This window comes from Pseudarthrobacter sp. SSS035 (genome assembly GCF_023273875.1).
Taxonomy (GTDB): Bacteria; Actinomycetota; Actinomycetes; order Actinomycetales; family Micrococcaceae; genus Arthrobacter.
This window is the reverse complement of record NZ_CP096882.1, coordinates 2338517-2395210: the sequence shown is the minus strand read 5'-3', so window position 1 is coordinate 2395210 and position 56694 is coordinate 2338517. Positions and strand designations below refer to the sequence as shown.

Annotated in this window: 54 protein-coding genes and 2 pseudogenes (2 of these 56 only partly in view); 38 read left to right on the top strand and 18 right to left on the bottom strand. The window is 62.2% G+C overall.

Annotation, left to right across the window (positions count from 1 at the left end; genetic code table 11):
• From MUN23_RS11065 to hxlB, 6 genes are all read right to left on the bottom strand, one after another.
• On the bottom strand, positions 1 to 572 hold the 5' portion of the coding sequence (locus MUN23_RS11065; protein ID WP_248763864.1) for an S-(hydroxymethyl)mycothiol dehydrogenase. 535 nt of this gene lie to the left of the window's left edge; the window shows 572 of its 1107 coding nt (coding positions 1-572); its start codon is at positions 570 to 572; its stop codon lies off the left edge, out of view.
• 52 nt (positions 573 to 624) lie between these two features.
• On the bottom strand, positions 625 to 1617 hold the full coding sequence (locus tag MUN23_RS11060) for a glucose-6-phosphate dehydrogenase assembly protein OpcA (protein ID WP_248763863.1): 993 nt from the start codon (positions 1615 to 1617) through the stop codon (positions 625 to 627).
• Positions 1614 to 3182, bottom strand: coding sequence for a glucose-6-phosphate dehydrogenase (zwf, locus tag MUN23_RS11055; RefSeq protein WP_248763862.1), 1569 nt, complete (start codon positions 3180 to 3182; stop codon positions 1614 to 1616). Before zwf ends, MUN23_RS11060 begins: the two co-directional genes overlap by 4 nt.
• Before the next feature lie 46 nt (positions 3183 to 3228).
• Positions 3229 to 3444, bottom strand: coding sequence for a hypothetical protein (locus MUN23_RS11050; RefSeq protein ID WP_248763861.1), 216 nt, complete (start codon positions 3442 to 3444; stop codon positions 3229 to 3231).
• A gap of 267 nt (positions 3445 to 3711) precedes the next feature.
• A complete protein-coding gene (gene hxlA, locus MUN23_RS11045; RefSeq protein ID WP_058931065.1) occupies positions 3712 to 4335 on the bottom strand; it encodes a 3-hexulose-6-phosphate synthase in 624 nt (207 codons plus the stop codon).
• 55 nt (positions 4336 to 4390) lie between these two features.
• Positions 4391 to 4990 (bottom strand): 6-phospho-3-hexuloisomerase, encoded by a 600-nt coding sequence (gene hxlB / locus MUN23_RS11040; protein WP_058932918.1) that lies wholly within the window; start codon positions 4988 to 4990, stop codon positions 4391 to 4393.
• Positions 4991 to 5403: 413 nt separating this feature from the next.
• On the opposite strand from hxlB, the gene MUN23_RS11035 reads away from it, so the two are divergent.
• The 12 genes from MUN23_RS11035 (at position 5404) to MUN23_RS10985 (ending at position 18491) form a co-directional block, all read left to right on the top strand.
• On the top strand, positions 5404 to 6123 hold the full coding sequence (locus tag MUN23_RS11035) for a FadR/GntR family transcriptional regulator (RefSeq protein ID WP_248763860.1): 720 nt from the start codon (positions 5404 to 5406) through the stop codon (positions 6121 to 6123).
• Entirely contained in the window at positions 6120 to 6827 is a 708-nt protein-coding gene (locus MUN23_RS11030; RefSeq protein WP_058931063.1) for a cache domain-containing protein, read from the top strand. Before MUN23_RS11035 ends, MUN23_RS11030 begins: the two co-directional genes overlap by 4 nt.
• A gap of 651 nt (positions 6828 to 7478) precedes the next feature.
• Positions 7479 to 7859, top strand: coding sequence for a cupin domain-containing protein (locus MUN23_RS11025; RefSeq protein ID WP_248763859.1), 381 nt, complete (start codon positions 7479 to 7481; stop codon positions 7857 to 7859).
• 148 nt (positions 7860 to 8007) lie between these two features.
• Positions 8008 to 9155, top strand: a protein-coding gene (locus tag MUN23_RS11020) for an IS3 family transposase (protein WP_248762336.1) whose coding sequence is annotated in 2 segments (ribosomal slippage) — positions 8008 to 8281 and positions 8281 to 9155 — 1149 coding nt in all. Because the reading frame shifts where the segments join, the coding sequence is not laid out codon by codon here.
• 237 nt (positions 9156 to 9392) lie between these two features.
• On the top strand, positions 9393 to 10877 hold the full coding sequence (locus MUN23_RS11015; protein WP_058931061.1) for an APC family permease: 1485 nt from the start codon (positions 9393 to 9395) through the stop codon (positions 10875 to 10877).
• Positions 10878 to 11798: 921 nt separating this feature from the next.
• Positions 11799 to 12179 (top strand): cupin domain-containing protein, encoded by a 381-nt coding sequence (locus MUN23_RS11010; protein WP_083510373.1) that lies wholly within the window; start codon positions 11799 to 11801, stop codon positions 12177 to 12179.
• An 8-nt stretch (positions 12180 to 12187) separates the two neighbouring features.
• The gene (locus MUN23_RS23555) at positions 12188 to 12676 is read left to right on the top strand and encodes a dimethylamine monooxygenase subunit DmmA family protein (protein ID WP_305886586.1); all 489 of its coding nucleotides are present in this window, start codon (positions 12188 to 12190) and stop codon (positions 12674 to 12676) included.
• Positions 12673 to 13650, top strand: a complete 978-nt coding sequence (locus tag MUN23_RS11005; protein WP_248763858.1) for a PDR/VanB family oxidoreductase — start codon at positions 12673 to 12675, stop codon at positions 13648 to 13650. The genes MUN23_RS23555 and MUN23_RS11005 overlap by 4 nt, the downstream gene beginning before the upstream one ends.
• Positions 13647 to 14645, top strand: a complete 999-nt coding sequence (locus tag MUN23_RS11000) for a DUF3445 domain-containing protein (protein ID WP_248763857.1) — start codon at positions 13647 to 13649, stop codon at positions 14643 to 14645. Before MUN23_RS11005 ends, MUN23_RS11000 begins: the two co-directional genes overlap by 4 nt.
• A gap of 75 nt (positions 14646 to 14720) precedes the next feature.
• A complete protein-coding gene (locus MUN23_RS10995; protein WP_248763856.1) occupies positions 14721 to 16664 on the top strand; it encodes a primary-amine oxidase in 1944 nt (647 codons plus the stop codon).
• 140 nt (positions 16665 to 16804) lie between these two features.
• Positions 16805 to 17452, top strand: a complete 648-nt coding sequence (locus tag MUN23_RS10990) for a DUF5134 domain-containing protein (RefSeq protein WP_248763855.1) — start codon at positions 16805 to 16807, stop codon at positions 17450 to 17452.
• Between the two features lie 313 nt (positions 17453 to 17765).
• Entirely contained in the window at positions 17766 to 18491 is a 726-nt protein-coding gene (locus tag MUN23_RS10985; protein ID WP_248763854.1) for a YcnI family protein, read from the top strand.
• 265 nt (positions 18492 to 18756) lie between these two features.
• On the opposite strand, the gene MUN23_RS10980 is transcribed toward MUN23_RS10985, so the two are convergent.
• Entirely contained in the window at positions 18757 to 19047 is a 291-nt protein-coding gene (locus MUN23_RS10980) for a hypothetical protein (protein WP_058931055.1), read from the bottom strand.
• A 159-nt stretch (positions 19048 to 19206) separates the two neighbouring features.
• Positions 19207 to 20493, bottom strand: a complete 1287-nt coding sequence (locus MUN23_RS10975; RefSeq protein WP_248763853.1) for an MFS transporter — start codon at positions 20491 to 20493, stop codon at positions 19207 to 19209.
• A gap of 409 nt (positions 20494 to 20902) precedes the next feature.
• Between MUN23_RS10975 and MUN23_RS10970 the strand changes: the two genes are divergently transcribed.
• The 12 genes from MUN23_RS10970 to MUN23_RS10915 all read left to right on the top strand — a co-directional run bounded on the left by MUN23_RS10970 (position 20903) and on the right by MUN23_RS10915 (position 32172).
• Entirely contained in the window at positions 20903 to 22465 is a 1563-nt protein-coding gene (locus MUN23_RS10970) for an aldehyde dehydrogenase (RefSeq protein ID WP_371876018.1), read from the top strand.
• 44 nt (positions 22466 to 22509) lie between these two features.
• Positions 22510 to 22857: a RidA family protein gene (locus MUN23_RS10965; RefSeq protein ID WP_248763852.1), complete on the top strand. Its 348-nt coding sequence runs from the start codon at positions 22510 to 22512 to the stop codon at positions 22855 to 22857.
• Between the two features lie 3 nt (positions 22858 to 22860).
• Complete coding sequence (locus MUN23_RS10960) at positions 22861 to 23895, top strand: PDR/VanB family oxidoreductase (RefSeq protein WP_248763851.1); 1035 nt, start codon at positions 22861 to 22863, stop codon at positions 23893 to 23895.
• Positions 23896 to 23921: 26 nt separating this feature from the next.
• On the top strand, positions 23922 to 24917 hold the full coding sequence (locus MUN23_RS10955) for a VOC family protein (protein WP_371876017.1): 996 nt from the start codon (positions 23922 to 23924) through the stop codon (positions 24915 to 24917).
• Entirely contained in the window at positions 24901 to 25716 is an 816-nt protein-coding gene (locus MUN23_RS10950) for an alpha/beta fold hydrolase (RefSeq protein WP_248763849.1), read from the top strand. Before MUN23_RS10955 ends, MUN23_RS10950 begins: the two co-directional genes overlap by 17 nt.
• Positions 25713 to 26456 (top strand): 3-oxoacyl-ACP reductase family protein, encoded by a 744-nt coding sequence (locus tag MUN23_RS10945; RefSeq protein ID WP_248763848.1) that lies wholly within the window; start codon positions 25713 to 25715, stop codon positions 26454 to 26456. The genes MUN23_RS10950 and MUN23_RS10945 overlap by 4 nt, the downstream gene beginning before the upstream one ends.
• 85 nt (positions 26457 to 26541) lie before the next feature.
• Positions 26542 to 27330, top strand: a complete 789-nt coding sequence (locus tag MUN23_RS10940; protein ID WP_248763847.1) for an SDR family oxidoreductase — start codon at positions 26542 to 26544, stop codon at positions 27328 to 27330.
• Positions 27331 to 27404: 74 nt separating this feature from the next.
• Positions 27405 to 29075, top strand: a complete 1671-nt coding sequence (locus tag MUN23_RS10935; protein ID WP_248763846.1) for a thiamine pyrophosphate-binding protein — start codon at positions 27405 to 27407, stop codon at positions 29073 to 29075.
• Positions 29076 to 29093: 18 nt separating this feature from the next.
• Entirely contained in the window at positions 29094 to 29717 is a 624-nt protein-coding gene (locus MUN23_RS10930) for an alpha/beta fold hydrolase (RefSeq protein WP_248763845.1), read from the top strand.
• A complete protein-coding gene (locus MUN23_RS10925) occupies positions 29710 to 29928 on the top strand; it encodes a recombinase-like helix-turn-helix domain-containing protein (RefSeq protein ID WP_248763844.1) in 219 nt (72 codons plus the stop codon). The genes MUN23_RS10930 and MUN23_RS10925 overlap by 8 nt, the downstream gene beginning before the upstream one ends.
• 3 nt (positions 29929 to 29931) lie before the next feature.
• The gene (locus tag MUN23_RS10920) at positions 29932 to 31020 is read left to right on the top strand and encodes a Rieske 2Fe-2S domain-containing protein (RefSeq protein ID WP_248763843.1); all 1089 of its coding nucleotides are present in this window, start codon (positions 29932 to 29934) and stop codon (positions 31018 to 31020) included.
• Between the two features lie 210 nt (positions 31021 to 31230).
• A complete protein-coding gene (locus MUN23_RS10915) occupies positions 31231 to 32172 on the top strand; it encodes an aspartate dehydrogenase domain-containing protein (RefSeq protein ID WP_248763842.1) in 942 nt (313 codons plus the stop codon).
• A 100-nt stretch (positions 32173 to 32272) separates the two neighbouring features.
• Here the strand turns inward: MUN23_RS10915 and MUN23_RS10910 are convergent, their stop codons facing one another.
• Positions 32273 to 32818 carry a MarR family winged helix-turn-helix transcriptional regulator gene (locus MUN23_RS10910; RefSeq protein WP_248763841.1) on the bottom strand — a complete coding sequence of 182 codons (546 nt, stop codon included), beginning with the start codon at positions 32816 to 32818 and terminating at the stop codon, positions 32273 to 32275.
• 198 nt (positions 32819 to 33016) lie between these two features.
• Here MUN23_RS10910 and MUN23_RS10905 point away from each other — a divergent pair, with 198 nt between their 5' ends.
• Positions 33017 to 33535 (top strand): cupin domain-containing protein, encoded by a 519-nt coding sequence (locus tag MUN23_RS10905; protein WP_248763840.1) that lies wholly within the window; start codon positions 33017 to 33019, stop codon positions 33533 to 33535.
• Positions 33536 to 34152: 617 nt separating this feature from the next.
• On the opposite strand, the pseudogene MUN23_RS10900 reads toward MUN23_RS10905, so the two are convergent.
• Positions 34153 to 34488 (bottom strand): annotated as a pseudogene (locus MUN23_RS10900) (ABC transporter transmembrane domain-containing protein); the annotation flags it as partial.
• Positions 34489 to 34615: 127 nt separating this feature from the next.
• The gene (locus tag MUN23_RS10895; protein WP_248763839.1) at positions 34616 to 35143 is read right to left on the bottom strand and encodes a MarR family winged helix-turn-helix transcriptional regulator; all 528 of its coding nucleotides are present in this window, start codon (positions 35141 to 35143) and stop codon (positions 34616 to 34618) included.
• Between the two features lie 169 nt (positions 35144 to 35312).
• On the opposite strand from MUN23_RS10895, the gene MUN23_RS10890 reads away from it, so the two are divergent.
• On the top strand, positions 35313 to 35687 hold the full coding sequence (locus tag MUN23_RS10890) for a DoxX family protein (protein ID WP_248763838.1): 375 nt from the start codon (positions 35313 to 35315) through the stop codon (positions 35685 to 35687).
• 70 nt (positions 35688 to 35757) lie between these two features.
• Positions 35758 to 36633 carry a class III extradiol ring-cleavage dioxygenase gene (locus MUN23_RS10885; protein ID WP_248763837.1) on the top strand — a complete coding sequence of 292 codons (876 nt, stop codon included), beginning with the start codon at positions 35758 to 35760 and terminating at the stop codon, positions 36631 to 36633.
• Between the two features lie 173 nt (positions 36634 to 36806).
• Here MUN23_RS10885 and MUN23_RS10880 read toward each other — a convergent pair whose 3' ends face one another.
• Positions 36807 to 37430 carry a TetR/AcrR family transcriptional regulator gene (locus MUN23_RS10880; RefSeq protein WP_248763836.1) on the bottom strand — a complete coding sequence of 208 codons (624 nt, stop codon included), beginning with the start codon at positions 37428 to 37430 and terminating at the stop codon, positions 36807 to 36809.
• A gap of 130 nt (positions 37431 to 37560) precedes the next feature.
• Here MUN23_RS10880 and MUN23_RS10875 point away from each other — a divergent pair, with 130 nt between their 5' ends.
• Positions 37561 to 38274 carry an SDR family oxidoreductase gene (locus MUN23_RS10875; protein ID WP_248764055.1) on the top strand — a complete coding sequence of 238 codons (714 nt, stop codon included), beginning with the start codon at positions 37561 to 37563 and terminating at the stop codon, positions 38272 to 38274.
• Positions 38275 to 38355: 81 nt separating this feature from the next.
• Here MUN23_RS10875 and MUN23_RS10870 read toward each other — a convergent pair whose 3' ends face one another.
• Both MUN23_RS10870 and MUN23_RS10865 read right to left on the bottom strand, forming a co-directional pair.
• Positions 38356 to 39222 carry an alpha/beta fold hydrolase gene (locus MUN23_RS10870; protein WP_248763835.1) on the bottom strand — a complete coding sequence of 289 codons (867 nt, stop codon included), beginning with the start codon at positions 39220 to 39222 and terminating at the stop codon, positions 38356 to 38358.
• A gap of 66 nt (positions 39223 to 39288) precedes the next feature.
• Positions 39289 to 40284, bottom strand: coding sequence for an NADP-dependent oxidoreductase (locus MUN23_RS10865; RefSeq protein WP_248763834.1), 996 nt, complete (start codon positions 40282 to 40284; stop codon positions 39289 to 39291).
• Between the two features lie 520 nt (positions 40285 to 40804).
• Here MUN23_RS10865 and MUN23_RS10860 point away from each other — a divergent pair.
• The 6 genes from MUN23_RS10860 to MUN23_RS10835 all read left to right on the top strand — a co-directional run bounded on the left by MUN23_RS10860 (position 40805) and on the right by MUN23_RS10835 (position 48366).
• The gene (locus tag MUN23_RS10860; RefSeq protein WP_248763833.1) at positions 40805 to 42358 is read left to right on the top strand and encodes a glycoside hydrolase family 32 protein; all 1554 of its coding nucleotides are present in this window, start codon (positions 40805 to 40807) and stop codon (positions 42356 to 42358) included.
• Between the two features lie 239 nt (positions 42359 to 42597).
• On the top strand, positions 42598 to 44034 hold the full coding sequence (locus MUN23_RS10855; RefSeq protein WP_248763832.1) for a GH32 C-terminal domain-containing protein: 1437 nt from the start codon (positions 42598 to 42600) through the stop codon (positions 44032 to 44034).
• 46 nt (positions 44035 to 44080) lie between these two features.
• The gene (locus tag MUN23_RS10850) at positions 44081 to 45415 is read left to right on the top strand and encodes an ABC transporter substrate-binding protein (protein ID WP_248763831.1); all 1335 of its coding nucleotides are present in this window, start codon (positions 44081 to 44083) and stop codon (positions 45413 to 45415) included.
• Positions 45416 to 45464: 49 nt separating this feature from the next.
• On the top strand, positions 45465 to 46346 hold the full coding sequence (locus tag MUN23_RS10845) for a carbohydrate ABC transporter permease (protein ID WP_056341101.1): 882 nt from the start codon (positions 45465 to 45467) through the stop codon (positions 46344 to 46346).
• The gene (locus MUN23_RS10840; protein WP_248763830.1) at positions 46343 to 47248 is read left to right on the top strand and encodes a carbohydrate ABC transporter permease; all 906 of its coding nucleotides are present in this window, start codon (positions 46343 to 46345) and stop codon (positions 47246 to 47248) included. Before MUN23_RS10845 ends, MUN23_RS10840 begins: the two co-directional genes overlap by 4 nt.
• Positions 47249 to 47286: 38 nt before the next feature.
• Positions 47287 to 48366 carry a LacI family DNA-binding transcriptional regulator gene (locus MUN23_RS10835; RefSeq protein ID WP_248763829.1) on the top strand — a complete coding sequence of 360 codons (1080 nt, stop codon included), beginning with the start codon at positions 47287 to 47289 and terminating at the stop codon, positions 48364 to 48366.
• A 141-nt stretch (positions 48367 to 48507) separates the two neighbouring features.
• Here the strand turns inward: MUN23_RS10835 and MUN23_RS10830 are convergent, their stop codons facing one another.
• The 3 genes from MUN23_RS10830 to MUN23_RS10820 form a co-directional block, all read right to left on the bottom strand.
• On the bottom strand, positions 48508 to 49095 hold the full coding sequence (locus MUN23_RS10830) for an adenylate kinase (protein WP_248764054.1): 588 nt from the start codon (positions 49093 to 49095) through the stop codon (positions 48508 to 48510).
• Between the two features lie 66 nt (positions 49096 to 49161).
• Positions 49162 to 50685, bottom strand: a complete 1524-nt coding sequence (locus tag MUN23_RS10825) for an aldehyde dehydrogenase family protein (RefSeq protein ID WP_248763828.1) — start codon at positions 50683 to 50685, stop codon at positions 49162 to 49164.
• A 194-nt stretch (positions 50686 to 50879) separates the two neighbouring features.
• Complete coding sequence (locus tag MUN23_RS10820; RefSeq protein ID WP_248763827.1) at positions 50880 to 51263, bottom strand: MarR family winged helix-turn-helix transcriptional regulator; 384 nt, start codon at positions 51261 to 51263, stop codon at positions 50880 to 50882.
• 84 nt (positions 51264 to 51347) lie between these two features.
• Between MUN23_RS10820 and MUN23_RS10815 the strand changes: the two genes are divergently transcribed.
• From MUN23_RS10815 to MUN23_RS23645, 4 genes and pseudogenes are all read left to right on the top strand, one after another.
• The gene (locus tag MUN23_RS10815; protein ID WP_248763826.1) at positions 51348 to 52859 is read left to right on the top strand and encodes an MFS transporter; all 1512 of its coding nucleotides are present in this window, start codon (positions 51348 to 51350) and stop codon (positions 52857 to 52859) included.
• Between the two features lie 150 nt (positions 52860 to 53009).
• Positions 53010 to 54653 carry an alkaline phosphatase gene (locus MUN23_RS10810; RefSeq protein ID WP_248763825.1) on the top strand — a complete coding sequence of 548 codons (1644 nt, stop codon included), beginning with the start codon at positions 53010 to 53012 and terminating at the stop codon, positions 54651 to 54653.
• Positions 54654 to 54673: 20 nt separating this feature from the next.
• Positions 54674 to 55960, top strand: coding sequence for an alkaline phosphatase family protein (locus MUN23_RS10805; RefSeq protein ID WP_248764053.1), 1287 nt, complete (start codon positions 54674 to 54676; stop codon positions 55958 to 55960).
• Positions 55961 to 56000: 40 nt separating this feature from the next.
• A pseudogene (locus tag MUN23_RS23645) lies at positions 56001 to 56312 on the top strand (family 49 glycosyl hydrolase).
• A gap of 278 nt (positions 56313 to 56590) precedes the next feature.
• Here MUN23_RS23645 and MUN23_RS10790 read toward each other — a convergent pair.
• Positions 56591 to 56694 carry the end of a hypothetical protein gene (locus MUN23_RS10790; RefSeq protein WP_248763822.1) on the bottom strand. The gene runs 604 nt beyond the window's last position, so only the last 104 of its 708 coding nucleotides appear in the window; its start codon lies off the right edge, out of view; the stop codon is at positions 56591 to 56593.

The following is a 56694-nucleotide window of genomic DNA, read 5'->3' as shown; positions in this document are numbered from 1 at the left end:
ACGCCGCCGCAGCCGATCACGGCCACGGATTCGCCGCGCTTGACCTCGCCCGTGTTAATGGCGGCACCGATGCCGGCCATCACGCCGCAGCCGAGCAGCCCGACGGCGGCGGCATCGGCGTCGTCATCCACTTTGGTGCACTGCCCGGCGGCTACCAGGGTCTTTTCCGCGAAGGCGCCGATGCCCAGCGCGGGAGAAAGCTCTGTGCCGTCCTCGAGCGTCATCTTCTGCGTCGCGTTGCGAGTGTTGAAACAGTACTGCGGCTGGCCCTTGGCACACGCACGGCATTCGCCGCACACGGCACGCCAGTTCAGGATCACGCGGTCGCCGGGAGCCACCTCGGTGACGCCGGAACCGACGGCGCTGACCACACCCGTGGCCTCGTGGCCCAGCAGGTAGGGGAACTCGTCGCCGATGCCGCCCTGCTTGTAGTGCAGGTCGGTGTGGCAGACCCCGCAGGTGAGAATGTCTACCAGCGCCTCCCCCGGCCCCGGATCCGGGACCAGGATAGTCTCCACCGAAACAGGGGCATTCTTCTCCCTGGCGATGACCGCTTTGACTTTGTGAACCATTATTTTGTGTTCCTTTCCTGGATCCGGGCGGATCCGGTGAGTCGAGGTCCCCTTAGACGGCGATCAGTGACAAGCGATCCCGGTTACGTTCTGGCTCCCCGCTGCAGGTGAATGTCACGCTGCTGGCTTGATGCAGTCTGAAAGTACCAAGGCTGCGAACGGTTTCGCCGAAGACTTCGTCGGGGTCGAGGCGGCGGAGTTCTTCGGCGAGGCAGTCTTTGAGGCTGCGGCGTGGCAGGGAGATGCGTTGGGCGGGCTGTCCGGGCTGGGTAAGTTCAGCGACGGACAGTCCGGGGCGGAAGAGCTGCACGTCGCCGGTGTGGCGGGTGAGGCGGACCCGACGGATGCCGGTCCCGGCGGGGTCCGCGACAATCGTCACGGGCGCGTCCAGGGCCAGGGTCAGCCAGGCCGCGAGCAGGATCGTGGACGGGGAGTCGGAGGCGCCTTCGACGGCCACGGCGGTCACGGGCGAGGAGTCCACCTGGTCCAGGACCGCCGCGAGCTGGATCCGCCAGTTCGTCAGCCGGGTCCACGCGAGGTCGGTGTCCCCGGCCTTGTAGGTCGCCCGGATGTTCTCCAACGCCATTTGAGGGTCAGTTTCGTTCGCGGAATCGGTGATCCGGCGGTGCGCGATCCGGCCCACGGAGGTTTCGCAGGCGTTCTCCGGTGCCCCGTGCGGCCACCAGGCCACGATCGGGGCGTCCGGGAGGAGCAGCGCCGCGACCAGGGATTCGCTTTCGTGGGCGAGTTCGCCGTAGCCGCGGAGCACAATGACCTCGGACGCGCCGGCGTCACCGCCGACCCGGATCTGCGCGTCGAGCCGGTTCGGAGCCTCAGAGCCGGCGTCGGCGAGGACGATGATCCGGCAAGGGTGTTCGCGGCTGGCCTCGTTCGCGGCCTCGATCGCTTCTTCCTCGAGCCCGGACCGGGTCACGACCACGAGGGTCAGGACCCGGCCGAGTGCGATCACCCCGCCCTGCTCACGCAGGGCCATGATCTTCTTGGAGATCTTCGAGGTGGTGGTGTCCGGCAAATCTACAATCATGGCCTTCTCCAGGTTCGTCCGTCACGGGCCAGCAGCTCATCGGCCGAGGCAGGGCCCCAGGACCCCGGAGCATACGGCTCCGGCTGTTCTTTGAGCCCGGCCCAGTAGTCTTCAAAGGGGTCCAGGATCTTCCAGGACAACTCCACCTCCGCGTGCCGCGGGAACAGCGGCGGCTCGCCCAAAAGCACATCGAGGATCAGCCGTTCGTACGCTTCGGGGCTGGACTCGGTAAAGGAATGCCCGTAGCCGAAGTCCATCGTCACGTCCCGGACTTCCATCTGCGTGCCCGGGACCTTGGACCCGAACCGGATCGTCGCACCCTCATCGGGCTGGACCCGGATCACCACGGCGTTCTGGCCGAAGTCATCCTCACCATGGTCACGGAACAACAGGTTCGGGGCGCGCTTGAACACCACCGCGATCTCAGTCACCCGACGGCCCAGCCGCTTGCCAGCGCGCAGGTAGAACGGCACACCGGCCCAGCGCCGGGTATGGATATCCACCCGGATCGCCGCGAACGTCTCCGTCGAAGAATCCGCCGGGATACCCTCTTCCTCCAGGTAGCCCTGGACCTGTTCCCCGCCCTGCCAGCCGCCCGCGAACTGCCCCCGCGCCGAATGCGTCGACAAATCCTCCGGGAGCTTCACCGCGGCGAGGACCTTTTCCTTCTCCGCCCGCAGATCATCGGCGTTGAAGGAAATCGGCTCCTCCATCGCGGTCAACGCCAGCAACTGCAGCAGATGGTTCTGGATCACGTCCCGGGCAGCACCCACACCGTCGTAATACCCTGCCCGGCCGCCCGTGCCGATGTCCTCGGCCATCGTGATCTGGACATGATCCACATAATTCGCGTTCCACAACGGCTCAAACAACTGGTTCGCAAACCGCAACGCCAGGATGTTCTGCACCGTCTCCTTACCCAGGTAATGATCGATCCGGAACACCGCATCCGGCGGGAACACCGACTCCACAATCTCGTTCAGCGCCCGGGCCGACTCCAGATCATGACCGAACGGCTTCTCGATCACCACCCGCCGCCACTTCTCACCCTCAGCCTGCGCCAGCCCATGCTTGGAAAGCTGCCGGCAGACCTGCTCAAACGCCTTCGGCGGAATCGAAAGGTAGAACGCATGATTCCCCCGCGTTCCACGGACCTCATCGAGCCCCGCGATCGTGTCACCCAACCGCTCAAACGAATCATCGTCGTCGAACTCGCCCCGGACAAAACGGATACCCTCAGACAGCTGGTTCCACACCGCCTCATCAAACGGTGTCCGCGAGTACGCCTTCACCGAGGCCTTCACCTCGGCCGCGAACTCCGCATCCGACCACGGCCGCCGACCGAAACCCACCAACGCGAAACTCGGCGGCAACAACCCCCGGTTCGCCAGGTCATACACGGCCGGCATGAGCTTCTTACGGGCAAGATCGCCGGTCACCCCGAAGAGCACCAACGACGACGGACCGGCAATCCGATTCAAACGACGGTCACGCGGATCCCTCAACGGGTTACGGCCTGGCTTATGCCCGGACCTCACACTTGAATCAACGTAAGTAACTGACATGGTTGCTTCTAACTTTCGACAAGGCAGTGCGGCAGTCGACCGACGGTCACGAGAGTATCTGCTCGCGGGTCTCCCCATAGGGAACGGTGTCGCTGAGTGCGAGGCTGTAGCGGCTGGGATCATGGCGGGTGACCAGAATGCCGGCATAGCATTGGGGCCTGGCTATTTGCCGGAGCGCGGCTTCTGCATCGTCGAGCAACTCGTAGAGTCGACCAGGCTCGGTAACGTGGACTTCCAAATGCTCGGCGGTCTGAGTGCGCATGATGAACAGGTTCCTTTCCAGGATGAGGGTCCCCCGAATGTGCCAACCCTCATCATTGAGGGTGTGATGTGTTCTTGGATCAAGTCGGTGTGACGGGATCGTCTTAGTTCTTCCACCGAACGCGTACTGCCCGCGGTGACGTTTCTCCGCGGGCAGTACAGGTAAGACATTCCGCGGCTGCAGGCCCCCAGAAGTAACAGGGTCCTGCAGCCCGGAGGTGGCTTCCCGCAGCTTTACGGGTGTGGGACGCCACCGTCACTCGGATGGTTAGACGATGGCAGCGCGGAGCTGCTTCGCTGCCAGTGCCGGGTCGGCCGCGCTGTAGATGCCGCCTCCGACGACGGCTACGTCAGCGCCGGCCTTCTGGACTGATTCGATGGTGGCGAGCTTCACGCCGCCTGCGACGGAGAACGGAACGCGCGCTTCTGCTCCGGCGCGGAGCAGTCCGGTCAGGTCGAAGCCGGGCAGGGCCTGCTCGTCGAGACCGGCGTGCATCTCCACGAACTTGGCACCCAGGGCGCGGGCTTCCTTGGCGCGGGTTACCTTGTCTGCCACGCCGATGAGGTCAACGACGATGCCCTTGTTGTGGGCTTTGGCTGCCTTGACGGCGCCGGCGATGGTGGAGTCGTCGGCGGTGCCGAGCACGGTGACCAGGTCGGCACCGGCCTTGAAAGCGATGTCGGCTTCGAGTTCTCCGGCGTCCATGGTCTTCATGTCAGCGAAGACGATCTTGTCCGGGTGGGCGTTCTTGACGGCGGTGACGGCGGAGAGGCCGGCAGCCTTGATCAAGGGGGTGCCGAGCTCGATGATGTCGACGTACTCGGCGACCTGACCGGCCAGTTCGAGGGCGGCTTCAGTGGTCAGGACGTCCATAGCAACTTGGAGTTTCATGGTGTTGTTTTCCTTCTGTTGGGAACTGCGGTGGGTGTGAAAAATTGTGGTTCGGTTATTCGAGGTTGGCGTGCCGGAGCCAGAGCTCTTCAGCCGGTACATCGGTGTTGTCCCACAGAGACTGGAAGAGTGCTTCCGTGGCGAGGAAAAGGACCTGTTCGAAGAGAGACCCCGAGTACTGGCGGGAAACGCTGGAGCCGTGGTCGGTCTTCTGGGCGGCGGGAATGATCACCACCGCGTCTGCGAGCCCAGCGAGCGGCGAACTCGGATTGGTGGTGAACGCCGCAATCCGCGCTCCGGCCTTCGCTGCTGTTTCCGCTGACTTGACCACTCCCGAGGTGGTTCCCGATCCGGAGGCCACCAGGAGCAGGTCACCGGAACTGATTGCGGGAGTGGTGGTGTCACCGGCGACATGGACATCCAGGCCCAGGTGCATCAGCCTCATGGCGGCCATACGCAGGACAAGCCCGCTTCGGCCCGCGCCGGCCACGAACACCCGGCCCGGGTGGCTGAGATGGCGGGCCACGTCAGCTACCTGCTGCTCGTCGATCTTGGCCGCTGTGTCCGCGATCTCGTCCCTGACGAGAGACAGATTGCGGACAATGTCACCGGTGGTGCTGTACCCGGTGAGCGTTGTACTTGCTGTCGGATTCACGATTTGTCCCTTCCCTTCGGTCGTCGGCCTGTGTCGGTCGAACGATGCTTTCTGGTTGATATCCATAATCCCGAAGCAAAAGGGCAGGGGTAACACTGTTTTCTGACGGTTCTAACTACACTTAAGGATTGGGCGTTGTCCCAGGCCGTCCGTTGAGGAAGCGTCCAACGCCGTGGTCCATGGACTGCCATGCCGGACGAGTGGCTCCTTAGAGGGACCGGTCCGCTGGAGCGCGGAGGCCTACCGTTCTGAAAGCCGCAGTTTTGAAGGATTTATTGCATAGACTCTGAAGAACGAGTTAAGTCCTTTAGGTCCTGTCCGGGCTGCTTGTTGTTGTCCTGACCCGTAGCCCATTCTCGGAGCGCAGACTTTTGGCCTCGCCGTCCTCATTCCAATCGCAGATATATCGGTCCTTGCCGGAAATCGAGAGGGCCGACGCAATTGTGGACAGGATTACCAAGGCCATTGGCCTCGGGCTGCTCAAAGTAGGTGAACGTCTGCCCCCGGAAGCGGCACTCTCGGAGATGTTTGGAGTTGGCGGCGCCACTCTTCGCGAAGCTTTGGGGGACCTGCGCGAGCGGGGAATCGTCGAGACTCGCAGAGGCCGGAGCGGGGGAACCTTCGTCGTCAGCCAGCCTCGTACGCAGACCGACACCATCCGGGATTGGTTCCTCTCGACGTCCATTTCGGAAATACGTGACATCGGAGACGAGCATTCCGCTATTGCAGCCACGACCGTCCGGCTGGCATGTGAGCGCGCGGAAGCACACGACGTCGACCGTCTTCAGGAACTTGCGCGAGCATTGGTTCTGGCCTCAACCCCCGAATTGCGTGCACCTGCTGACAGCCGCTTCCATATCGAGTTGGCAGTAGCCGCGCAATCACCGAGGCTTGCCAACGCCGAAATCCGGCTTCAGGAAGAAACAGTTCAGCAGCTATGGACCCCGCTCACGGTGGCATTTGACCCAGAACAGGCAACCGCTGAACACTTGGAATTGGTCCGGGCAGTCGCCCAGGACCAACCCGAGAAGGCCCAGAAACTGGTACTTGAGCACATCAGGCGAAACATTTTCCATCTGATTGACACGAAACTCACCCTCGGTTACGCCCGATCAATCCAGGATGGTCAATGAAGCCCGCCACTGAAGTCGTACAAGCTGCCAATGCCCTCACTTCGTGGATTAGCGGCGTCGCCATGGAGACTCAGAAACTCTCCAGGTCCGTTGCCTCGCTGCTTGAACAGAATCTCGCCGGCAAGTCCAAAATCGACAAGGCTGCCCTGGTCGGATTGGACGAACTCTCACGGCAGTTCCTGACGAATAACACTTTTGCTGTCGGCGCCGGGACCTTCTTCGCCACGGAATCCGTTGAGGAGGGCGGCCGACCTTGGGAATGGTGGTCCCGCAAGGAGTCCGGCGCCATCGGCAGGCTTGATTTTGACCTGACTCCAGGCAGCAGCCGATATTACAACTATGAGAAGCTACCGTTCTTTTCAACCGCCGCGTCCACAGGTGAGCAGACCTTTTGGGGGCCGTATGTCGACTATCTCGGCTTCGAGGAATACATCCTTACGTTCGCGGCTCCGTTTTCCGTCCACGGGAACTTTGCCGGCGTAGCCGCATGCGATATTCGGATCAAGGACCTGGAACCCCTCATCATGCCAACCCTGCGAGCCATCCCAGGCGATGCCGCCCTCATCAACGCCAGCAACCGCGTCGTTCTCGGCAACTCTGGCAGGTACTTGGTTGGCGAGCGGATCAAATCCGGATCTCCAGACCAACATCGGTTGGATTTGGATGTTCCCCACCTGGGGCTGTCCTTGATCTATACCCCCTAGCCTCGGACCTCCTGAAGTAGGCAGTGGATCGTTGTTATAGTTCGCGCTCTGGTGTGCCGGCCTCAATACATGGGACCGACAAAGTTGGCTGAGATCCGCAAGAAAACTGTTGCCATATAGCTTTAAGTCTGCAACCTTTGAAGTGATATACATCACAGCCGCCTCCGTTCCAGAGTCTGGATCGGAACATCCCAAGAAGCACCTCCACCAGGTGCACTCCACCCCCGGTCTGCCGTCGCACTCAACGCCAACGGCTCATTTACTGGCTTACAAGCCATCTGGATCGGACCCGGCACAGCTCTCCTTGCCTAAGGCAAGCGCTGCGATTCTTGCCCCCGCATGCTGACGCGAAAATTGAGCCCGGTCGGAAACCGACATTTAAAAAAGACTGGACTAGATGAATTTCGAGGCGTAGCTTTGCCCGTTAGGACGAACCTTCGTGACAGGCATCACACCGGCAGAACTCCGAGCAGAGCTCGGCTGGCCCTCTGGAAGTTGGAGGATGCCGGGTTCGCAGACGATCCCTCCCGGAGCCTCGGCCAGGGCCCTGACTTGAACTTCAGCAAGTCTCATATGCAGCAAAGATGAACAGCTCTGACAAAGATGAACAGCTCTTAGAAATCTTTGACGCCACTATTCATAGGAGAAATTATGGACACCGCATTCGTAGGAACACTCAGCAAGGCCGGCTCCATTCACAAAGTAGAAAACGGCTTCATCGGACTGCCTGAGATGAACGAACCCGGGTGTGATGCCGCCATCGGCGACTGCCTCTCCAACCCTGCCGGGTCGGTCATGTGCGCCGGATTCTTCGAACTGAAGGAGTCAGAACCGCTGGTGTACACGTACACCTACGACGAAACGAAGGTCGTCATCCAGGGTGAATTCATCCTCACCGACCAGGCCACAGGGGAAGTAACGCACGCCAGGGAACGAGACGTGCTGTTCTTCCCAAAGGGCACAACCGTCAAATTCGAGACGCCTGACTATGGTCTGGGGTTCTTCACCGGCCACCGTTCCTTCGCACCCTAAGACCCCACCATGCGTTCTGGGTCCAGGCCACCCGCTTCAGGCACCGGCAGCGAACATCCATGTACCTTTGGTTGGGTCCCCAGGTAGAAGTCCAGTGTTTGTGTGAGTTTCGTGTCCGAGAATGGACACAGGAGGAAATTCACGAATCATGGCACGCAGACACACCCCCGAGCAGGTCATCGCCAAAGTCCGGCAGGGCCAGAAAATGCTCAACGACGGACGACCGATGGTCGAGGTCATCAAGGAGCTCCAGGTCACTGAGGCGACCTGGTACCGGTGGTTGAACCAGTACGGCTCCGAGAAGAACGCCGAGGCGTCCAAGCGGACCAGGGAGCTGGAGAAGGAGAACGCCCGGCTTAAGCGGCTGCTGGCGGAGAAGGAACTGGCTATCGACATCCTCAACGAGGTGGCCAAGGGAAAATTCTGAGCCCCGAACCCCGCCGCCGTGCCGTGCGCATGGCGGTGGAGAAGTTCGGGGCGTCCGAACGCTTCGCCTGCGCGGTTCTGGGCCAGAACCGGTCCGCTTTCCGCAAGAAGAAACCCGAGATGGGCTTCGAGGAAGCCCAGCTCCGGGCTGCCCTGCGCGCCGTCGCCGGGAAGCACCCCTCCTGGGGCTGGCGGAAGGCCCGCTGGCACCTGCTGGCCCAGCCAGAGTGGGACGGCGTGGCGCTGAACAGGAAGCGGATCCGCCGGCTCTGGCGCGACGAAGGCCTGGCCTGTAAACCCAGGGCGCGGAAGAAGCGCCGCGCCGGGCCCGGCGCCGGGGAGCAGAAGCGGCTCACAGCCGAGTACCCGATGCACGTGGTCAGCTTCGACTTCCAGTCCGACGTGACCTCCTGCGGCCGGCACATCCGGTTCTTCAACGTCATCGACGAATACACCCGCACCGCGCTGGCGATCATCCCGCGCCGGTCGTTCAAAGCCACCGACGTCGTCGCGGTGCTGGAGAACATCATCGCCGAAACCGGCACCGCCCCGGCCTACGTCAGGTGTGACAACGGACCGGAATTCACCGCCGCGGCACTGCTCGAGTGGTGCAACACCGCCGGCGTCGACACCGCATTCATAGACCCGGGATCACCCTGGCAGAACGGCTTCATCGAATCCTTCAACGCCCAATTCAGAAGGGAACAACTCTCCGGAGAAATCATGGACACCATGGCCGAAGCGAAGTATTTGGCAGAGGAATGGAAAGCTATCTACAATCATGAACGGCCCCACGGATCCCTGGACGGCATGACGCCGAAACGCTACTGGGAAAACTGGACGCAAGAAAACCAATTAGCTATCGCATAAACGCTGGACTGCTAACGGGGGCCCAACCACCTTCAAATCGCCGTAGTGTACGCCGTAGCATGCGCTGCCTGTTGAATCAATCAGCACGATTGATCCCGCCGAGCAATGGCAACCCACACGATTACCAGCTGCCGGCAAGAGTGTTGTGGTTTGCCACGCCGCCTCTTTAACGATTCAAGAAGCAACTCACATGTCTAAAAAATCAGACGAATCTAAGTTCGTCTAAAGGAGATTCTTATGAGTAAAAATCGTTCGGACGGAGTCGATGACCTGGAAAGGTCGATCGACTGGAAACAGGGTCTGGCCATTGCGCTGGGTGTGCCCCTGCTGATACTGCCCTCCTTGGGCTATCTTCCAATGTATTTATCGGCTGCAGCCATTCTTATCTGGGGATTGTCGGTCGTTCAGGGATTCTTTCAGAACGCCGCCTATGCCGAGATGGCTACGACCTTTCCCAAGGCCTCCGGCCTGCCGGGTTTCGCGCAGCATATTTTTCGCACCGAGAACTACCAGGGCAAGTACGACAAGAGCAAGCTGATCGGCGGCTTCAGTGCCTGGAGCTACTGGTTCGCCTGGACCCCGGTACTGGCGATTTTTTCCATCCTGGTCGGCGGTTACCTGCATGGGCTGTTTCCGGTGCTGGGCGAGACGTTTACCGAGTATCAGCTCTCGTTGATATCCGGGGTAGTGATTTTCGGCGGATTGTTCGCCGTCAACTGGTTCGGCCTCAAGGACGGCGCCAAACTGGGGTACATCCTGGCTGCCTTTTCCCTGATACCGCTGGTCGTCCTGACGGTGGCGCCTTTTGCTACCGGACACGTTCAGCTGACCAACATCACCGGCAGCTGGGTGCCGACAGACTGGGCCTGGGATCTGCACCATATCCTGATTCTCTTTGGCATCTTTGCGATCGCACAATGGAGTGCCTGCGCCTGGGAAACGGCAGCCATCTACGGCCCCGAATACAAAAACCCAGCCAAAGACGTCCCCAAAGCCCTGCTTGCCTGCGGCATCATCTGCTTCTTCTCGTATGTGCTGGTGCAAACCGCAGTGATCGGCGTGCTGGGTGTCGACGGCGTACTGGCCGAACCTGTCTCGCCCCTGATTCCGGTCGCCCAGGCAGTCTTTGGCCAAGCCGGCTCCATGATCACCATCATCATGCTGATCGCCGCCATGATACTGATCATCCAAACCGCTTACCTGGGCTCGTCCCGAGCCATGCACTCCATGGCCACGGAAGGCAACCTCCCCAGGTCCCTCGGCAAAACGAACCGCCACGGCACTCCCTTCGTGGCCATGCTCGTCATCGGAGCCTTCAACCTGCTGCTGATCTCGATGGGAAACCCCGCCGCGATTGTCGCGGCATCGGCGATAGGTTACACCTGCGCCAACGGCATCAGCCTGTTCGCCTACGTCAGAGCCAAAAAACACCCCGACTTCGCTGCCCTGGAGAGGCCATTCACGGCACCCAAGGGCTGGAAAAACGTCGCCATCGTCTTCGGCCTGTTCAACCTGCCCCTGTGCCTAATCGGTGTGGTCTACCTCAACAGCCTCGAGATCGGCTGGACCCCGACCTGGGTCGGCTTCATCGTACTGGCGCTCTACATACCCATCTGGTTCTACTCCCAGCACGAATCGAGTCGCTCCAAAAAAGCAGCCACTGCCCGCCCTTTAGATGACGATGCCGCAGATTTGGAAGATGAGGTTCCCGTAGCCAGGTGACGGAACCTGCACCTATGGCTTCTAGATCCAAAGGAGTCCCCCTGCTGACTGCCGGTCACCGTTCCAGTCACTGCCTCAAAGACGGGAAGGCAGACCGGTCAAGAACGGTCTGCCTTCCTGTTTCTGCGTCCGGGAATCTGCGTACTTGCGTCCCTCTACGCATTTTTTCCTTGGCCCCTCCCAACCGCCGGACTCCATGTCCCGCCGCAGCCATGACGGCACCGCCTGCCTCCTGCACCATGGCCCGCATCGCTCGGTCCATGTATTTCGTGATCTCCTGGAAGAAGGGCGCGGCGCCGCTGGCAAAAATATCGTACTAAAGGTATTCCTCGGCGTAGCGCGAAGAGCTTCGCGAGCCCTGTTCAGGACCGGCGCCGGAGATCACGACCGTGTTTCCGGCGTCGCGGGTCCTCCACCCGAGATCGGGGCGCGATGATGCCATCGCTGCGGGCGGACACCGGGGCCGGCCCCTTTTTCTCCAACGAACCAAGGCTCGCATTGGATTTTGTGGGCATAAGTCATGGATTCGAGCGCGAACACTGACCTCCCCGTGCCCCGTGATTGGCGGTCGCGCACACACCAGGCTTGATTGTTCCGATATGTCAATACTCGGGGAGAAAAATTAACTTGAAACTCTCAAATTAATAATCCTAAAAAAGACTGGACTAGATGAATAACGTCGCGTAGCTTTGCAACCAGGACAAACGTTCGTGACTGGCATCACACCCAGCAGGGCTCGAGTAGAGCTCGGCTGGCCCTCTGGAAACAGAGGATGTCGGGATCGCAGACGGATCCTCCCGGAGCCCATCCAGGGTTCTAACTAGATCTCCAGCGCAGTCTCACATGCAGCAAAGACGAACAGCTCTGACAACGATGAACAGCACTGAGAAATCTTTCACACCACCATTCATAGGAGAAATCATGGAAACCGCACTCGTAGGAACACTCAGCAAGGCCGGCTCCATCCACAAAGTCGAAAACGGCTTCATCGGACTGCCGTCGATGAACGAGCCTGGAACGGTCGCTGCGATCGGCGACTCCCTCCACAACCCCGAGGGATCGGTCATGTGCGCCGGATTCTTCGAACTGAAGGCGTCAGAGCCGTTGGTGTACACGTACACCTACGACGAAATGAAGGTGGTCATCAAGGGTGAATTCATCCTCACGGACCAGACGACAGGCGAAGTGACGCACGCGAAGGAACGCGATGTGCTGTTCTTCCCCAAGGGCACAACCGTCAAGTTTGAAACCCCTGAGTACGGTCTGGGGTTCTTCACCGGCGACCGCACCTTCGCTCCGTAGGACCCACCATGTGTTCCGCATCCAGGCGGCCGGTAGCTGGCACCGGCTGCGAACCAGGTTTCCGCGGGGTCATCTGTGCCTCATTCGGCTCAACAGATGCTCCCGCGGATCAAAACAACGGTGGCCGGCCCCGGCACGATCTCCGTTTTTCATCTGCAGACCAGGGAACCCTCTCGAACCTTAGGTCTGTGCTCGGCCGGTCATGCATCGGGGTCCGTCTTGTGCTGGCCGGCCCTGCAGTCGACGTCCATGCAGCCGCAGCCGCAGCAGCGGAATGCGGACTGCTGGACGAGGAGATGACCCTCCTCTGTGAGGAAGGGGGTCCGCGCCTCGTTTTCTGCGGACACTGCCGCACGGCCACCATTACCGATCAACCCAGCGGCTCCGAGGTGGACTGTCAGGGATGCACTATTGCCTTGGCAATCAGTAGCCACTTTTCCCGGCGCATTGGAGGCTACCTGGGATTCTCAGCCCATGCCGAGGAGGCAGCAGCATGACCGCGACGACTCTCGAGACCACTGTCCACCCGGCGGTGGCAGGAGGCCTGGTGCTGGAGGTGACAAACGTCAGCATCCAGACGCCATCGATTACCAGCATCACGTTTGGTGATCCGTTGGGGGAAGCTCTGCCTCCCTATGTTCCGGGAAGCCACCTTGTGGTCCAATACGGGGCAGGCGCCAATGCCTATTCGCTCACCGGATCAGGCAGCGCCCCCTTCGAGTACACCATCTCTGTCCTGCGCGTTGAGGGCAGTGCCGGGGGATCGCTGGCCATGCATGGGCTCGCCGTAGGTGACCGCGTCCACGTTTCGCGTCCACGCAGTGCCTTCGCTCCTGCGGCGAACGCCAAGCATCACTTGCTTATTGCTGCAGGAATCGGAATCACGCCGGTGCTTTCACACGCCCGGTTCGCAGCCGAATGGGGGGCGGCTGCATCCCTGATCTACTGCTACCGGCCAGGTGAAGGGGCCCACGTTGCGGAGGCAAGGGAACTGCTGGGAGAGGGATTGACGGAATGCCATAATCGCGGCAGCTTCCAGGAAGTTCTGACGGAAAAGCTCACTACCCAGAAACTCGGAACCCACCTGTATGTCTGCGGCCCGGCCGCCTTCATGGACTCAGTCCTTGAGCAGGCCCGCGATCTTGGCTGGCCGAAGGGCCTGCTGCATTCGGAAGCGTTCGGCGCGGCTGACCTGGACGAGGGCCAACCGTTCGCAGTGAACCTGGCCCGCAGCGGCATCAGGCTGGAAGTTCCGGCCGGCGTTTCGTTGCTGGACACCCTCGAAAAGGCAGGAAAAACCATTCCCAACATGTGCCGCAAGGGCATCTGTGGGGAATGTGTCCTGCCAGTCCTTCGAGGGACACCCCATCACCGGGATCTCTACCTGAGTGACCAGGAAAAGGCCGAGAACACCACCATGATGTGCTGCGTTTCACGCAGCCTGGATGAAGAATTGGAGTTGGACCTTTGAGCACCATCATTGACACGGACCCGGTCACCGCGGCCCTCCCGGATCGGATCAAGCACTTTCCCTTTCCCTATTCCGGTGACAGTTACCGCTACAGCGCCAACGTCGAACCGTCCCGCAAGGTAGTGACGACTGAAGCCGGCGAGTGGGGCGGCCGGCTGCTGGACATCGACGAGCACTACCTTTCAGACGTCAAGGAACGCGGCGAGGTGCTGGACCGGGATCCCTCACGAATCCAGGTCCTCCCGCACATGCGGCCAGCCGTGTGGGACGCCATCGGTACCCTGCTGCCCGCAATGGCGGAAGAAAACCCGGACAGTATGTCCTTCCACCGGGACGGAAATAATTGCCGCTGGCGGAACGGCCTGCAGGACCTCGAGGTGGAATTCACCATCGGAGACGACAGTTCCCTGCCGGGGGGCCCGTTGCGGTTCCTCGGCAGCCAGATCCAGGACGACATGGTCTTTCTTGACCAGCGCGAGGATGCTCTATGGCTCGACGCCGGACTCGTCACCTTCGCCGCCGACTGGTCCCTCGGATTCGATACCGGCATGAAATTCCACGAAATCCATGGCCCCGTCCCACGGGTGCACGAGGAGAAGATCGTCAGCCGGGCCGAGCAATTCCTCTTGAGGCTGCAGCCCGGCGAGCAGTACCGGCGGACCAACTGGACCTTAACCATCGACCGGCGTCTGGACACCTCCACCGAAACCTATCCCAACTGGGCACCGGATCGCGGCACCATCGCCGACGATCCCGCCCTCCCGGACAGAGTCCACCTGCGGGTGGAGGTCCAGCACCTCATCCGCCTCCCCCACTCCGGGGCGATCCTGTTCCTGGTCCGGACCTACCTTCTGTCGCTCGCCGACATTGCCCGGGTCCCCGTCTGGCGGGAGACCGTGGGCCGCGTTTTGGCCGAACTCCCGGAAGACATGGCCGAGTACAAGGGCATCAACAGGTACCGCAAAGCGGCATCTGACTGGCTGCTGGCCAGCTAACCAGCGGCCAACCAGCGTCCCTGGCCCGCAAGCCAACAAGAACCCTCTTTTTAGACAAGGAAACAAGGAGAAACCATGACTCTGAACACTGAAGTCCAGAACGTTGTAGGGGTTTCGCACCCTCTCGACCCGTTGTCCCGTGAGGAGATTTCCCGGGCGTCGGCCATCCTGAAAGACGGCCCGGCCGCCGCGGAGTCGTTCCGCTTCATCAGCGTTGAACTGCGCGAACCGGACAAGGAACTGCTCCGCTCCGGCGCCGCCACGGCCCGCGAAGCAGACGCCGTCCTGGTCAACCGCGCCGAGAACCGCGCCTACGAAGCGATCGTGGACCTGGACTCGGGCATCGTCTCGAAATGGACGAAACTGGCCGAGAACGTCCACCCGCCCTTCATGCTCGACGAATTCGCCGAAGGTGAAGAAGCCTGCCGGAAAAACCCCGAAGTCCAGGCCGCCCTCGCCAAGCGCGGCATCAACAACATGGACCTGGTCTGCTTCGAACCCTGGTCCGTGGGCTACTTCGGTGAAGACAACGAAGGCCGCCGCCTGATGCGCGCCCTGGTCTTCGTCCGTCAGGAGGCCGACGACAGCCCCTACGCACACCCGATCGAGAACTTCATCGTCATCGTGGACCTGAACTCCGGCGAAGTCGTCAAACTCGAAGACGACCAGGCCATCCCGGTCCCGTCCGCCAGCGGCAACTACCTGCCCAAATACGTCGGCCCCGCCCGCACCGACCTCAAACCGATCTCCATCACCCAGCCCGAAGGCGCTTCCTTCACCGTCACCGGCAACCACGTCCAGTGGGCCGACTGGTCCTTCCGCGTCGGCTTCACCCCCCGCGAAGGCCTGGTCCTGCACCAGCTGAAGTTCCGCAACAAGGGTGTGGAGCGCCCCGTGATCAACCGCGCCTCACTCTCCGAAATGGTCGTCCCCTATGGCGACACCGCCCCCGTCCAGGCCAAAAAGAACGCCTTCGACTCCGGCGAATACAACATCGGCAACATGGCCAACTCCCTCACCCTGGGCTGCGACTGCCTCGGCGAAATCAAATACTTCGACGGCATCACCGCCGACAGCCACGGCAACCCGCTGACCATCGAAAACGCCATCTGCATGCACGAAGAAGACGACTCCATCCTCTGGAAGCACTTCGACTTCCGCGAAGGCACCACCGAAACCCGCCGCAGCCGCAAACTCGTCATCTCCTTCATCGCCACCGTCGCCAACTACGAATACGCCTTCTACTGGCACCTCTTCCTCGACGGCAGCATCGAATTCCTCGTCAAAGCCACCGGCATCCTCTCCACCGCCGGCCAGAAACCCGGCGAGAAAAGCCCCTACGGCCAGACCCTGAACAACGACGGCCTCTACGCACCCATCCACCAACACATGTTCAACGTCCGCATGGACTTCGAAATCGACGGCCCGAACAACGCCGTCTACGAAGTAGACATGGAAATCCCCGAAGACAACCCCACCCACACCGCCTTCATGGCAGTGGACCGGCTACTCGAAACCGAACAAGCCGCCATCCGGAAAACCGACTCCTCCAAACACCGCTTCTGGAAAATCGCCAACCGCGACAGCAAGAACATCGTGGACGAACCCGTCGCCTACCGCCTCATCCCCACCGACGGTATCCAACTGGCCGCCGGCGACGAATCCTACGTCAGCAAACGAGCCCAATTCGCCCGCAACAACCTCTGGGTCACCGCCTACGACCGCACCGAACGGTTCGCCGCCGGCGAATTCCCCAACCAAGCCACCGGCGCCGACGACGGCCTGCACATCTGGACCCAAAAAGACCGGAACATCGTCGACCAAGACCTCGTAGTCTGGTACACCTTCGGCATGCACCACGTCGTCCGCCTCGAAGACTGGCCCATCATGCCCCGCCAAAACATCGGCTTCATGCTCGAACCCCACGGCTTCTTCGACCAAAACCCCACCCTCAACCTCCCCACCAAAATCGAACCCACCACCACCACCACCACCGAAAAGTGCTGCAGCACCGACTAAGTGCTGAACCAACAAGGCGTCCCTGCTGGAGCTAACGAGCAGGAACAGTCTTAAACCGGCGGTCCCCCGGTGCTGCGCCAGCTGCACCGGGGGACCGCCCCCTTAACTAACCCAAATCCAGTAGTGAGAGCGTGATCCGCGTGTTCAATACCCCCGCAATTACCTGGACCCTCACGGCCGTCCTGCTGCTTAGCGGAAGCTATCAGCTCCTGCAGGCGACACGGTCCCGCCAACTCACGGACCGGGTCAACAAAGGATTCCATGCCCTCATGAACGTCCTGATGGCTGCCATGCTGTGGAACCTTGTGCCGGCGACCATGCTCGCCCAGATTGCAGTCCTTACCGCCGCGGCACTGTGGTTTGTCATCCAGGCGGTCGCCCGGCCGGAATTCAAAATACTCTGCGCGGGTAACCAAGGGCGGCTAAAATGCCTGTACCACAGCCTCAGCATGGCTGGCGCTGCGGTCATGATTGCCATGATGGGTCAGGTCACCACCGGCCACGTTCCGGCAGGCGGAATGTCAATGCCCAACGCCCATCACTCGATGGCAGCCGCAGCCCCAAGCACGGCTGCAGCAACCTTTGACCACTCACCCGGTCTCGCGATCCTGCTGACAGTATTATTCGGAGCTGCGGCAGTGGTTTTCATTCTCCTTTTAGTGCGTTTCCGGGTAACGAAAACCACTCTCCGCGACACGGCGGCCTCGCGGCTTTCCGTCCGTGCAGAACACGGGCTGGAAGCTCTCGGCGCCGCCGTCATGGCCATGATGTTTGCCACCATGTCATGACCCTGGCAATTGATCGCCCACAAGCAACACAGTGCGTCGCGAAAACCCGAGCCCTATCCAACGCCGAGCGATCCACCCTCATAGAAAAGACTTGCGACTCAAGCCTCGAGGCCGGGGAGTGCTTCTTCTGCACCGGACCTGAGACCGACTGAGCGCAGCAGACCCCAGGGCCTTCCGTTGCCCAACGCGGAAGGCCCTGGTACCAAAAAAGCGGGCGGTCATAAGATCCGAATGTGGACGCAGCTTCCTTAATACCCATCGGCGCGGCGTCCGGTTCGGAGCCCGTGACACCGCTCTGAGAAAGGCAATCACGATGAACTCTTCAACCGGCCGCACGCCCAAGACAGCCGCGGTTCTGGCCGTTGCAACCTGTTTGATGACCTTCGGCGCTGGAGCCGCGTCAGCACACGTCGGCGTTACACCTGATTCAACATCTGAAGGTGGTTTCTCCCAACTGACATTCCGGGTCCCCAACGAATCCCAAACGGCCAAGACGACCAAACTCACAGTCACCCTCCCATCCGAAACGCCCTTCACGTCCGTGTCGGTCAAACCGATGGATGGCTGGACGGTCGAGGTCCTGGAAGCAGAGCTTGCAGCTCCAATAACTGTCAAGGGCGCAACGATCACGAAAGCTCCGGCCTCTGTTGTATGGACAGCAGATGAGGCGCATCAGATTTCCCAGCGGCAGTACCAGACCTTTTCTATCTCAGTGGGCCGGTTGCCGCACGCAGGAAATACCGTGCTGCTGCCGGCAGCCCAAACGTACTCCGACGGAACAGTTGTGAACTGGAGTGAGGCGGCAGTTGCCGGCCAAGCGAAGCCCGAGCATCCCGCGCCTTCCTTCATCACCACCCCTCCGGCAGGTGCGCACGGCGCCGAAGCAACCGCAGATATTGAGGCGGCATCGGCTACCTCTGCCGTGTCCCACGATGCCGGCTCTGCGGCCCTTGGATGGGCAGGCCTGGGCACCGGCCTGCTGGGTCTGGCCGCCGGAGCAACCGCGCTGGCCAAGACCCGCAGGGTCGACAAGGGCTAACACCGGAAGACTGGCGGGCGGCTCTGTCATGGGCGAGCCCTGCCTGCTCCTAGGGCCCGTACACCCTCTGCTACCTGGCGGCAGCAGAGGGTGTACGGCGCGTCAGCGCGCTTAGACGCCGGCCTTGATCAACAGTGCATCAATCATCATGAAGAACTGGGCGCGGTGATCGGTAGCCTTCGGGTCGGTCATGTATTGAATGGCGGCTCCGTCGTAAATCATCAGAAAGATCCTCACCAGCGTAGGGAAGCCTATGAGGCACTGATCACCGCTGCTTTGGGAGGTGGGCGTACAAGCCGTCGGGAAGCTCATATGCCAGCCCGCCCACCACCACCGCGCGGAGGCCCGTCAGGACCGAGCCCCATATGGGCCTCCCCCGAAGCCGCGCCCACACGGCCGTGGCCGCAAAAGCGAGTGCGCCGAGCAGTACCAGCCGGTGCCCCACTGCGTGCGTTGGTGACCGGACGATGAAATTGAACGAGGCGGCCAGCCCGCAGGCCATCATGGCGGCAGCGAGCAGGACCAACAGCGCCCACAGCCCTTCGTTCCAACCCATCCAGTCCGCTAATCCGCGTCTGATCGGGCGGACTTCTTCCTTGCCTTGAAGTGTCTGGGAAGCATTCCACTGGCGGCACGAGAATGAGGATTCAACCTATGTATATAGTCCCGCACTGCCCCTCCAGGTCGTTGTCGAAGGGGCAGTGCGGGGCACGGACTACGCTAGGTCCGAGGCGGCGCGGTGAGGCGATTTCGCCAGGTGTGCTGACATCGAAATCCGCGCTTTGGCTGCTGTGATCCGCCCTAGAATCAGCACCAACACCAGAGCGATGATCACGGGCACGCATACTGAGAGAACGATGATGCTGGTATCCACGCCGAGTCCGATGAGGACGCCGCCGAAGATCGGGCCGACAACCGATCCGAGTCGGCCCATTGAAGCCGCCCAGCCGATGCCGGCAGTCACCGTTGCTTGGGGGTACAGCGTCACTGCCACCGCGGCCTGGCCGATCATGCCGGCCTGAAGTCCGAGGCCGACGCCACCGAACACCAGCAGCAGCAGCGCTTTGTCCGGGCCGAGGAATGCAGAGATGACAAGGAACACGATCGCTGCTGCCGAGGTTCCAGCCAGGACCGACGTCATCCGGTATCGACTCGACCCGAGGATTAGTACGCAGGCACCGACGATGCTTCCTATGCCCAGGGACGCGGACCCCAGCGGTGCTAGACCGGTGCTGAAGCCGTAGCTGGTGAGCAGGGTCGGCAACCACGACGAGAACACGTAGAACACGGCGAAGATGAGGAACGAAAAAGCCCACAGGAGAATCGTTCTGCTTCGTACGGAAGCATCGAACAGACGCGCAACTGACGCATGGTGCTTGGCCTCAGCCGCGTCGTTGGGCGTGCTCGATACGTGGCTACCGGACAATCCAAACCACAGGAACGGCAGAAGTACAGCAGAAGCGATAGCTCCGACAATGAACACCCATTCCCACCCGAATGCGCTCACGATACCGCTCCCGGCCAGCCCTGCAATGAGAGCCCCGAGTGAGATGCCCGTCATCACGGCCACCGCAATCGGTTGACGCAAACGACCGGGATTGACTGCGGTCGCATGGGAGACAGCGGCCGGCAGCACGGCACCCAGTCCCAGGCCGGTTACGAAACGTAGAATCGTCAGCACCATAATCGAATCTGACCACGCCGTCAGCAGCGAACCCAGAGTGAACACCACGACCGCCGAAAAAATGACGTTTCTGGTGCCGAGCTTGGCCACGAGGCGCCCTACCGCCAGATACCCCAGAGCCACTCCAGCGCTGGTCAGCGCGAGCGCAGGAGTGAAGTGCGAGGGTTCAACACCCCAGTCCTTCGCAATCGCCGGTATGGACACGCCCAACGCGACCGTGTCGTATCCATCGAGCACTACAGCGGCACATGCGAGACAAAGTACCCACCAATTCGGTTTGGTCTCGTCCTGCTTCTTGGGTTCGATCATCGTCTCCATCGGACATCCTTAAGGTTGTGAGGGCTTCGAATTCAGTCTCGAAGCGGGGGGATGCCACCATCATCGGCGGCTCGCCAGCCAGTGCCGTGGACGAGGTGCACGCTCGCAGGCTACGTCATGGCGATTTTCTCCGTTCAAGCCCGACATGTGCTCTCTCGCCGTCGGCCCGGCCATAAATACGCGGGCTGGCGAGGTAGGCAAGTGTGGTGAAGATCATGCCACTGCGTTAGTTCTATCTCCTTAGCGCTTAAAGGTCAAGCCCCCACTTCCTTGACACAAAGTATCTTAGTGCTGTTATTCTTTGGCATGACCTAGTTCACATTCCGGGTCGCCCCCGCGACCTGCGGGACAAGCCGCGAACAACGTCGACGGCAGCATGAGTGACTATGAAGATTGGTGGACCCTGAGGATGACAACGCAGAGTAGCGCGGGCATCGTGGACCGGCCGGCGGGTACGGGCTCCGAAGGATTCGACCCCACCCTCGGCTCTGAACCGGGCATGGACACGCTGGACGAAATTTATGTCGGCGGGGTCTGGACCCGGGGCGCGGGGGCACTGATCGAGTCCGTCAATCCCGCAACGTCAGAGGTGTTCGCGACGCTCCATGGTGCCACCATTGACGATGTTGATCTAGCAGTTACGGCCGGCCTGGCGGCCATTGAAGAGTCCGGCTGGGCCCGTAGGCTGCCGCACGAACGCGCTGCTGTTCTGCACAGGATCGGTTCGGCTATCGAAGCCAATGCTGACCGCATCGCTATTCTTCAGACCCAGGACACCGGTAAAACCCTCAAAGAGACACGTGGGCTGGCAATGAGCGCTGCTGCCACCTTCCGTTTCACCGCGTCAGCCCTGGAAACTATGGAGGACGCGTTAACCCCGCCGCGGGGTGACTACCTGAGCATCTCCACCTATGAACATATCGGCGTGGTAGCTGCCATCACGCCATGGAACTCCCCGATCGCCAGCGACGCGCAAAAGGTTGCCCCGGCACTTGCTGCGGGCAACGCCGTCGTGATCAAACCGCCGGTCTGGGCCCCGTGGGTGTCGCTGCTGCTGGCACGGATCTGTGACGAGGCAGGATTGCCTTCGGGTCTGCTTTCGGTGCTTCCGGGCCCGGGACGGACCGTCGGGGATGCGCTGGCACGGCACAGGGATGTCGGCAAGGTCTCCTTCACCGGCGGCACCTCGACCGGCCGGCAGCTGGGCCGCATCGCGGCCGAGAAAATCATGCCGATCACGCTGGAACTGGGCGGAAAATCGCCAACCATCGTTTTTTCGGACGCGGACCTGGATCAAGCCGTCGCGGGGGTGCTCTACGGAATCTTTTCCTCAAGCGGACAGAGCTGCATCGCCGGTTCGCGGATATTTATCCAGCGGGCCATCTATGACACCGTCCTGGCGCGCTTGGTCGAGGGGGCCAAAGCCCTGCGGGTGGGTCCAGGAACCGAGGCGGGCACGCAGGTTGCACCGCTTGTTGCCCACGCCCATAGGGATTCCGTTGAAAAGATGGTTGAGGACGCACGGGCAGCCGGAGCACAGATCCTGTGCGGCGGCGCACGGCCGGTGGAGGCGGAACTACAGCAGGGCGCCTACTACCTGCCCACCATCATTGCCGGTGTGACCAACTCCGACCTGATCTGCCAGGAGGAGATCTTCGGTCCTGTGGCAGTGGTTCTTCCCTTTGATGATGAAGCTGATCTGCTCGCCCAGGCCAACGACAGTGTGTTTGGCCTGGCCTGCGGCATCTGGACGGCAGACTACCGGCGGGCCTGGCGCATTGCGCGCGCAGTTGCTGCGGGCACTGTCTGGATCAACACGTACAAGCAGTTCAGCATTGCCACCCCCTTTAGCGGGATCAAGGAAAGCGGTCTGGGAACCGAAAAAGGCAGGGACGGCATCCGCTCCTACATGCGCCAAAAGAGCATCTACGTGGATCTTTCCGGTGCCCCGTTGCCATGGGCCGGCGCATGAGACCTGCAGCATATTCCAATCCATCCCCGATGAAAGGCAAGTCAGTGAGTGCTCACCCCTACAGTCCGGCATATCAGGCCGGAGGTTTCGGCTTTGTGTCCGGGGCGTTGTCCGTTGATGAAAACTACGAGCCCGTCAGTGGTCGACTCGAAGCCATTGAGGCCGCTGCAACCAGGCTCTCGGAGCGGTTGGCGACCATCGGCATGTCCGTGCAGGACATCGTCAAGACCACCTACTTCGTCACGGACCTGACCCTGCGCGAAGAAGCGAACAGCCACTATGAGCAACTCTTCAGTGCTCCCCGGCCAGCCCGGACCTTCGTGGAAGTTTCTGCGCTGCCATACGGTGCCACGGTGGAAATTGAAGCCATCGCGCACCGTGGCCAGGAGTGAACCATGACTACCGCCATTTTGAACACACGGGGACCGGAAGAATCACCCCGGCCGGTTCCCGCCAATGAACGGGCAGTAGCCGGGGAGCCCCCCGCACGGACCCTGAGAGTACAGCAAAAGACCTGGGAAGCGGACGGGGCTACCAGTGTCACGTTCACTGATCCGTCCGGGGCGAAATTGCCGCAATGGCAGCCAGGTTCGCACCTGAGCCTTCATCTGCCCAACGGGCTCATACGTGAGTACTCGCTGTGCTCGAATCCGCTGGATTCGACCAGCTGGACAGTAGCTGTGCTGCGGACGCCTGATTCACGAGGCGGCAGCCAACTGGTCCACGAGGGTTTGCCGGTGGGATCGCTCCTTAAGGTTGAAGGCCCGCGCAATAACTTCGCGCTCGAAGACGCCGGACGCTACGCGCTCGTGGCCGGCGGAATCGGCATCACCCCGATCATCTCCATGGCACGAGAACTTCAGGCGGCAGGGGCGGACTGGTCGCTGCTCTACACCGGCCGGTCCCGGGCCACTATGGCCTTTCTGCCTGAGATCGTGGCCCTTCCGCAGGACCGGATTACCATCCACGCCGATGACGAGGCCAACGGCAGTTACCCTGACCTGGCAGCCGCCGTCGGAACCCTGAACCCGGATGCGCTGGTCTACGCCTGCGGTCCGGAACCACTGCTGAAGGCTGTTGCCGGGGCCATGCAGGACGAAGCCCAGCTTCGGATCGAGCGGTTCAAGGCACCGGAGAAGGTTATCGTCGCGGAGCAGAGCGAATCAGCGTTTGACGTGGTGTGCAACAGCACCGGCCAACGCATCCCTGTGGCGCCTGATGTATCTGTCCTTGATGCTCTCAACAACGCCGGTGTTGACGTTCCCAGCTCATGTGCTGAGGGAATCTGCGGTACGTGCGAAACCCGTGTCATCAGCGGCGAGGTGGAACACCGTGATTTTCTCCTCAGCCAGGCTGAGCAGGCCGCGAACAAGTCCATGTTCGTCTGCGTCTCGCGTTGCCGTTCGGCCGAACTGATTCTTGATCTTTAAACCTCGAAAAGTAAGAAGGTAGCCCCATGAATTTCTTTGCAGCCGAGCCTGTCTGTAAGTTGCGATCTCTTCGGTCAGTGTCCTTGAAGGTACCGGAAACGGCGCGTGCCAAGGATTTCTATCACGAGGTTTGGGGCCTTTCCACCGTTGAGGAGGACAGTGACCGCTTCTGGCTTCGCGGAACCGGCTCGGAGCACCACATTCTGAAGCTGGAAAAGGGCCAGCAGAACGCCCTTGGCGGCGTGGCCTTCGCCCTCGCTACGCCCCAGGAGGTGGACCAGGCCGCACTTAAGCTCACCGCTCTGGGTATTCCCCTCTTCCGCGAGCCAGGACCATTGGACGACGCTGCAGGCGGTTACGGCCTGCAGCTGGTTGACCCCGAGGGAAGACTTGTTGAACTTTCCGCTGATGTTCATGCCGTCCTCAACCAAGAGCCTGCGGGGCGGCGGGCGATCCCCCGCAAGATCGCCCACGTCGTGCTGAACACTATTGACATTGACCGGGCTACGGCCTTCTACACCCAAGTTTTGGGGATGCGGGTCTCGGACTGGTCCGAGCATCAGATGTCATTTCTTCGGTGCAATTCAGAGCACCATGTCATCGCCTTCAATCAGGCCCCCTGGACAGCGGTCAACCATGTCGCGTACGAAATGCAGAGCATCGACCATTTCATGCGCGGCATCGGGTCCCTCAAAACCCACGGTATTGCCCCCCAGTGGGGTCCGGGCCGCCACGGTCCCGGGGATAACACCTTCTCCTACTTCACCGACCCTTCAGGCCTTGTTTGTGAGTACACCTCTGAAGTGGCGCAGGTTGATGAAGACAGCTGGCTGTGCCGTACGTGGAAGCGGACTCCCGAGCTGTCGGACCAGTGGGGAACTGCCGGGCCGCCCACGGTTGATGTTCGCACCGCTATGGCCGGAATCCCCGATGACGGCTACCGCTCGCTGGTTGTTCCGGGTAGCGCCGATTACTTCACTGTCCCCTCGGTAGATGCGGCAACCCATGCAGCAGCCCACTGAGGTGGCTACCGCCATCCGAAACCTGGACGGCCGTATTTCCCTCCACGGCGTATCGCTGGTGGTCCGCGGCGAAGGAGCGCCTGTCTTCCTGATGCATGGCATCGGGGGAAATGCCTCATCCTGCGGGGCGTTGGCGCAACTGCTCAGTGAGGCCGGCTACCGCACGTTCTGCTGGGATGCGCCCGGCTACGGGGAATCTGCGGATCCGCGGGGCCCGGTGGACCACTCCGGTCTCGTCCTGCAGATCTTGGCTTCCCTCGCCGTCGGACCCGCCCACCTGATTGGGACCTCGTGGGGAGGAGTTATCGCCACCAAAGCGGCAGCGCAATTACCGGATGCTGTCCGCTCTCTGGTTCTGGCGGACAGCACCCGGGGTTCGGCTGTTACCGGGGATTCGGCGGACAGGATGCTGGCGCGCATCCCGGAACTGGCCGAAATGGGGCCAGAAGCCTTTGCCGGTCGACGGGCTTCCCGGCTGCTCTCGCCAGCAGCGGATGCTGTCACGGCCGCGGCGGTCAGGTCCGAGATGGCCGCGGTCCGCCTGCCCGGGTATACCGCCGCAGCGACGATGATGGCAGCCACCGACACGTCGGATGTGTTGCCGTCTCTGCAGGTACCGTCACTGGTCCTGGTCGGCGAAGACGATGTAGTTACTGGCGTGGCAGAATCCAGGGTCCTCGCCGAATCCATACCAAATGCCTCGTTAGAAGTCATTCCGCGTGCAGGCCATGCCGCAGTGCAGGAGAAGCCTGCAGAGATGGCGTCATCGATTCTTGAGTTCTGGAAAGGGCTGTCATGACACGGTTGATAGTAATCACCGGCTCCGGCCGCGGACTGGGGTTCAGTATTGCCGAACGGCTGGCGGCCGACGGTGACCGCGTCGTCATCGCCGAGAAGAACGCCGAGCTCGCCGAACAGGCAGCCGCGACGCTGCGGGGACGCGGACTCGATGCCACGGCAATCATTACCGACATCGCCGACAAGGCCTCCGTCGCGGCCTTGGCCGACGCCGTCTGGAAGCTAGGCGGCGCAGATGGGCTGGTCAACAATGCCGCCCTCGCCGACGGAGTCGGCGGCTACGCATTCTGGGACCTTGACGAGGATTTCTTCCAGCGGGTCATGACAGTCAACGCCTACGGTACCTGGCTCGTGAGCAAGCACCTCTATCCACACTTAGCGAAAAAGCAGACGGGCTCCATCGTCAATATCGCGTCCGATGCCGCCCTGTACGGGTCTCCCCGCCTTGTCCACTACGTCGGCTCCAAAGGTGCGGTCCTGGCGATGACCCGGACCATGGCCCGCGACGCGGGAGCAGCCGGGATCCGCGTCAACGCCGTCGCCCCAGGCCTGACCAGGGTCGAAGCAACCGAGTCCGTTCCGTCCTCCCGCTATCAGCTTTATGAGGACAACAGGGTACTCACACGGGACCAGGTACCCGAGGACGTCTCCGGCGTGGTCCAATTCCTGCTCTCCGACGCGGCGGCGTTCATCACAGGTCAAAACATCGTTGTGGACGGCGGCTTTGTTATGGGGCACTAAGGCGGCCTTCGCCGACCTAAGAACATCCCCTTCCGAAAACTACCCCATGATGCCGACCACCGGCTAACGATCAAGGAGATTCCAGATGGACCTGCAACTCAAGGACCGCACCGTCGTCGTGACAGGCGCGAGTTCCGGTGTCGGCCTGGCCACCGCCCGCTACCTGCTCGCGGAAGGCGCCAAAGTAGCTGCTTGCGCCCGTGATGCCGGGCGCCTCGCCGCAGCCTTCGATCAATTTGCCTGGGCCGACAAGAACTCCATCTACCTCGCCTCCTGCGACGTCACTGACCGCCAGGCGACGGACGCATTCGTCGCCGGCACGCTGGATAGCTTTGGCACCGTGGATGGGCTGGTCTGCAATGCCGGCCGTTCCCTCATGGCCACGTTGGATGAGACGACTGACGAACAGTTCCGCGACGAATTCGACCTCAAGATATTCGGCGTTTTGAACATGGTGCGATCCGCTCGTGCCGCACTTGCCGCATCGGCGCAGGGCTCGGTGGTCAACGTGAATGCCATCCTGTCCCGCCAGCCCGAGCTGCGCCTGGCAGCTACTTCGGCCGCCCGCGCCGGGTTGCTGAACTTGTCCCATTCGATCGCAGATGATCTCGCCGGGGACGGTACCCGGGTCAACTCGGTGCTGCTGGGACTGATCGACACCGGCCAGTGGCGCCGGCGATTTGAGAATTCCGGCAGCGGGCTGGACTTCACGGACTGGAGCGCCGAGATCACGAAAGACCGGGGGGTAAAGCTGGGCCGTTTCGGCACTGCCGAAGAAGTCGCCTTCCACATTCTCACCCTTCTATCCCCGCTTAGCGGCTATACAACGGGAGCCACGATCGACGTCGGCGGCGGTGTTGGCCGCTATGTGTAAGGCGCCTGCCAATCCGGCTTCCGCTGCACGGCCTCCCCGGCGGACCCGGCCCTGATCTACGAAAGAGATAAGACATGTCACAGGAACAAGCAACAGAAATACCCCGGGATCCTACGGGCGGGGACATCCTCGTCCGCGTCATGCGCAGGCACGGCATTGACACCGCTTTCGGGGTGATCAGCATCCACAACCTGCCCCTGGTCGAGGCCGTGGACCGGGAACTGAACTTTGTAGCAGTCCGCCACGAAGCCGCCGCAGTTAATGCGGCCGACGCTTACGCGCGCGCTTCGGGTAAGTTCGGTGTGGCCCTGACCAGCACCGGCACCGGGGCGGGCAATGCAGCCGGCTCCATGGTTGAGGCACTGACGGCGGGCAGCAGGGTGCTGCACATCACGGGCCAGATCGACAGCGAATACCTCGGAAGCAACCGGGGAGTGATCCATGAGGTCCCTCGCCAGCTGCAGATGCTTCAAGCAGTATCCGGTTACGCACGGACGATCTTCAACGAGAAAGATGCGGAGGCGGATCTGGAGGAGGCTATTGCGCACCTGCTCACTCTTCCGCACACACCAGCCAGCCTGGAATGGCCCATCGATCTGCAATACCTGGCCCTCCCGGAAGACCAGCGCCCGGCCGACACTCCCAGCCCGGCCGCTGTCTCCTTCGATCATGACGCCGTGGCTGAAGCCGTGAAATTGCTCTCTCAAGCCAAAAGACCCCTCATCTGGGCAGGCGGTGGAGCCGCCGGCGCCGGTACCGCCCTGGCTGAGCTGCTGCACCGCCTCGGGGCCGGGCTGCTGACCAGCAACTCGGGCAGGGGCGTAGTACCCGAAGACGACGATCAGGTGATCGGAAACTTCGCCACCACGCCCGAGGCCGCCGCGCTCATTGCGGATGCGGACCTGCTGCTGAGTGTTGGAACGCATTTTCGTTCCAACGAAACGAAACACTACTCAATGACCTTGCCCAGGCCGCACATCCAGCTTGATATTGATCCTGCCGCCATCGGCCGGGTTTACCCGGCTGATGTCGGGCTGGAGGGTGATTCACGGATCCTGCTCGAAGAGATCGTTAAGAAACTCCCCGCGCACAGCGTCGAAGCAGGCTGGACCGAGCGGGTCCGCGCGACCCGCCGCAGTGTCCGGGCCGCCCTGACCGAATACATCGGCGGGTATGCCGAGATCTGCGAAAGCCTTCGCCGCCGGCTTGACCGTGAATCAGTGATCGCCCGCGACGTGACGATCCCCTCCAGCCAATGGGGCAACCGCCTGCTGGAAATTTACTCGCGGGAGACGAACATTTTCCCGCTCGGCGGCGGCATTGGCCAGGGACTTGCGATGGGTATCGGTGCCGCCTGCTCCCGGCCCGGAATCCCGACGGCGGTGATCGTCGGTGACGGCGGACTGGCGGTCCACCTCGGTGAGCTTGCCTCCCTGGGCGGGTCGGGTGCCTGGTGCGTAGTGCTGGTCTTCAATGACAGCGGCTACGGGGTCCTTCGGAACATGCAAAAAGCCAACGGCTTCGCCGAAGCCGGCGTGGACCTTTACACACCGGACTTCGATTTGTTGGCCCAATCACTTCGCCTGCCGTTTTGGCGGGTCCGTGGTTCCGGGCAGTTCGACCAGGCCCTGGCAGAAGCGCTGGCAGTTCCGGGACCGGCAGTTATCGAAATTGATGTCACCGCCCTGGACCCAGCCCCGGGAGCCTTTGTGCCGCCGGTGCATATCCCCAGCCGGAACCACTAGACGCACGAGGAGGAAATTATGGAACCGACAGAAACTCTAACCTGGGACGGCCCGGAACTGGAAGCAGGGCAGATCCGGCATCGCGTCGTCTGTCTTCACAACGGCACCGGAGCCGGAGAGTGGTTCGCGCATCAGATAGCCGCCTACGACGCCGTGGCCTGGGACGTTCCGGACGGTGTCATTCCGGACGCCGCTGGCTCACCAGACCAGATTGAGGCATGGGTGACAACTGCTGCGGCAGCGCTGCGGGACGGCGGGGTCACCCCGGTGCACCTAGTGGCCTCCGGCCGTGCCGTCTACGGCACGATCGTGCTCGCCGGCCGTTATCCCGAGCTGGTCAAAAGCATGATTCTTGGCGACCCGGAAGTTGACATCTCCATCGAGGGATATGCCCGTTCGCTCCAACTCGTTCAGGCCCCATCGCTGGTTATCGCCGCCGCGCCGCACGCGGACACAGATATTAACGAGCCCCAGAGCATCGCCGGCGGCATCGACAATGGCGTCTTCGTCATTATCGAAAATACCGCCGTCCCCGCACACCGAACAAGGGCTGACTCTTTCAACGAGTGGGCCACATCATTCATGACCATCGCCGAAGGCCTGCACACCTTCGCCGAATCAGAGGAGGACTTCCGTGCCTGAACAGTACCTAGAACCGAATCAGGCCCGCACCGGGCCTGCGACTCCCTACGAGAAGAAACTCGCCGGGGCACTCAGCGAGATCTTCGCCGGCGGCTCAAAAGATCTGCCAGGAGTGGTTGCAGGTTTGAACGGCCTCGGTCTAAATGCTCCGGATGGCAGCTCGTGGGACGAAGCCCGTTTCCGCGCCGAAATGCGACGATTGGGAGAATAAGAAATGACAACTACAACACAAACCGCACGTCCCACCAGCGGCAAGAGCAGGACAAAAAACGTCGTCGGCGTCCGCCACGAAGTCGATGCCAAGGAACTGGCAGCGATGGGCCTGCGGGACCGCTGGTACCCCATCTACCCCTCCCGCTTTGTCGGCGTTGGGGACATGGTCAAGGTCAAGCGCCTGGGCGTGGACTGGCTGCTGTTTCGCGATGCCACCGGACGTATTCGCATGCTAGAGGACCGCTGCCCCCACCGCAGCGCCCCCCTCTCAGTCGGTCAGCACCTCGGAGACCGCGTGGCCTGCAAATATCACGGAGTGCAGGTCGATGGAAACGGTACGGTAATTTCCGTTCCTGGCATGCCCGGATGTGCCCTCGAAGGCCGAACCGTTACCACGTCGCTGGCAGTTGCAGAAGCAGCCGACACCATCTTTGCGTTCATGCCACTGACAGCTGACTCCGAGGTAACGGAGTTCAAGCTGCCGGACCGCTTGGCCAATCCGGAAGTTTCCTGGTTCTCGAACTTCGCGGAATGGAAGGGGCCCTGGCGCTTCTACATGGACAACGTCCTGGATCCGATGCACGGCGCTTTCCTCCACCGCGACTCACACTCCATGTTCGGCGGAGACACCAGCGCCCGCTTCCGCATCCGCGAAACTGATCGCGGCTTCTTCTTTGAGAAGACAGACCAGCGCGGCGTGAACTTCGACTGGGTCGAATACTGCCGCGAAGCTATGGACTACGTCGATCTGGAAATCCCCTATGCCGAGTCTGCAGGGCCCGGCGGGAATTTTGGCATCGTCGGTATGGCCACTCCCATTGATGCAAACAACTCGGCAATTTTCCACTGGCGTACCCGCACCGTCTCCGACTGGGAGCGGGACGTCTGGCGGTTCATGTACAAGGCGACACTTGAGGAAAAGCACTGGGCAGTCCTCGAACAGGACCGCGAAGTCCTCGAAGCACTCGCCGCAGACGCCGACAAAGATGAACATCTCTACCAGCATGACCTTGGCGTCGCACGGATCAGGCGCATATACGAAGCCGACGCAGAAAAGCAGGCCGCCGTCCTCAGAGGGGAAGGCCTGTAACGGAGGACTCCATGCTGCTGGACGGTGGAAATCGAAGCACAAGGGATTATCGGGGCTGCCCACCAGTGGGATTTGCGTCAGATGCCCTGGATGCGCGGTCCGGGTGGATACGTCTCTTCCAGTTCTGACCCTCCGAATGCCGGATTGTAGTTGGCAATCCGACATTCGGAGGGAACCGACCTTCTCTCCTACTAAGGCGCTGTAAAGCGCGTGAAAGCACCGGTAGTTCAGAGTGGTATTCGAGTTAGCACTAATGCCTCCGAGCGTGACGAGAATATTCTCGTCACTGTGCTTCATGAACCCTCTGTGCGAGCGGAACTAACTACCTACTCTCAAGACTCGAAGGACATTATGAAGTCAGCACGCACCTGCCGGGTCGGAGTCATCGGTTACGGCGCCATCGGAGTACCCGTCGTTGCTGGGATTACTACGGGACGGGTCACAGGGGCTGTCTTGGAAGGGATCATCTCCCGGAGCCCGCTAAGGAGTGCTCCGGCGAAGCAGTTGGACCTGACGGAGGCTCTGGAAAGCTGCGACTTGCTAGTTGAATGTGCAGGTCAGGAAGCACTCGTCGAGCACGCCGAGGTTGTGCTCCGGGCGGGTGTTGACCTGCTCGTGACGTCTATTGGTGCCCTGGCAGATAGAGAATTCTCAAAGCAGCTCAATGCCGCCGGGCCGGGGCGGCTCTTCCTGACATCTGGCGCAGTTGGCGGCCTCGACCTTTTGTCCTCAGGCGCCCGTGCGGGAGGCTATGACAGAGTCACGATTACGACGACGAAGTTGCCGGGCTCCCTTGTCCAGCCCTGGATGAACGAGGCCTTGGTTGAGGAGATACGCAATGCTCGTGGCCCACTGGACGTTTATGAAGGATCGGCCGCTGAAGCCGCGCTGTTGTTCCCCAAGTCTCTAAACGCTGGCGCCGCCGTTGCCATCGCTGTTAACAACTGGGACGCTGTGACGGTCAGAGTACGGGCAGACCCCGCAGCGGAACTGACCAGCCACGTCATCGAAGCTTCTGGAACCATCGGGGAATATCGATTCGAAATCCGCAACAAGCCTTCTGAGGACAATCCGAGGACAAGCGGTGTAGTGCCGTTCGCCGTACTACGATCCCTGGAATCCATTATCGGTGGCCGGGGTGGACTGATATGAGTGCAGGAACCGCCTCGAATTACTGCCCTCCTCGCAGCGGGCAGTAAGTCTTCGCGCCAGAAGCGTGCCAGTTAGCGCTGGCAGAAGAATTTGGAATGTTTCAGGAGCCTTGGCCAACCGCTTCCGTCGCATTTACATCAAATGCGACCACCGATGCCTCTGCCTTCTTAAGCAGCGCTGCGAGTTGATCGAGTTCCGATAGTGTCAGACCGCTCAACATCTGACGTTGCTTGTCTAAATGCTTTCCGAGTGCCTCATCGATAACAGCCTTGCCATGTGCGGTCAGCTGGGCATAGACAACCCGACGGTCTTCGCGGGTCCGAACTCTCTCAATGAGGTTCTGCTCCTCCATCCTGTCCAACCGGAAAGTAATGCCACCGGTCGTGAGCATGGAGGAGGTCGCGAGCTCTCCGGCAGTCTTCCGGTGCGGTGGCCCGGAGCGGCGCAGGTTGGCCAGGACGTCGAAGGACGCAAGTGTCAGCCCGTACTCATCAAAGTAGGAACTTTCGACAGCGCGGACCTGATTGGCCAGCCGCAAGAGCCGCCCGAGGACGCCAATGGAGCTCGCATCCAAGTCCGGCCGTTCACGCAGCCAATCCGCCAGAATGCGGTCAATAGCGTCGTCTTCAGTCGTATCGTCAGGCATGGCCCTGTCCTTTAGATGTAGGTGATGCATCTTAACATTGAGCTTTTAAGCAATCAACTAACTCAGTCTAGTTCCACTCAGGGTCTTGATACTTGATCCAATCTACCTTAGTGTTGAGATAGTTAGAGTTGAGGGAGTTGCTCCTTAGCTTTGCTACCAGTTTTTGGTTTACATCGACCCAGTCCGAGAGGTTTAACAATGAGCGAAACCGTAAGTGCACCGACAATAGATCTTGAAGAGCTCATCGATTCGTCTATCGCGTCCCGTGAGAGCCGCGTCGTTGACTTTGACACTCTGAAGTTCCAGACGAAAATGGGAGACAAATTCCGGCGTGGCCAGGTCCGCTACATCGGCTCTGGCGCTACCGGGGACCACTCGGACGACAACAACATCCTCCAGGCCGAGCACTTCACGTTCTCTAACATGGTTCTGCCGGCCGGGTGCGTAGGACCGGAGCACACTCACCCCGACGTCGAAGAGGTGTTCTTTGTCCTCGAGGGGCAGGTGGAGTTCTGCGTCCACGATGTCGAGGACGGCACAAAGACGGCCAGTCGCGTTTTGGGCTACCGCGACCTCATTCGTGTTCCTGCAGGCGTTCCCCGGAGCCTTCGCACTGTCAGCGAAGATGATGCGCTGATCTGCGTAATCATCGGTGCGAAAAAGCCGGAGATTCCCTTCTACCCGCCGACATCCGAGATGCACGGAGTCACTCGCTAGAAATGTTCTCCGAGAAGCGCGGGTACCAGCTAGAGCTGGTACCCGCGCTTCTTGGTGCAGCTGTCGATGACCAACGCCCGCTCGATGGACAGACTGCACCGCGCGACCCCCTGAACGTCGCTAACACCGGATCGGGCTCTGCAAATTCAGGCCTCGATCACGAGATCCTAAAGCCCGGGAACCATCTCAGCTTGCGGGTGGGTCAGAAGTCCTGAGCGGCATGGTGGACGCGGTGATCCCAGATTAATCCGGCTTTGGATCTGGGCTGACAGTGGCATGGGCCGACGCATGATTGACGCCGGCAATTTGGCTACCATCGGAGCGGAGATCAGTAACTGAATCAAATCCGGGACCTCGGACGACGCTGCCGAGAAGTGCGATATCGCCTTCACATTGTTCGCGCGAGGATGAGGGCCAGATACGCCTCCGGGGATACGTCCGCTATTGGCCCTGTTCAGGGAGTTCGGAAAGGAGTCGAGCCCGCCGCGCAGGAAGCCTACCCACACGCAGCGGCCGCCATCGTGGACGGCCTCTTGAAGCCATACGGACACCAACGGAGCCATAGCCGGATTCATCTTCCTAGGCATCCTCTTTGTCCTGGCCCTCCTCTGGGGTCAAGGGATTCCGAACTTCGTGACTTCCTGCTCGGAGAACTCCCCCACACGGGTGAAGATGGCCCCGCGCAGGTCCCGGCCCACACCCATGGCCGCCTTCGCCCCGAAGTACACGGCAATCACGGCGCAGATGATCTGCAGCAGCGTGATGCCCAGCATCAGGCCGCCCAGGCTGAGGATGACGCCGGTGTCCCCCTTGGCCACGCCCTCATCGATGATGTCCGCGTTCAGGGTGGGCAGGTACAGCGACGCGATGGACTGCGCCAGCTGGAAAATCACGACGGCGATCAGCAGCTGCCGGTGCGGCCGCAGGTATTCAACAAGCAGTTTCCAGAGCAATGCGGCCCCAAAGGTTCTGTCCCGCTGGTGTTCGAGCTGGAGGTGGTGCGAAGGTCAGTTTACGTCCGGAGGCTGGGATTCATCCGGGGAGCCGGTGGAGAAAATGGGCCGGTTCTCCGAGAGCGTATTAGCGCAGACAGCGGTCTTCCGGGTCGATGGCGGTCATGATGCGGCGGCTGATTTCGCGGACTTGTTTGAGTTGGGCCTTGGTCAGCGGGTCAAAGACGAGGCTGCGGACGGTCTCGACGTGGCCGGGCGCGGTTGCAACGACCTTTTCCCAGCCATCGTCGGTGAGGGTGGCCAGTGTGTACCTGCCATCGGCGGGGTCGGGGGCCCTGCGGAGCCAGCCTCTCTTCTCCAATTTTGCCACCACCTGGGACAGCCTCGGGAGCATAGCTTCGGCCATCACGGCCAGCTCGCTCATCCTCAGCGTGCGTTCCGGGGACTCGGACAGAACAGACATGACAACGTACTCAAAATGGCTGATGCCGGCATCCCGCTGAAGCTGCGCATCCAGCGCACCCGGCAGGCGAAAGACAACGCTGCCGAGGGCAATCCAGACCGCCTGTTCTTCCTCGCTCAGCCAGCGTGGCTCGCTCGCAGGACGGGGAGCCGCCGACTGCTCCTTGGCTTCGACACTGAGTGACCTTTCCATGTCAGCCATGCTACAGGGTTCACTTCATTCATGAAGTCTCTGGTCAAGAAATTCACTTGCATCTTGAAGTCATTGGTTCTACTGTTGAGTTCAAGGTTGAAGTGAGAGCCGGAAGTCGCAGCACTTCGATCGCGAACATCATCCACCCTCACACCAAATAGGAATCATCATGAACATCGCCCTCTGGATTGTCGCTTCTGCCCTTGCCCTGGCCTTCCTGGCCGCGGGTTTGATGAAGATCTCCCAGCCGCAGGAGAAGCTCGCCGCTTCGGGCATGGGCTGGGCGGAAGACTTCAATTCCGGCGCCGTAAAAGCCATCGGCCTAGCTGAAGTCCTCGGCGCCCTGGGCCTGATCCTGCCGGCAGTCACGGGTATCGCCACTTTCCTCGTACCTGTCGCCGCCACCGGCCTGGCCGTCGTGATGGTCGGCGCCATCATCACCCACATCAAGCGCGGCGAGAAGCAGGCGGTTGTCATCAACGCCGTCCTGGGCGCGTTGGCACTCTTCGTCGCCGTCGGCCGCTTTGGCCCCGTCCCGTTCTAACCCGACACCGCCCGGCATACCAGCGCTACATCCCCGCCACGGACAAACAGGATCCTGAAAGGAAACAGCCATGACAACCCAGCATGACCCGTTCCACCCTGCAGTCCCCGCGGGTGCCTATGACAACCTGCTCGCCCACGCCCTGCCCCGGGCGCGGGCACAAAAAACCTGGGAACCCGAAGACGGGCCGCTGCCGGCACTGTTCGTCAGCCACGGTGCCCCGCCCACCCTGGATGACCCGCAATGGCTTGACGACCTTTTCACCTGGTCACAGAGCATGCCCAAGCCACGGGCCATCGTCGTCGTCTCAGCACATTGGGAAAACGCCCCGCTGGCCATCTCCGGCGCAGCTGCGGGCACTCCCCTCTACTACGACTTCGGCGGCTTCCACCCGCGCTATTACACCCTCCAATACGCCACACCGGATGCCACCCATCTGGCCCGGCGCATCGCCGCCACCCTGAGTGACACCACCACGGTGCACCACTACGCCGACAGGGGCCTCGACCACGGCGCCTTTATCCCGCTGATGGCCATGTACCCCGCCGCCGACGTCCCCGTCGTGCAGCTCAGCATGCCCAGCCTGGACCCCGAAGCCTTGCTGAAGCTGGGTCAGCGGCTACGCCAGCTCCGTAATGAAGGCATCCTCATCATCGGCTCCGGATTCATGACCCACAGTTTCGCCATCATGCGGAACCCCGCCCTCGTCGGCCACACAAAGGCCTTTGACGAATGGGCGGCCGATGCACTCTCCCATGGCGATATCGACGCGTTGACCGATTATCGCAATAAGGGTCCCGGCGTTGAGGTCGCACACCCCACCGCCGACCACTTCGTCCCCCTGCTCCTCACTCTCGGGGCAGGTTCAAAGCTCGGAGCGCCCGCCACCACAGCAATCGACCGCCTATGGTTCGGCAACTCCATCCGGTCACTCCAAGTCGCCTAAGACTTTGGAACCGCAGTGCAGCGGACGACGGCGGGACGTCCCGCCGTCGTCCGCGCATCGCGGATTGACGGTAGCTGTTGATCTTCAGCCGCACTCAGGATCAGCCGAAGAGTCCTACCGATCGTCGACGCGAAGGTGCTACAGAAGAAGACCACACGGCCGGGAAGCCCCGTTCATCGAACTGGAGTACTTTTCTTCGGGCTCAGGAGGACCTCGGCCTGTCTCCTGATGTCCTGCAGAAGGTCGTCGACGGTGCTGCCGATATTGACGGTTGCCGCCATGCTGACAAACATAATGGCGGAGATGATGTGCGCCTGGGCCGCGGCCTCGGGTTCGCCGACGCTTTCATCGCGCCGCAGGATCGCGACGATGGCTTCCTCAGTTTGACCCGTCAGGGCGAGTGCGTCCCGGTGGTGAGGTTCTTCGGGATCCCCGAAGATCATTTCCCGCAAGTAGGTCCGTCCGTTGTCAATCTGGGTGCGGTTGCATTCCACGACGGGCCGCACGATTGCCATCACGGCATCAAGGACTTCGGGGATACCCGCGGCCGCCGCCCGGCCGCGTACCAGCGCGTCGACATAGCTGGAGTTCTGAACGAGAAGGAGGAGCTCGCCCTTGGTCTTGGCGTAGAGGAACAGCGTGCCGGTGCCGATGTCGGCCCTATCGGCGATCTGCTGCGTGGTGACGTCGTCGACGCCATGCGTTGAGAAGAGTTCCCTGGCCGCAGCGGTGATGCGGTCAAGCTTCTCCTGCTTGTTGCGTTCGCGCCGGCCGAGGGACTTGGATGCGAGCGACATGGTGACCTTCCCGGGAATAAACTCTGACTACACTCAGTTATGAACGCAGTCACTAATGCTGCTGCTCAGATACTGCTCTCATCTTCGCATGGCCTCTGAACACGGCTTCATCGCAACGAAAGAAGACACCATGCCCTCACTTAAAGGATCCATCGTCCTCGTAACCGGTGCGAACGGAGGCATTGGAACGGAGTTCGTTCACGACGCCCTCGCCCGCGGCGCAAGCAAGGTGTACGCCACAGCCCGGTCTCCCCGCAACTGGGAGGACGAGCGCATCGTCCCGCTCACCCTCGATGTCACGGACCCGGCCTCCATACAGGCAGCGGTCGAGGCCGCCGGGGACATCACGGTGTTGATCAACAACGCCGGAGCCTCCGTGGCCAGCAGTGGCATTCTCACCCACACCATTGAAGAAATCCGAACCAACGTCGAGACGAACTTCCTCGGCCCATTGTTCCTCACCCGGGCATTCGCTCCGACCCTGTCAGCGAGGGAAGAGTCTGCGATCATCAACATCCACTCCGCCCTGAGCTGGTACGCCGTCGCCGGCATCTACAGCGCCACCAAGGCCGCCCTCTGGTCGGCCACCAACTCACTGCGCCTGGAACTCGCCCCCGCAGGCGTCCACGTTGTGGGCGTACACGTCGGCTATGTCGACACCGCGATGGCTGCTCACGCCACTGGCCCAAAAATGCAGCCAGCCGAGCTGGCCAGGGCGGTCTTCGATGCTGTCGAGGCCGGCGAGTACGAGGTCATCGCTGACGAAACAACTGCGACAGTCAAAGCAGGGCTGAGCGGTCCAGTTGAAACGCTCTACCCCGAGCTGCGCAGCACGATCGTCTGAAGCAGCGCCCACACCTGACGCGGGGCGGAACCTGCATGGGCCGGGATGGGGAATCCCACGCCGATGCAGGTTCCTCCTTGCTCAGCGGTCCAGAAACTCCACCGCCGCCGGGGCGAACTTGTCGTGGAACTGAAAGATACCGCCGTGGCCGGAACCCGGGTAGATGATCAGCTCGGAGCCGTTGATGCGGCGGTGCAGATCATGAGAGAGGATCGAGGGCACCATCCGGTCGTTGTCCCCGTTGGCGATCAGGGTGGGCTGGGTGATCTTCGACAGATTAGCCGGCGTCCCGCGCCCCCACTTCCTGATGGCTTTCAACTGGGTCTGGAACGCCTTGACCTTGATCGGCGCGTCGCGGTCGGCGGTTCGCTCCCCGAGTCGCTTCACGAATGCTTTACCGGCTTGCTTGCCCGCGGTGTCGCGGTTGAAGAACAGGAATTCCTTGGGGTCGGACCGGGTCAGGGCCGCGCGGAGCATGTCGTAGTAGGTGGTCCCGGCGACCTTGTCCATGTCCTTGCCGCCCCTGGGGCCGGTGCCGGTGAGGACGAGCTTGCGGACGAGGTCGGGGTGCTTGAGCACCAGGTCCTGGGCAACCATGCCGCCGAGGGAGAAGGAGAAGATGTCGATCTTGTCGAATCCGAGCGCCTTGATGAAGGTGTAGGCGTCGTCGGCCATCGCCTCGATGCTGTCGGGCACCCGGCCGGTCGAGGCGCCCACACCCTGGTTGTCGAACGTGATGACGTGGTGGTTTTTTGCGATGGGGTCGATGATGCGTGGATCCCAGTTATCCAAGGTCGCGGCGAGATGGACGAAGAAGATGACGGGAATGCCACCCTTGGGTCCAAGCTCGCGGTAGGCGTAGGTGACGCCGCCGGCGCTGATGGCGCTGGCCGGCGCTTTGGCGTAGGACATAACTACGGGTTCGTTCAAGGGCTCGTGCGCGTTCATGACGGTTCTCCTGTGAAGTTGGTTGGTAGTCGCCTGGTGAAGATGGTGTCGGTGCCTTGGTTGTCCTCAGGGGTTGCTGATGACGGCCTTGCCACGGATGCCGCCCTTTTCCAGACCCTCGAGGGCCTCGATGGTCTGGCCGAAAGGGAAAACGCGGCCGACGACGGGGCGGAGCGCGCCGCCGTCGATCAGTGCGGTGATCTGGCGCAGCTGGTCGCCGCTGGCGCGCATGAACAGGAACTCGTAACTGACGCCGAGCTTCCTGGCCTGCCGGCGGATCCCTGCGCTGAGGCCGCTGATCGCCAGGCGGAGCACCGGGTTCAGGCCGGCTTCGCGGGCAAATGCCGGGTCCGGAGGCCCGGCAATGCCGATCGCTTTGCCGCCAGGCTTGAGCACGCGCAGGGACTTCTCGAGATTTCCGCCGCCCAGGCTGTCCAGCACCAAGTCGTAGCCGCTCAGGAGCTGTTCGAAGTCTTGGCTGCGGTAGTCAATGACGGTGTCTGCGCCGAGCTCGCGCACGAAGTCCATGTTTGAGGCACTTGCTGTGGTCGCGACGGTTGCGCCGAGGTGCTTGGCGAGCTGGATCGCGGTCGATCCGACTCCCCCGGCGCCGGCGTGGATGAGGACCTTCTGGCCGGGCCCCACGTTGCCGCGCTCAACAAGCGCCTGCCACGCGGTCAGCGCGACTAGTGGAAGCGAGCCCGCCTCCTCCATGCTGATTGAAGCCGGTTTCAGCGCCAGATCGGCCTCGGCGATGGCGATTCGCTCGGCGAACGTGCCGATGCGGTCCTGGCCGGGGCGTGCGTAAACCTCGTCGCCAGGCTTGAACGCGCGTACCTTCGAACCGACACGGATGACGGTTCCCGCGACATCATTTCCGGCGATCAAAGGAAGCCGGTACGGCAGGATCTGCTTGAACTCGCCCGCCCGGATCTTCTCATCGAGCACATTGAGGCCCGCGGCCTGCACCTGCACCAGCACATCCCGCTCCCCCACTGTGGGCTCAGGAACATTCGATTCCTGCAGTGCGCCCTTGTACTTTGTGACGACGAACGCTCTCATGGTTCCGACTCCCTCTTGGTGATGTTGCACCACTCCATTACTGACTGAACTCAATTCTGAGTCCAGTCAGTAATATTGTCAAGGGAACCTACCCCTACCCAACATCCGACGTAGGCGTCAGCCGGTCCGGGTGAAGCGGTAGAGAACCACCTGGTCGGGGTGGATCCGCGGGGATGCGACACCGACCTTTGACAGCACCCTGCCGGGCAAGCTGGCTCCGGGAAAGATCGCGTCATCCTGGGCGGCTCGCCGCAGGGGGCGGGTTCAATCGCCTGGCCGGCGGCTGTCGGCCGGCCCCACCACTCGGGCGGCAGAAGCCCCGAGGGTGTGGTCCCGCGAAGGTCAGATTACGCCCGGAGGCTGGGATTCCGCCCGGCCCATAGAAGAGATTCAAAAAGGATCCGCTAAAACGCTTGATCACGACGGCGCCAACATTTATCTTTAGCTTGATCAAACGCTTAAGCAGGATCGGGCATCAAAGTTGATGCCTGCAGCTACCACCCTTTGCGAGGAAGCAAACATGACCCATGATTTTTCTCGGCGCCACGTCCTGCAAGGCACAGGAGCAGGAGCACTCGCCCTGTTCATGAGCAGCGGCATGCCCATCACGGCCGCCCAGGCCCAGGGATCACTGCGTGCCGTCTACCACCTGACCCCGCCGTCCGGCTGGCTCTGCGACCCGCAGCGCCCGGTGTATGCCAACGGCGCCCACCACCTCTACTACCTGCACTCCGGGCAGAACAACGGCCCCGGCGGATGGGACCACGCCACAACCACCGACGGGGTGACCTTCACCCATCACGGCGTCGCACTGCCGCTGCAGCCAGACTTTCCCGTGTGGTCGGGCTCGGCAGTCGTCGACACGTCAAACACTGCGGGCTTCGGCGCAGGGGCCATCGTGGCGCTCGCGACGCAGCCCACCGGCAACATCCGCAAGTACCAGGAGCAGTACCTGTACTGGTCAACCGACGGCGGTTACACCTTCACGGCCCTCCCCAATCCGGTGATCTTCAATTCCGACGGCCGGACCGCGACGACACCGGCGGAGATCGAGAACGCGGAATGGTTCCGCGACCCGAAGATCCACTGGGATGCGGCGCGCAGCGAGTGGGTGTGCGTAATCGGCCGAGCCCGATACGCAGCGTTCTACACCTCACCGAATCTGCGCGACTGGCAGCTGAAACGCAACTTCGACTACCCGAATCACGCGCTTGGCGGCATCGAGTGCCCCGACCTTTTCCAAATGACCGCCAATGACGGCACACGGCACTGGGTGCTCGGCGCAAGCATGGACGCCTACAGCGTCGGCCTGCCAATGACCTTCGCCTACTGGACAGGCGCGTGGGATGGCGAACAATTTATCACCAACAACCTCGACCCGCAGTCGCTCGATTGGGGCTGGGACTGGTACGCCGCCGTGACCTGGCCGGCGGTCGATGCACCGGACGAGCGACGGTACGCGGTGGCCTGGATGAACAACTGGAAGTACGCCGCGCGCGATGTTCCCACCGATGCCTCCGACGGGTACAACGGCCAGAACTCGATCGTGCGCGAGCTGCGCCTGGAGCGTCAGCCAGAAGGCTGGTACAGCCTACTCAGCGCCCCTGTCGGGGCGCTCTCAAACTACGTCAGCTCGACAACCGTGCTGCCCGACCGCACCGTGAACGGCAGCGCCGTGCTGCCGTGGAGCGGCAGCGCCTACGAACTCGAACTCGACATCTCGTGGGATGCGGCCGCGAACGTCGGCGTATCGGTGGGGCGCTCCGCCAACGGCACGCGCCACACGAACGTCGGCAAGTACGTTGACGAGGTCTACGTCGACCGCGCCCCTTCGGACCAGGGCGGCTTCTCGCTCGTGCCGTACACTCGTGCGGCGGCGCCCATCGACGCCGCCGCACGCTCAGTGCACCTGCGCATTTTCGTCGACAAACAGAGCGTCGAAGTCTTCGTTAATGCCGGGCAAACGGTGCTCTCGCAGCAGGTGCACTTCGCAGACGGCGACACCGGAATCTCGCTGTACGCCGACGGCGGCCCTGCGACCTTCTCCGGAATCACCATCCGCGAATTCAGTTAGGACCTGAACCAGACTGCCGGCCCTCAGGAGCTTCCTGTCGGCCGGCAGTGCTGTTTCGTCCGAAGCTTCTGGAACCGGGTACGTGGGAAGTATGAGGCTGCTTCCGCGCTGTCCGCATCTTCCGGATTAAGACCAGCGAAAGAATAAACCTAAACTTTGCTAAAACGCTTGATCAGGTTTCCGATTAGGGCTAGATTACAAGTGATCAAACGTTTTAGCAGAAATGGACATCAGTGCCGATGAAACGCTCAGTTTTCTTCCAGCCCTCCGATGGATGGGTTGGCGATCTTATCCCCTTCGAGAAGGACGGGGAGTTCTGGCTCTTCTACCTTCACGAGGTCCGCTCAGACCCGAAGCCGGGGACCTCGTGGAACCTGGTCACCACCAAAGACCTCACGCAGTTTGCGGACCAGGGTGTTTCGCTCCACCACGGAAGCGACACCGACCTGGACTTCAACGCTTACACGGGCAGCGTCGTCGTCGATGAAAGCGGCAACCACCGCCTGTTCTACACGGGACAGAACCCACGGAACCTCGGACCGGACGGCGTTCCCCTGCAACTGGTCATGCAGGCCACCAGCACCGATGGCATGCAGACCTGGGTGAAGCACCCCGAGCTCACTTTCGGCGCCCCGGACGGCTATGAGTCCGGGGACTGGCGGGATCCGTTCGTCTTCCGGGATGAGGCGGCAGGCCAGTGGCGGATGCTGCTGGCGGCACGACACTCCACAGGACCTGAACGCCGCCGCGGCGTCATTGCGCAGTGCGTGTCCGATGACCTGGTGAACTGGCGGCACACCGAACCGTTCTGGGATCCGCGCCGCTACATCACGCATGAATGCCCGGATGTCTTCGCGTGGGGTGACTGGTGGTACATGGTCTACTCGGAGTTCTCCGAATCGTTCACCACCCGGTACCGTATGGCCAAGAGCCCCGACGGCCCGTGGACGGTACCGGACCTGGACAGCATCGACGGGCGCGCCTACTACGCCTCAAAGACCGCGGAGCGGGACGGGCGCCGCTTCTTTTTCGGCTGGATCGCCAGCAAGGAAGGCAACAGCGACGACGGACCCTGGCAGTGGGCAGGCACGATGTCCGTCCTGGAAGCCCGCCAAAATGCGGACGGAACGCTCGGGTTCGCCTTCGCCAACGAACTGGTGGACAGCTTCTGGGAGGACGTCCCGGTGTCTCTGGCGCACGAACTGCCCACCCGGCTCAACGTCCCGGACGGATACACCGCGGTCGTCTCGGAGGAAGAACTGCCCAGCCAGTTTTACGCGAAAGCAGTGCTGGACATTGCCCCCGGGACAACGGAATGCGGTCTGCTGCTGCGCTCAGGGCCAGACGGTGACCAGTCCTACGTGCTGCGCCTGGAACCGAAGCGCGGCAGGCTCGTCTTCGACCGATGGCCAAGGACCAGCACCGGAGACGCGCAATGGCATGTCTCCGGCGACATTCCGTTCCACATCGAGTTGGAACGCCCGTGCGACCTTTCCCCCGGCGAACACACCCTGGAAGTCATCGTCGACGGCGACATCTGCGTTGCCGTCCTGGACCGGCAGGTGGCCCTCAGCACCAGGATCTACGACTTGCCCGCGGGGCGGATCGGCGTTTTCGCCGGCGAAGGATCCGTCACCGTCACTGAACTTCAAATACGTCAGCGCACCGACAACTAAATACACACCACCCTCACCTCCGTTCCAATCAAAGGAGATTGCCCTCATGAAAAAACTCTTCCGTGCTGCCGCTGTCGCAGCCGTCACCGCCCTGGCTTTGACAGCCTGCGGCGGCGGAGGGTCCAGTGACCCTTCCAACGTCAGCCCCACCGGGGAAATCAAAGCCCGTGAAATCTCGTGGCTCCTTTCGCGGCCGGCCGACGGGGCCGTCATCAACATCATGAAGAAGCTGGCGGACGAGTACGCCAAAGACCACCCGGGCTTCGAACTGAAGCTCATCACCACTCCCGACCGGCCCTCTTACATCCAAAAGCTCGAGACGCTGGCCGCGGCCAACAAACTCCCCGAGCTCTTCGACACCGACGCCACGCCCTTCGCCCAACAACTGGCCAAACAAGGCAAAATGGTCGACGCCGAAAAGCTGCTGAAGTCCCTGGACGTCTACGACGACTACCGGCCCAGCGCGCTGGATTACCAACGGTTCGACGACGGGTCCCTGAACATGATCCCGTTCCAGTTCGAGCTGGAGTTCGTCTGGTACAACAAAGCCCTGCTGCAGAAGGCCGGGGTCGCCGTCCCGAAGTCCCTCGATGACATCCCCGCCATGTGCACCGCCCTGCGCGATGCCGGCATCACCCCCATCGCCATCGACGGCCAGGACCAGTGGCCGCTCGAGCGGTACGTCGCCTACCAGCCGTTCCGTGAAGCCGGGCCGGACTTCATCCAGAAGCTCAAGAAGGGCGAAGCGAAGTTCTCTGACCCCGCAGGCCAGAAGACCGTCGAATGGCTGGCGGCGCTCGGCAAGGCCAAGTGCTTCCAGGATGGCTTCTCATCGCAGGGCTACTCCGACGCCCAGAACCAGTTCACCTCCGGCCAGGCAGCGATGTACAACATCGGCACCTGGGAGCTGCCCAGCCTGGCAACGGACAAGCTGAATCCTGAAGTGCGCGAGGACATCGATTTCTTTACCTTGCCAACCACTGCAGGATCCGTCACGGCGGCGAACGAGTTCGTGTCGCCGTCGGGCATTGGAATGGCCGTCAACTCCAAGACCTACGACCCGCTGGTCAGCGACTTCCTGAAGTTCGCGCTGACGAAGTACCCGGCCGAGTACGCGGCCACCGGCGCGCTCTCGCCGACCACCAATGTGGAGACCGCCCTGCCGGCCAACGCCACACCCTTGTACAAGAAGGCCCTGGAGAAGGCCAACGACCTCGGGGGCAAGCAGGCCATGCCGTGGGACACCCAGCTTGACCCGACAACCAACGGCCGGCTGCAGCAGGAGCTAGTGCTCCTCGTCCAGGGCAATATCACGCCCGAACAGTTCACCAGCACGATGGACAGCACCATCGCGCAGAACGCCCCGAAGTTCTTCAAGTAATCACAGCGGTGGGGGCTGCGGCTGCGGCCCCCACCCGAAAGGCCTAGCCATGCTTCCCAACAGGTCACGACTTTCTGTCCTGGTGTTCCTGCTCCCACCCTTGCTCCTTTACTGCGTCGCCGTGCTGTTCCCCATCGTGCAGTCGCTGTTCCTCAGCTTCTTCTCCTGGAACGGCATCAGCGACATGGAGTTCGTAGGGCTCGCCAACTACGTGCGGATGCTCACCGCAGACGACATCTTCTGGCGCTCCTTCTTCAACGCCCTCGGATATCTCGCCATCTGCCTGGTGCTGCAGCTCGGCGGCGCCCTGCTCGTGGCCAGCCTCCTCACCTCAATGCGACGCGGCCGCGAGCTCATCAAGACCCTCTACCTGCTGCCGGCGGTGATCTCCACCGTGGCCATCGCGTTCCTCTTCGTGCGCATCTACTCGATCGAACCGGTTGGCCTGCTCAACCAGCTCCTGCACTGGATCGGCCTCGGCGCCCTTGAACGGCCGTGGCTCTCGGACATCAACACCGTGCTCACCGCAGTATCGGCTCCGGAAGGGTGGCGGTTCACCGGCCTGTACATGCTCATCATCTACGCGGCGCTGCTGTCCGTCCCGCAGGAACTTGAGGAGGCGGCCCGCCTCGACGGCGCCTCACGGTGGCAACTGTTCACCAAGATCCGCTTCCCGCACATCATGCCCGTCTGGATCACCACCACGATCATGGCAACCACCTACGGCCTGCGCGGATTCGACATCCCCTACCTCATGACCAACGGCGGCCCCGGACAGTCCTCGGAGCTGCTGACCACCTACATGTACAAGACGGCCTTCTCGAGCACCGACTTCGGATACGCCAGCACCATCGCCGTATTCATCGTCGTCGAGTGCCTGGTGGCCGTAGGGCTCATCCTCTTCCTGCTCAAACGAAAGGCGGACGCATGACCGCGCCGGCAGCTCCGATCACCAGGCCTGTGGCAGTCCCATCAGACAGCCTGCCGCCGCTCCGCCGACGCAAGCCGCCCACCCTTCACAGCACCCTGTCAAGAGTGCTCATCGCCCTCATCGTCATCGTGCAGGTCTACCCTCTCGCCTGGCTTTTCATCACCAGCCTCCGCACCGAACACGACTTCGCGACCGGCGACCCCTTCGCACTGCCAAAGTCCCTGACGTGGGAGAACTACGCCCGCGCCTTCGAGACGGGCAACCTCTGGTTGAACATCCTGAACAGTTTCATCGTCACCATGGGAGCCAATGTCCTGATTGTGCTGCTGGGAATGATGGCAGCCTATGCGCTGCAGGTCCTCGGGTTCCGGTTCAGCAAGTTCGTCCGCAGCCTTTTCCTGGTCGGCATCATCGTGCCCGTCCAGATCGCTCTCGTGCCGCTCTTCATCGACTACTCAACCATCAACCTGCTCGACACCTACCCGTCGATGATCATTCCCCTGGCCGGCTTCGCCCTTCCGATGTCGATCTACCTTTTCTCGTCGTTCTTTGAATACATCCCCCGGGAAACGTACGAGGCCGCGTCCCTTGACGGAGCAGGTCCATACCGGATCTTCGGACTCATCACGCTGCCCCTTTCGGTAAATACCGTCGTGACGGTCGTCCTGGTCAACAGCATCTTCATCTGGAACGATTTCATCTTCGCCAACACCTTCGTCCTTTCCGAAGAACTGAAGACCATTCCACTGGGCCTGCAGAACTACATCGGCGCCATGGGAAAAACGGACTGGACGGCCACGTTTGCCGCCGTCTGCATCACCATCACGCCCCTGCTGCTGGTCTTCCTCGTGCTGAACAAAGCCATGATCCAAGGCCTGGAGAGCGGTGGGAGCAAGGGATGACAGCAGGAACAGCCGGATATACTCCTCAAGGAGGGCTCATGAATTCGCAGGAGAATAGTTCGGTCACACCCCTGGGTGCGGCTGCACCCCTCGAACGCCCCGGGCGCCCTCAACCCGTCACGCTCCGGCAGGTAGCCGAGGCCGCGGGCGTTTCGACTGCCACCGTCTCCCTGGTAGTGAACAAGAAAAAGACTGCCCGGATATCCGACGAAACCCGCCAGCGCGTGCGCGACGCCATCCGGGACCTGGGCTATCGGCCGAATGCCATGGCGCAAACCCTGGTCAGCGGGAGTTCGCGGTTCATCGGGCTCGTAGCCGATGCCATTGCCACCACCCCTTTTGCCGGCCAGATCATCCACGGCGCCCAGGATGAAGCCTGGAAGCACGGCTACGCACTTCTCATCGCCAACACCGAAGGCAACCGCGAGCTGGAGACGGACGCGATTGCCATGATGCTCGAATACAAGGTGCGCGGAATCCTCTACTCCACCTGGTTCCACCGGCCCACGGACATCCCGGCCTCCCTTAAGGAGTCGGACTTCGTCCTCGTCAACTGCTTTTCCACGGAACCAGGCTCCCGGGCCGTGGTCCCGGATGAAATACAGGGCGGCCGTTCAGCCACGGAGATCCTGCTGAAACACGGTCACCGCCGGATCGCCTTCATCAACGCCACCATCCCGGCCCCGGCTAAGGACGGACGACTCCAGGGGTACAGGGAAGCGCTGGAAGCGGAAGGCATCCCGTTCGACGCGGGCCTGGTCTTGGAAGCCTACCCAGACCAGGAAGGCGGGTACGGAGCGACCGAGGAACTCCTCAAGCGCGAAGCCACTGCCGTGTACTGCTACAACGACCGAATGGCGATGGGGCTATACGACGGACTACGCGAGCACGGGCTCTCCATCCCCGAAGACATGGCAGTGGTGGGATTCGATAACCAGGAAGTCATCGCCGCCCACGTCCGGCCCCCGCTTTCCACCGTAGCTCTCCCCCACTACGAGCTGGGCGCAGCCGGAGTGCGGATGCTCCTGGGCCTTGAAGAAGCACCGGCCGCTGACCCCACAAAAATCTACTGTCCCACCGTGGAACGAAACTCGGTGCGGGCTCTGGCCCCCGCATAGCCGCACCCAGGAATTGGCCAGTGCCGCCGTCCAACAAGCCGTGCGTTCGCCCGGACAGCCAGGTCGAGCCTGTCGGATTCCGGTGGTGGTTTCCGACAGGCTCGATCACCGCTACTCATCAGCGGTGCAGGCGGTTGAGTACTACCGTCCGATTACGGCGGAGACCTTAAGAAGATCTCCGAGCGTGCTCATCACCCTGTCCGTGACCTCGCCGACCCCGCCGATGCCGTCAACCTGGGTCAGGATGCCGCGTTCGGCATACTTGGCCACAACGGCCTCGGTCTGCTCGTGGTACAGGTCAAGGCGGTGGCGGATCACGGCTTCGTTGTCGTCGCTCCGGCCGGTTTCCTTGGCACGGCCCAACAGGCGCGAGACGAGTTCCTCGTCGTCGGCCGTGAGCTGCAGGACGACGTCGAGCTTTTCTTCGCTGTTCGCGAGGATCCCGTCAAGGTAGTCCACCTGCGCCGTGGTGCGCGGGTAGCCGTCCAGGAGGAAGCCGTTTTCGACGTCGGACTCGCTGAGCCGGTCGCGGACCATCTTGTTGGTGACGCTGTCCGGAACAAAGTCCCCGGCGTCCATGTACTTCTTGGCCTCGATGCCAAGAGGAGTTTCGCCCTTCACGTTGGCGCGGAAGATGTCGCCGGTGGAGACCGCGGCGACGCCGAGGCGCTCCGAAATCCGTTCGGCCTGCGTCCCTTTTCCGGAACCGGGAGGTCCGATAATCAGCATTCTCGTCATGTAAAAGCCCCTTCGTGGTACAAGTTTGTTGAACGCTAGCTGTGCTATCTGCCCGGGCTAGAAGAAGCCGAGCTTGTTCTCTGAGTGGCTGACCAGGAGGTTCTTAGTCTGCTGGTAGTGGTCCAGCATCATGGAGTGGTTTTCACGGCCGATGCCTGAGGACTTGTAGCCGCCGAACGCTGCCCCGGCAGGGTAGGCGTGGTAGTTGTTCACCCACACCCGGCCGGCCTGGATCTCACGGCCGGCACGGTAGGCCACGTTCCCGTTGCGGGACCAGACGCCGGCGCCAAGGCCGTACAGGGTGTCGTTGGCCATGCTGACTGCGTCCTTGTAGTCGCCGAAGCGTGCAACGGAGACCACCGGGCCGAATATCTCCTCCTGGAAAATCCGCATGCTGTTCTGACCCTCAAAAATGGTCGGCTGGACGTAATAGCCGCCGGCCAGGTCCCCATCGAGCTCCGTCCGTGCACCGCCGGACAGGATTGTGGCGCCCTCTTCGAGTCCGATGTCGATGTAGGAGAGGATCTTCTCCATCTGGCCCACGGATGCCTGGGCGCCGATCTGGGTGTTGGTGTCCAGCGGGTTGCCCTGGATGATCTGTTCTGTCCTTGCCACGGCATCAGCCATGAAGGAATCGTAGATACCGTCCTGGACGAGGGCACGGGAGGGGCTGCTGCAGACCTCGCCCTGGTTGAAGGCGTAAAGGGTGAAGCCCTCCAGCGCCTTATCGTAGAACGCGTCGTTGGATTCGGCAACATCGTTGAAGAAGATGTTCGGGCTCTTGCCGCCGAGTTCCAGGGTGACCGGGATCAGGTTCTGGCTGGCGTACTGGCTGATCAAGCGCCCGGTGGAGGTCTCGCCGGTGAACGCGATCTTACGGATCCGCGGGCTGGAGGCCAGCGGCTTACCCACTTCCGCCCCGAAGCCGTTGACGATATTCAGCAGGCCCGCAGGCAGCAGGTCCGCAATGAGTTCCGCCAGGACCAGGATGGAGGCCGGGGTGTTGGAAGCGGGCTTGAGCACCACCGCGTTGCCGGCCGCCAGGGCAGGAGCCATCTTCCAGACGGCCATCAGGATGGGGAAATTCCACGGGATAATCTGGCCCACGACGCCGAGGGGTTCGTGGAAGTGGTAGGCCGTGGTGTCGTCGTCGAGCTGGGACAGCCGGCCTTCCTGGGCGCGGATGGCCGAGGCAAAGTAGCGGAAGTGGTCCGCAGCGAGCGGAATGTCCGCATTCAACGTTTCGCGGATGGGCTTGCCGTTGTCCCACGATTCGGCGACGGCGAGCATCTCAAGGTTCGCGTCGATCCGGTCGGCGATCTTGTTCAGCACGGCGGCGCGCTCTGTGGCCGAAGCCTTGCCCCACGCCGGTGCGGCCTTGTGCGCGGCATCGAGTGCGAGCTCAACGTCCGCGGCGGCGCCGCGTGCCACCTCGGTGAATTGCTTTCCGTTCACCGGGGAAACGTTCTCGATGTATTGGCCGGTCGTTGGAGCCACCCATTCTCCGCCGATCCAGTTCTCATAGCGGTCCTTGAACTGGACCTTGGATCCTGATTGGCCGGGCTGTACATAAACAGTCATGGTCACTCCTCTGGAAAACAGACGTCTTCGTCCTGGCCCCCATGCTAGAACTTCAAAGGTTGCGACCAGGCTGCGAAGGGTGCCGCCAGCTACCGACCTCGGACTGGACGCGTCGTCCCCGTCACTTGACTCGGCGGCCGCGACAACCTTGGCCCGTTCCCTACGGAGTTGGCCCGTTCCCTACGGAAAGGTGGTTAGTCGTTGCCCAGGTTTTCCCTGAGCAGGGCGCGGTGTTCGATGGCGGCTTGCCTGTGGAGCGCGCGGCCGGCGTCGGTGAGTTCCAGGAACAGCGAGCGCCGGTCATCTTCGCAGGACTGGCGGGAAATCAGTCCGGCTTTGTCGAGCCGGTCCACCACCTTGGACATGGCGCTCTGGGTCATGGGCGTGCGCTCACCGAGTTGCTTCATGCGGCATGCCGCGTCGGTGCTTTCGGCCACGAGGTCCAGGATTTCAAACTCCGTCAGGCCGATGCTGAACTTCGACTCCAGCGCACGCTCCAGCGCCCCCGCCGTGTGGAAGTACGTGGTCTGGATGCTGCGCCATTGCTCAACCAACTGGCGGTCCTGCGGTTTTGCCATGCAGCGATTCTAGTTCATGACGAATTAAAAGTCCACGTCATAATATTCCTTGTCATTCAATGACGTGTCATATAAGTTGTTGCCATGACTTCAACTTCCACCCTTGAAAGATCAGCCGGAGGCCGGCTTACAGCTGTGCGCTGGACCCATGCACAATGGATGCTCCTCCTGGTCCTGTGCACCGTCCTGGCACTCGACGCACTGGACGTATCAATGGTCGGTGTGGCCCTGCCCTCGATCGGCACCGAACTTAATCTCGGCACCGAATCCCTGCAGTGGATCGTCTCCGCCTACGTGCTCGGCTACGGAAGCCTGCTCCTGCTGGGCGGTCGCATGGCGGACCTGCTCGGCCGGCGGCGCATCTTCCTGATTGCGCTCAGCGTTTTCGCCGCAGCATCCCTGCTCGGCGGGCTGGTGGATGACCCGGCCCTGCTGATCGCCACCCGTTTCGTCAAGGGCCTGGCGGCCGCATTCACGGCTCCCGCCGCCTTCTCGATCATCACCACCAACTTCGCTGAAGGGCGCGAACGCAACCGCGCCTTGTCCATCTTCACCACGTTCGGCGCCAGCGGATTCTCCCTCGGCCTGGTTGTAGGTGGCCTCATGACCTCCCTGAGCTGGCGCTGGACCTTCCTGGTCTCCGTTCCGGTGGCAGTCGCCGTTGTGATCCTTGGCCTGAGGTACATCCCCCGGGACGGAGCCGCAGGCAAGGCCGCAGACGGGGAGCAAGAGAGCGGGCATGACGTCTGGGGCGCCATCACGCTCGCGGGCGGCATGCTGGGGTTGGTGTACACGCTGGTAGCGGCGCCGGGGAACGGCTGGGGATCTGTGGCAACTATCGCCGGATTCGTGGCCTCCACCGCGGTGCTGGCAGCGTTCGCCGTGATCGAAAACCGCGTCAAACACCCCCTGATCCGGTTCAGCATCCTCAAGGAAGGCTGGGTTGCCCGGGCCAACCTCAGTGCCGTGGGGCTGTTCGGTTCCTACCTGAGTTTCCAGTTCATCCTGACGCTCTACCTGCAGTCCGTGCTGGGATGGAGCCCCCTTGGCATGGCCCTGGCGCTGCTCCCGACCGGCCTGCTGGTTGCCTCGAGCGCACCCTTCGCGGACCGGCTGATCGAGAGATTCGGCGCCCCGCGACTGATCCTGACCGGGCTGGCGGCGTTGACGCTCGGATACGTGCTGTTCCTTCGCGTGGGCACCTCGCCCAATTACGTGACTGACATTCTGCCGTCCGTCCTGTTGCTGGGGGTCGGTTTCGCCCTGGCGTTCCCGTCCATCAACGTCCAGGCCACGGCTGGCATCCGTGATGCCGAGCAAGGCCTGGCCGCAGGCCTGATCCAGACCAGCACCCAAGTCGGTGCCGCCCTGGTGCTGGCCGTCACCACGGCAATGGTGAGCGGTCACGGCAATGCGCCCGACCCCGGTGCCGCCGTCGATGCGGCCGCGATGCTGGAACAGTACCGGCCGGGCCTGATCCTGAGCGCCGCGGTGGCCGTGGCTGCCCTCCTCGTTGCCGCTACGCCCAGGCTCTCGCTAGGCAAAACGCGGCGGCCGGTAGTTGACGCCGACGAGCGTCTCTTGGACACACCATGAGCCCTGAGGATGTGGCGGAGAACCTCTCGTTTCCCTAGTGCTGGATGAGCCAGGATATGGACTGCGCCACGGAAAACACTGGGTGAACGTCTGGCTAACCAGGCCAAAAAGCCGCCCCTTGACCCTTTGAGCGTGCGGATACTGGAAGGCATGACTAACTTTACTCGTCGTCAAGTACTGCGCTCAGCAGGCGTCGCTGCCGTGGCTGGGGCCATTGTCTCCGGCACCGCAGCAAGTGGCTTTTCCGCCCCCCAGGGTGGCGTCTTCTCCCACGGGGTCGCCTCGGGAGACCCGATGGCAGACAGCGTGCTGCTTTGGACCCGCGTGACGCCAGCGCCCGCAGCGCTGCCAGGCACCGGGCTGGGCCCGGAGGTGTCCGTCGGGTGGGAAATCGCTGCGGACGCTGGCTTCAAGAAGATCGTGGCCAGGGGCACTGCCGCCACCGGCGCGGCCCGGGACCATACGGTCAAGATCATCGCGGGCCGGCTGGCCCCCGCCACCAACTACTGGTATCGCTTCACGCTGGGACAGGCCGTATCGCCGGCGGGCCGTACCCGCACCGCCCCCGCGGCGGGTGCGGCCGTGGACCGGCTGAAGTTCGGCGTCGTGTCGTGCGCCAACTGGCAGGCGGGCTACTTTTCGTCCTACCGCCATCTCGCCGCGCGCGGCGACCTCGACGCCGTGCTTCACCTCGGCGACTACCTCTACGAATACGGGCCCGGCGAATACCAGGCGCGCGACGTCGTCGTCCGCCCCCACGAACCAGCTCACGAAATGACACAGCTCGCGCACTACCGGCGCCGTCACGCCCAGTACAAAACCGACCCTGACCTGCAAGCCCTGCACGCCGCCGCCCCGTTCATCGTGACCTGGGATGACCATGAATCGGCCAACGACGCCTGGAAGGGCGGCGCCGAAAACCACACCGAGGGCGCCGAAGGCGCGTGGAGCGAGCGCGTCGCCGCCGCGCAGAAGGCTTACGCCGAATGGATGCCCGTGCGCTATGAGCCGGGCGGCCAACTGTACCGACGCCTGGACTTCGGCTCCCTCGCCAGCCTGTCCATGCTGGACCTGCGCTCCTACCGTGACCAGCAGGCCGCCAACGGTGCGGATCCCTCCGTCAGCAGCCCCGCCCGCACTATCACCGGCGCCGCACAGATGGACTGGCTGCTGGGCAACCTCAAGTCAACGGGCCCGCAATGGAAGCTTGTGGGCAATCCCGTCATGATTGCGCCCGTCCGCGTTCCCTCGACCCTGAACACCGCAGAGCTGGCCGGTGTGCAAAAGCTGATGGGCGGGACGAGCATCAGCGGCGTGCCTTATAACGTGGACCAATGGGACGGCTACGAGGCGGACCGCAACCGCGTGGTCCGCCACCTGCGGGATAACGCCGTCAAGGACACCGTGTTCCTCACCGGCGACATCCACTCCGGCTGGGCCTGCGACATCCCCGCGGATCCGGCCAGCTACCCGGCCACCGGTGATTCCGTGGCCGCGGAGCTCGTCTGCACTTCCGTCACGAGCGATAACCTCGACGACATCCTGAACGTTCCGCCCCGGACCGGATCCGTCGGCGTCGAGAACGCCATCAAGGCGGCCAACCCGCACGTGAAGTACCTGGACTTCGACTCACACGGCTACTCCGTCCTGGACGTGACAGCCGCCGGCGTTCGGATGGACTGGTACGTCCTCGCCGAACGCACCTCCGCCAGCTCAGGAGCCACACTGTCCACATCATTCAACGTCCAGGCCAACTCCGGCAAAGTTACCCCGACGCCGGGAGGACTCCAGTGAGCCGTTCACCGCAGCAGGGCATGCTCGCCAGCAGCAGACTTTCGACGCCGGGACGCCGGCAGTTCCTGCAAATCGCCGCCGCCGGCGGGGCCGCCGTCGTCCTTTCAGCGGCACCCGGCACCGCCTGGGCCGCCCCCGCCGCTGGACGGACGCGAAGCTACGTGCTGGTGGTGGACGGCTGCCGGCCGGACGAAATCACGCCCGCGCTGACGCCGAGGCTGGCTGCACTGCGCGATGCCGGCACCAATTTCCCGGCGGCACGCTCCCTGCCGGTGATGGAGACCATCCCCAACCACGTCATGATGATGACGGGTGTCCGCCCGGACCGCTCGGGCGTGCCGGCCAACTCCATCTTCGACCGGACCGACGGCGTTGTCCGCGACCTCGACCGGTCCACGGACCTGCACTTCCCGACCCTCCTGGAGCGGCTGCAGGAGCTCGGCCTCGCCACCGGCTCCGTGCTGAGCAAGAAGTACCTTTACGGCATCTTCGGTGCCCGCGCCAGCTACCGGTGGGAACCCCAGCCGGTGCTTCCCGTAACCGGCCACGCGCCCGACGCCGCCACCATGGACGCCCTGCTGGCGATGGTGAACGGGCCGGACCCGGACTTTGTGTTCACCAACCTGGGCGACATCGACCGCGTAGGCCACTCAGACCTTTCCGGAACCACGCTGCGGGCCGCGCGCGAGGCCGCCCTGGCCGAAACAGACCTGCAGGTGGGGCGCTTCATCGACCACCTCAAGAACGCCGGCAAATGGGACTCCAGCGTGGTGATGGTCCTCGCCGACCATTCCATGGACTGGTCCATCGCCAGCAACCTCATCTCGATCAACCTCATCCTCCAGTCCCGTCCGGAGCTGCAGTCGAACATCACGATTGCCCAGAACGGCGGCGCGGACCTGCTCTACTGGACCGGCCCCGAACCGGACCGCGCGGCCGGACTGGCCGCCGTCGAACAGCTGGTCCGGGCGCATGAGGGCGTGCTCTCGGTCAACAGGCCGGCGGACCTGCGGCTAGGCCACGAGGCCGGAGACCTGGTGGCCTACTGCCGGGCGGGCTGGCGCTTCTCCGACCCGTACGTCGCGTCCAACCCGATCCCTGGCAACCACGGTCACCCCGCCACGGAGCCCATTCCCTTCTTCGTATCAGGCGGCAGCCCGCTGGTGGTGAAGGGATCGGTATCCTCCGAGGCTGCCCGGACTCTCGACGTCGCGCCCACCATCGGCGGAATCTACGGACTCAAGGCCCCGGCGGGTGGCTACGACGGCACGGGCCGGGTCTCTGCCCTGACGAAACCGCGCAACTGAGGACGCAGTGTTAGGCTCTGCTGCCTGGCTGGTGGTTCCCATGCGCGGTCTCGCCCGTCGTGCCCCCATTCTTGACCGCGTAACGGTCAGGCATGTGAAGAACCTCAACATCGACAGCTGGAACGGCCTCGACCGGGCCTCCCAGGTGATTCACCTCAAGCGATACACCAATGCTGCTGGTGAATAGATCACCATCGGCAACGAGATCCCCGACGGCCTTGGCCTCGCACTGGAGAACAACTCCGTCGGAGGCGAAGTGATCGAAAAAACAGTCAACAACTGGGCCGACCACCAACTTGGACTGCTCGGCTTCGACGGCGGGAACTGGGACAGCTGGAACGCCTGGAAATAGCCGGAGCATCAACGATGTGGGCAGCAGCGGATGACCAGCTGCTGCCTGCATCGGCCCGTACGCGGCGCGCGGCGAGGCTGCCGTCATAACCAGCCACCGCCGTCGGACCTTGAATTGGTTGGAAGCCCCCACGCGAGTTGAACTCAAGCGCGGGGGCTTCCAGGGCTTCGGTGGGGGGACCGAAACCGAGATCAATCTACCGAGTCTGCACGGGCGCAACGGTCGAAAACGGCCTGCCCGCACAAATCTTGTGTGAACCTTGAGCCAGCCGCATGCCCCTAATCCGCTGGCCGCAATGAGGTGATCATCCTCTTGATGTCCTGGTACTCCGGGGTCTCCGCGTACTTCTTGGCCTGCTCCAGATACGGCAGCGACTCGGCCC

Excerpts from the sequence above, each read along its gene's own strand:
- MUN23_RS11060 (WP_248763863.1), bottom strand. The coding sequence starts at position 1,617 with ATGATTGTAGATTTGCCGGACACCACCACCTCGAAGATCTCCAAGAAG.
- zwf (WP_248763862.1), bottom strand. The coding sequence starts at position 3,182 with ATGTCAGTTACTTACGTTGATTCAAGTGTGAGGTCCGGGCATAAGCCA.
- MUN23_RS11050 (WP_248763861.1), bottom strand. The coding sequence starts at position 3,444 with ATGCGCACTCAGACCGCCGAGCATTTGGAAGTCCACGTTACCGAGCCT.
- hxlA (WP_058931065.1), bottom strand. The coding sequence starts at position 4,335 with ATGAAACTCCAAGTTGCTATGGACGTCCTGACCACTGAAGCCGCCCTC.
- MUN23_RS11030 (WP_058931063.1), top strand. The coding sequence starts at position 6,120 with ATGAAGCCCGCCACTGAAGTCGTACAAGCTGCCAATGCCCTCACTTCG.
- MUN23_RS11025 (WP_248763859.1), top strand. The coding sequence starts at position 7,479 with ATGGACACCGCATTCGTAGGAACACTCAGCAAGGCCGGCTCCATTCAC.
- MUN23_RS11015 (WP_058931061.1), top strand. The coding sequence starts at position 9,393 with ATGAGTAAAAATCGTTCGGACGGAGTCGATGACCTGGAAAGGTCGATC.
- MUN23_RS11010 (WP_083510373.1), top strand. The coding sequence starts at position 11,799 with ATGGAAACCGCACTCGTAGGAACACTCAGCAAGGCCGGCTCCATCCAC.
- MUN23_RS23555 (WP_305886586.1), top strand. The coding sequence starts at position 12,188 with ATGTGTTCCGCATCCAGGCGGCCGGTAGCTGGCACCGGCTGCGAACCA.
- MUN23_RS11005 (WP_248763858.1), top strand. The coding sequence starts at position 12,673 with ATGACCGCGACGACTCTCGAGACCACTGTCCACCCGGCGGTGGCAGGA.
- MUN23_RS10995 (WP_248763856.1), top strand. The coding sequence starts at position 14,721 with ATGACTCTGAACACTGAAGTCCAGAACGTTGTAGGGGTTTCGCACCCT.
- MUN23_RS10985 (WP_248763854.1), top strand. The coding sequence starts at position 17,766 with ATGAACTCTTCAACCGGCCGCACGCCCAAGACAGCCGCGGTTCTGGCC.
- MUN23_RS10980 (WP_058931055.1), bottom strand. The coding sequence starts at position 19,047 with ATGGGTTGGAACGAAGGGCTGTGGGCGCTGTTGGTCCTGCTCGCTGCC.
- MUN23_RS10975 (WP_248763853.1), bottom strand. The coding sequence starts at position 20,493 with ATGGAGACGATGATCGAACCCAAGAAGCAGGACGAGACCAAACCGAAT.
- MUN23_RS10970 (WP_371876018.1), top strand. The coding sequence starts at position 20,903 with ATGACAACGCAGAGTAGCGCGGGCATCGTGGACCGGCCGGCGGGTACG.
- MUN23_RS10960 (WP_248763851.1), top strand. The coding sequence starts at position 22,861 with ATGACTACCGCCATTTTGAACACACGGGGACCGGAAGAATCACCCCGG.
- MUN23_RS10955 (WP_371876017.1), top strand. The coding sequence starts at position 23,922 with ATGAATTTCTTTGCAGCCGAGCCTGTCTGTAAGTTGCGATCTCTTCGG.
- MUN23_RS10950 (WP_248763849.1), top strand. The coding sequence starts at position 24,901 with ATGCAGCAGCCCACTGAGGTGGCTACCGCCATCCGAAACCTGGACGGC.
- MUN23_RS10945 (WP_248763848.1), top strand. The coding sequence starts at position 25,713 with ATGACACGGTTGATAGTAATCACCGGCTCCGGCCGCGGACTGGGGTTC.
- MUN23_RS10940 (WP_248763847.1), top strand. The coding sequence starts at position 26,542 with ATGGACCTGCAACTCAAGGACCGCACCGTCGTCGTGACAGGCGCGAGT.
- MUN23_RS10935 (WP_248763846.1), top strand. The coding sequence starts at position 27,405 with ATGTCACAGGAACAAGCAACAGAAATACCCCGGGATCCTACGGGCGGG.
- MUN23_RS10930 (WP_248763845.1), top strand. The coding sequence starts at position 29,094 with ATGGAACCGACAGAAACTCTAACCTGGGACGGCCCGGAACTGGAAGCA.
- MUN23_RS10920 (WP_248763843.1), top strand. The coding sequence starts at position 29,932 with ATGACAACTACAACACAAACCGCACGTCCCACCAGCGGCAAGAGCAGG.
- MUN23_RS10910 (WP_248763841.1), bottom strand. The coding sequence starts at position 32,818 with ATGCCTGACGATACGACTGAAGACGACGCTATTGACCGCATTCTGGCG.
- MUN23_RS10905 (WP_248763840.1), top strand. The coding sequence starts at position 33,017 with ATGAGCGAAACCGTAAGTGCACCGACAATAGATCTTGAAGAGCTCATC.
- MUN23_RS10895 (WP_248763839.1), bottom strand. The coding sequence starts at position 35,143 with ATGGAAAGGTCACTCAGTGTCGAAGCCAAGGAGCAGTCGGCGGCTCCC.
- MUN23_RS10890 (WP_248763838.1), top strand. The coding sequence starts at position 35,313 with ATGAACATCGCCCTCTGGATTGTCGCTTCTGCCCTTGCCCTGGCCTTC.
- MUN23_RS10885 (WP_248763837.1), top strand. The coding sequence starts at position 35,758 with ATGACAACCCAGCATGACCCGTTCCACCCTGCAGTCCCCGCGGGTGCC.
- MUN23_RS10880 (WP_248763836.1), bottom strand. The coding sequence starts at position 37,430 with ATGTCGCTCGCATCCAAGTCCCTCGGCCGGCGCGAACGCAACAAGCAG.
- MUN23_RS10875 (WP_248764055.1), top strand. The coding sequence starts at position 37,561 with ATGCCCTCACTTAAAGGATCCATCGTCCTCGTAACCGGTGCGAACGGA.
- MUN23_RS10870 (WP_248763835.1), bottom strand. The coding sequence starts at position 39,222 with ATGAACGCGCACGAGCCCTTGAACGAACCCGTAGTTATGTCCTACGCC.
- MUN23_RS10865 (WP_248763834.1), bottom strand. The coding sequence starts at position 40,284 with ATGAGAGCGTTCGTCGTCACAAAGTACAAGGGCGCACTGCAGGAATCG.
- MUN23_RS10860 (WP_248763833.1), top strand. The coding sequence starts at position 40,805 with ATGACCCATGATTTTTCTCGGCGCCACGTCCTGCAAGGCACAGGAGCA.
- MUN23_RS10855 (WP_248763832.1), top strand. The coding sequence starts at position 42,598 with ATGAAACGCTCAGTTTTCTTCCAGCCCTCCGATGGATGGGTTGGCGAT.
- MUN23_RS10850 (WP_248763831.1), top strand. The coding sequence starts at position 44,081 with ATGAAAAAACTCTTCCGTGCTGCCGCTGTCGCAGCCGTCACCGCCCTG.
- MUN23_RS10845 (WP_056341101.1), top strand. The coding sequence starts at position 45,465 with ATGCTTCCCAACAGGTCACGACTTTCTGTCCTGGTGTTCCTGCTCCCA.
- MUN23_RS10840 (WP_248763830.1), top strand. The coding sequence starts at position 46,343 with ATGACCGCGCCGGCAGCTCCGATCACCAGGCCTGTGGCAGTCCCATCA.
- MUN23_RS10835 (WP_248763829.1), top strand. The coding sequence starts at position 47,287 with ATGAATTCGCAGGAGAATAGTTCGGTCACACCCCTGGGTGCGGCTGCA.
- MUN23_RS10830 (WP_248764054.1), bottom strand. The coding sequence starts at position 49,095 with ATGCTGATTATCGGACCTCCCGGTTCCGGAAAAGGGACGCAGGCCGAA.
- MUN23_RS10825 (WP_248763828.1), bottom strand. The coding sequence starts at position 50,685 with ATGACTGTTTATGTACAGCCCGGCCAATCAGGATCCAAGGTCCAGTTC.
- MUN23_RS10820 (WP_248763827.1), bottom strand. The coding sequence starts at position 51,263 with ATGGCAAAACCGCAGGACCGCCAGTTGGTTGAGCAATGGCGCAGCATC.
- MUN23_RS10815 (WP_248763826.1), top strand. The coding sequence starts at position 51,348 with ATGACTTCAACTTCCACCCTTGAAAGATCAGCCGGAGGCCGGCTTACA.
- MUN23_RS10810 (WP_248763825.1), top strand. The coding sequence starts at position 53,010 with ATGACTAACTTTACTCGTCGTCAAGTACTGCGCTCAGCAGGCGTCGCT.
- MUN23_RS10805 (WP_248764053.1), top strand. The coding sequence starts at position 54,674 with ATGCTCGCCAGCAGCAGACTTTCGACGCCGGGACGCCGGCAGTTCCTG.